Annotated in this window: 44 protein-coding genes and 1 riboswitch (2 of these 45 only partly in view); of the genes, 16 read left to right on the top strand and 28 right to left on the bottom strand. The window is 59.3% G+C overall.

Going from position 1 to position 57,671, the window contains the following annotated elements:
• From J4E00_RS16075 to J4E00_RS16090, 4 genes are all read left to right on the top strand, one after another.
• Positions 1-162, top strand: the end of a protein-coding gene (locus J4E00_RS16075; protein WP_236049846.1) for an ATP-binding protein. It extends 1,233 nt beyond the left edge of the window; only the last 162 of its 1,395 coding nucleotides appear in the window; the start codon falls outside the window, past its left edge; the stop codon is at positions 160-162.
• Between the two features lie 268 nt (positions 163-430).
• A complete protein-coding gene (locus tag J4E00_RS29550; protein ID WP_236049847.1) occupies positions 431-2,371 on the top strand; it encodes an ATP-binding protein in 1,941 nt (646 codons plus the stop codon).
• Between the two features lie 50 nt (positions 2,372-2,421).
• Positions 2,422-2,799, top strand: a complete 378-nt coding sequence (locus J4E00_RS16085) for a response regulator (RefSeq protein ID WP_208176203.1) — start codon at positions 2,422-2,424, stop codon at positions 2,797-2,799.
• Between the two features lie 93 nt (positions 2,800-2,892).
• Positions 2,893-3,939, top strand: coding sequence for an adenylate/guanylate cyclase domain-containing protein (locus J4E00_RS16090; RefSeq protein ID WP_208176204.1), 1,047 nt, complete (start codon positions 2,893-2,895; stop codon positions 3,937-3,939).
• A 6-nt stretch (positions 3,940-3,945) separates the two neighbouring features.
• On the opposite strand, the gene J4E00_RS16095 is transcribed toward J4E00_RS16090, so the two are convergent.
• The 3 genes from J4E00_RS16095 to J4E00_RS16105 form a co-directional block, all read right to left on the bottom strand.
• The gene (locus J4E00_RS16095; protein WP_208176205.1) at positions 3,946-7,269 is read right to left on the bottom strand and encodes a cyclic nucleotide-binding domain-containing protein; all 3,324 of its coding nucleotides are present in this window, start codon (positions 7,267-7,269) and stop codon (positions 3,946-3,948) included.
• Between the two features lie 147 nt (positions 7,270-7,416).
• Positions 7,417-7,953 (bottom strand): DUF4833 domain-containing protein, encoded by a 537-nt coding sequence (locus tag J4E00_RS16100; protein ID WP_208176206.1) that lies wholly within the window; start codon positions 7,951-7,953, stop codon positions 7,417-7,419.
• A 129-nt stretch (positions 7,954-8,082) separates the two neighbouring features.
• Entirely contained in the window at positions 8,083-9,627 is a 1,545-nt protein-coding gene (locus J4E00_RS16105) for a hypothetical protein (protein WP_208176207.1), read from the bottom strand.
• 166 nt (positions 9,628-9,793) lie between these two features.
• Between J4E00_RS16105 and J4E00_RS16110 the strand changes: the two genes are divergently transcribed.
• The 12 genes from J4E00_RS16110 to ilvA all read left to right on the top strand — a co-directional run bounded on the left by J4E00_RS16110 (position 9,794) and on the right by ilvA (position 23,540).
• A complete protein-coding gene (locus J4E00_RS16110; protein WP_208176208.1) occupies positions 9,794-10,960 on the top strand; it encodes a 2-isopropylmalate synthase in 1,167 nt (388 codons plus the stop codon).
• Between the two features lie 30 nt (positions 10,961-10,990).
• Positions 10,991-11,134 carry a hypothetical protein gene (locus J4E00_RS16115; RefSeq protein ID WP_208176209.1) on the top strand — a complete coding sequence of 48 codons (144 nt, stop codon included), beginning with the start codon at positions 10,991-10,993 and terminating at the stop codon, positions 11,132-11,134.
• Positions 11,135-11,257: 123 nt separating this feature from the next.
• Positions 11,258-12,652, top strand: coding sequence for a 3-isopropylmalate dehydratase large subunit (leuC, locus tag J4E00_RS16120; protein ID WP_208176210.1), 1,395 nt, complete (start codon positions 11,258-11,260; stop codon positions 12,650-12,652).
• Between the two features lie 80 nt (positions 12,653-12,732).
• Positions 12,733-13,329: a 3-isopropylmalate dehydratase small subunit gene (gene leuD / locus J4E00_RS16125; protein WP_208176211.1), complete on the top strand. Its 597-nt coding sequence runs from the start codon at positions 12,733-12,735 to the stop codon at positions 13,327-13,329.
• Between the two features lie 12 nt (positions 13,330-13,341).
• A complete protein-coding gene (gene leuB / locus J4E00_RS16130; protein ID WP_208176212.1) occupies positions 13,342-14,460 on the top strand; it encodes a 3-isopropylmalate dehydrogenase in 1,119 nt (372 codons plus the stop codon).
• 324 nt (positions 14,461-14,784) lie between these two features.
• Positions 14,785-15,672, top strand: coding sequence for a branched-chain amino acid transaminase (locus J4E00_RS16135; RefSeq protein ID WP_208176213.1), 888 nt, complete (start codon positions 14,785-14,787; stop codon positions 15,670-15,672).
• A 149-nt stretch (positions 15,673-15,821) separates the two neighbouring features.
• Positions 15,822-17,546, top strand: coding sequence for a dihydroxy-acid dehydratase (gene ilvD / locus J4E00_RS16140; RefSeq protein WP_208176214.1), 1,725 nt, complete (start codon positions 15,822-15,824; stop codon positions 17,544-17,546).
• A 196-nt stretch (positions 17,547-17,742) separates the two neighbouring features.
• Positions 17,743-19,449 carry a biosynthetic-type acetolactate synthase large subunit gene (gene ilvB / locus J4E00_RS16145; RefSeq protein WP_208176305.1) on the top strand — a complete coding sequence of 569 codons (1,707 nt, stop codon included), beginning with the start codon at positions 17,743-17,745 and terminating at the stop codon, positions 19,447-19,449.
• Between the two features lie 142 nt (positions 19,450-19,591).
• Positions 19,592-20,194, top strand: a complete 603-nt coding sequence (gene ilvN, locus J4E00_RS16150; protein WP_208176215.1) for an acetolactate synthase small subunit — start codon at positions 19,592-19,594, stop codon at positions 20,192-20,194.
• Between the two features lie 93 nt (positions 20,195-20,287).
• Entirely contained in the window at positions 20,288-21,352 is a 1,065-nt protein-coding gene (gene ilvC, locus J4E00_RS16155) for a ketol-acid reductoisomerase (protein WP_208176216.1), read from the top strand.
• 118 nt (positions 21,353-21,470) lie between these two features.
• On the top strand, positions 21,471-22,226 hold the full coding sequence (locus J4E00_RS16160) for a methyltransferase domain-containing protein (protein WP_208176217.1): 756 nt from the start codon (positions 21,471-21,473) through the stop codon (positions 22,224-22,226).
• A 42-nt stretch (positions 22,227-22,268) separates the two neighbouring features.
• A complete protein-coding gene (gene ilvA / locus J4E00_RS16165; RefSeq protein WP_208176218.1) occupies positions 22,269-23,540 on the top strand; it encodes a threonine ammonia-lyase IlvA in 1,272 nt (423 codons plus the stop codon).
• Between the two features lie 5 nt (positions 23,541-23,545).
• Here the strand turns inward: ilvA and J4E00_RS16170 are convergent, their stop codons facing one another.
• The 25 genes from J4E00_RS16170 to J4E00_RS16290 all read right to left on the bottom strand — a co-directional run.
• Positions 23,546-24,574, bottom strand: a complete 1,029-nt coding sequence (locus J4E00_RS16170; RefSeq protein WP_317196637.1) for a YeiH family protein — start codon at positions 24,572-24,574, stop codon at positions 23,546-23,548.
• A gap of 89 nt (positions 24,575-24,663) precedes the next feature.
• Entirely contained in the window at positions 24,664-25,569 is a 906-nt protein-coding gene (locus J4E00_RS16175; RefSeq protein ID WP_208176219.1) for a LysR family transcriptional regulator, read from the bottom strand.
• Positions 25,570-25,657: 88 nt separating this feature from the next.
• Positions 25,658-26,491: a family 16 glycosylhydrolase gene (locus tag J4E00_RS16180; RefSeq protein ID WP_208176220.1), complete on the bottom strand. Its 834-nt coding sequence runs from the start codon at positions 26,489-26,491 to the stop codon at positions 25,658-25,660.
• A gap of 223 nt (positions 26,492-26,714) precedes the next feature.
• Positions 26,715-27,578: a family 16 glycosylhydrolase gene (locus J4E00_RS16185; protein WP_208176221.1), complete on the bottom strand. Its 864-nt coding sequence runs from the start codon at positions 27,576-27,578 to the stop codon at positions 26,715-26,717.
• 64 nt (positions 27,579-27,642) lie between these two features.
• Positions 27,643-28,938, bottom strand: coding sequence for a PKD domain-containing protein (locus J4E00_RS16190; RefSeq protein WP_208176222.1), 1,296 nt, complete (start codon positions 28,936-28,938; stop codon positions 27,643-27,645).
• Positions 28,939-29,063: 125 nt separating this feature from the next.
• Positions 29,064-30,581, bottom strand: a complete 1,518-nt coding sequence (locus tag J4E00_RS16195; RefSeq protein ID WP_208176223.1) for a RagB/SusD family nutrient uptake outer membrane protein — start codon at positions 30,579-30,581, stop codon at positions 29,064-29,066.
• A 26-nt stretch (positions 30,582-30,607) separates the two neighbouring features.
• Complete coding sequence (locus J4E00_RS16200) at positions 30,608-33,742, bottom strand: SusC/RagA family TonB-linked outer membrane protein (RefSeq protein ID WP_208176224.1); 3,135 nt, start codon at positions 33,740-33,742, stop codon at positions 30,608-30,610.
• Positions 33,743-33,815: 73 nt separating this feature from the next.
• Entirely contained in the window at positions 33,816-36,341 is a 2,526-nt protein-coding gene (locus tag J4E00_RS16205; RefSeq protein WP_208176225.1) for a glycoside hydrolase family 3 N-terminal domain-containing protein, read from the bottom strand.
• Positions 36,342-36,680: 339 nt separating this feature from the next.
• The gene (locus J4E00_RS16210) at positions 36,681-38,714 is read right to left on the bottom strand and encodes a 7TM diverse intracellular signaling domain-containing protein (RefSeq protein WP_208176226.1); all 2,034 of its coding nucleotides are present in this window, start codon (positions 38,712-38,714) and stop codon (positions 36,681-36,683) included.
• A gap of 199 nt (positions 38,715-38,913) precedes the next feature.
• Complete coding sequence (locus tag J4E00_RS16215; RefSeq protein ID WP_208176227.1) at positions 38,914-41,451, bottom strand: DUF5686 and carboxypeptidase-like regulatory domain-containing protein; 2,538 nt, start codon at positions 41,449-41,451, stop codon at positions 38,914-38,916.
• Between the two features lie 270 nt (positions 41,452-41,721).
• The gene (locus J4E00_RS16220; RefSeq protein WP_208176228.1) at positions 41,722-42,009 is read right to left on the bottom strand and encodes a hypothetical protein; all 288 of its coding nucleotides are present in this window, start codon (positions 42,007-42,009) and stop codon (positions 41,722-41,724) included.
• A gap of 6 nt (positions 42,010-42,015) precedes the next feature.
• Entirely contained in the window at positions 42,016-42,594 is a 579-nt protein-coding gene (locus tag J4E00_RS16225) for a hypothetical protein (protein WP_208176229.1), read from the bottom strand.
• 96 nt (positions 42,595-42,690) lie between these two features.
• Positions 42,691-44,025, bottom strand: coding sequence for a family 1 glycosylhydrolase (locus tag J4E00_RS16230; protein WP_208176230.1), 1,335 nt, complete (start codon positions 44,023-44,025; stop codon positions 42,691-42,693).
• A gap of 106 nt (positions 44,026-44,131) precedes the next feature.
• Positions 44,132-45,826: a GMC family oxidoreductase gene (locus J4E00_RS16235; protein ID WP_208176231.1), complete on the bottom strand. Its 1,695-nt coding sequence runs from the start codon at positions 45,824-45,826 to the stop codon at positions 44,132-44,134.
• Positions 45,827-45,912: 86 nt separating this feature from the next.
• Complete coding sequence (locus J4E00_RS16240) at positions 45,913-46,512, bottom strand: gluconate 2-dehydrogenase subunit 3 family protein (RefSeq protein WP_208176232.1); 600 nt, start codon at positions 46,510-46,512, stop codon at positions 45,913-45,915.
• A 325-nt stretch (positions 46,513-46,837) separates the two neighbouring features.
• Positions 46,838-47,683: an SDR family oxidoreductase gene (locus J4E00_RS16245; RefSeq protein WP_410779758.1), complete on the bottom strand. Its 846-nt coding sequence runs from the start codon at positions 47,681-47,683 to the stop codon at positions 46,838-46,840.
• Between the two features lie 197 nt (positions 47,684-47,880).
• Positions 47,881-48,663 (bottom strand): MIP/aquaporin family protein, encoded by a 783-nt coding sequence (locus tag J4E00_RS16250; protein ID WP_208176234.1) that lies wholly within the window; start codon positions 48,661-48,663, stop codon positions 47,881-47,883.
• A gap of 63 nt (positions 48,664-48,726) precedes the next feature.
• Positions 48,727-49,935, bottom strand: a complete 1,209-nt coding sequence (locus J4E00_RS29555; protein ID WP_236049849.1) for a PA14 domain-containing protein — start codon at positions 49,933-49,935, stop codon at positions 48,727-48,729.
• 60 nt (positions 49,936-49,995) lie between these two features.
• Positions 49,996-50,436 carry a DUF2007 domain-containing protein gene (locus J4E00_RS16260; RefSeq protein ID WP_208176235.1) on the bottom strand — a complete coding sequence of 147 codons (441 nt, stop codon included), beginning with the start codon at positions 50,434-50,436 and terminating at the stop codon, positions 49,996-49,998.
• A gap of 112 nt (positions 50,437-50,548) precedes the next feature.
• Positions 50,549-51,115 (bottom strand): hypothetical protein, encoded by a 567-nt coding sequence (locus tag J4E00_RS16265; RefSeq protein ID WP_208176236.1) that lies wholly within the window; start codon positions 51,113-51,115, stop codon positions 50,549-50,551.
• Between the two features lie 50 nt (positions 51,116-51,165).
• Positions 51,166-51,750, bottom strand: a complete 585-nt coding sequence (locus J4E00_RS16270; protein WP_208176237.1) for an energy transducer TonB — start codon at positions 51,748-51,750, stop codon at positions 51,166-51,168.
• Between the two features lie 111 nt (positions 51,751-51,861).
• Positions 51,862-52,329 carry a tetratricopeptide repeat protein gene (locus J4E00_RS16275; protein WP_208176238.1) on the bottom strand — a complete coding sequence of 156 codons (468 nt, stop codon included), beginning with the start codon at positions 52,327-52,329 and terminating at the stop codon, positions 51,862-51,864.
• Between the two features lie 73 nt (positions 52,330-52,402).
• Positions 52,403-53,359, bottom strand: coding sequence for a methylenetetrahydrofolate reductase [NAD(P)H] (gene metF / locus J4E00_RS16280; protein WP_208176239.1), 957 nt, complete (start codon positions 53,357-53,359; stop codon positions 52,403-52,405).
• 115 nt (positions 53,360-53,474) lie between these two features.
• Complete coding sequence (gene metH / locus J4E00_RS16285) at positions 53,475-57,170, bottom strand: methionine synthase (RefSeq protein WP_208176240.1); 3,696 nt, start codon at positions 57,168-57,170, stop codon at positions 53,475-53,477.
• A gap of 70 nt (positions 57,171-57,240) precedes the next feature.
• Positions 57,241-57,349, bottom strand: a riboswitch (SAM riboswitch).
• Between the two features lie 63 nt (positions 57,350-57,412).
• A protein-coding gene (locus J4E00_RS16290; protein ID WP_208176241.1) for a DeoR/GlpR family DNA-binding transcription regulator crosses the window boundary here: on the bottom strand, positions 57,413-57,671 show its final stretch. Its footprint extends 494 nt past the window's final position; the window shows 259 of its 753 coding nt (coding positions 495-753); its start codon lies beyond the right edge, outside the window; its stop codon occupies positions 57,413-57,415.

Consider the following 57,671-nt stretch of genomic DNA (forward strand, 5'->3'; position numbering starts at 1 on the left):
CCCTTTTTCACTACCAAGCCCACGGGTGAGGGCACGGGCCTGGGCTTGTCGCTGAGCTACGACATCATCACGCAGGGGCACGGTGGCACATTGGTCGTGGAAAGCGAAGAAGGAAAAGGGACCGAGTTCGTGATTAGCTTCCCTATCAACCAGGTTGGTTAGCTAATCACACAAACGAGTTTGGTATTTGCCGAAGCCCGTCTGTAAGAGCGTTGCGCGGCATGCCAGCTATTTCACGTTTGCCCCAAAACTTCTGCGCGAAGATTCCGGTTAAGGCGCGCTGACACGCGTTGGTCCGGCAGCCGGAGCTCTTGGCCGTACCTAATAGTATTGGGTGAGGAAAAAAGCTTAATTTGCCGGTCTCAGTTTTTTCGTGGTGCGTATATCTTCTCCTTGTTATTTAGCTGCGCGCGTACCACTTAGGCTGGGCTTGCTGCTGGCCTTATGGTGCCTGGCCGTACCCGTGCGGGCCGATGTGGATGTTAAGCCGTCCAGCTCCGTGGTGGACAGCCTGCGCCACCTGCTTGCGCTCCCCCAAACCGACTACGACCGGGTGTCGCTACTATGCCAGGTCAGCGACCAGTTGTGGACCCAAAACACCGATTCGGCCGCAGTATATGCCAATAAGGCTCTTGCCATTGCCCGACGCATTCACTACCTCCAAGGCGAAGGCGAGGCCCTGAACCGCCTGGGCGCGGCCCTTCGCGAAAGCAACCTGGCTCGGTCGCTGGAAGTGTTTCAGCAGTCGCTCCGCTTGGCCGAAAGCACCAAGGACCAGGCCCTGATGGCGCAAAACCTGCGCAGCATCGGCATCATTTACGTCTATCTGCGCGATAAGCCGCAGGCGTTGGCTTATTATTTCCGGGCCCTGAAAATTGGCGAAGCTCTGCATGACGACCGCCGCGTAGTCATCGAGCTCAGCAACATTGGCCTGGCATACGACCTGTTTGGCCCGCTCGATTCGGCGCAGCTTTTTCAAGAGCGCGCGTTTAGGATGGCGCGCCGCCTGCACACGCCCACCAACTACATTCTCTACGGCCTGGGCAACGCGGCCCGCAAGCGCGGTGAAGTGGCCCAGGCGCGTATTTTCTACCGCGAAAGCATTGCGGAATCGAGGAAGGTGCACCACTTGCGCAGCCTCAATTTTGCCTATGTGGGCCTGGCCCAGCTCTACCAGCAAATCGGGCGTACGGATTCCAGCATTTACTACGCCCGGCTGGGTTGCCAGGCGGCCCGGGACAACGGTTTCTTGCGCGGCGTGCTCAATGCCAGCAGCCTGCTCACTCAGGACTTCAAATCCCGTGACAAACCCGATAGCGCCCTCAAGTACCAGAGCCTGCTGCTGGTGATGAAAGACACGCTTTTTGGGCAGGAAAAGGTGATGCGCCTGCAAAACCTCAACTACCGCGAGCAGCAGCGCACCCGCGAGGTGGCCGCCAGCCAAGCCGCGCTACGCGGCCGCTACCGCACCTACGGCCTCCTGGCTGGCGTGGTGGCGCTGCTAGTGCTGGCCCTGATTCTGGCCCGCCACGGCCGCCAGCAGGAGCGTGCCAAGGAGGCGCTGGAACGGTCGTTGGCCGAGCTCAAAACGGCGCAGGACCAGTTGGTGCAGCGCGAAAAAATGGCCTTTTTGGGGGAGCTTACGGCGGGCATCGCCCACGAGCTGCAAAACCCGCTCAACTTCGTGAAGAACTTCGCCGAAGTTAGCACCGACCTCGTGGACGAGATAACCGGCGAGCGGCGCGACCCCGCCCGCAGTAACGGGCTTGAACAGGAAATCCTGGCCGGCTTGAAGCAGAACCTGCTGCAAATCAGCCAGCACGGGCAGCGCGCCACCTCCATCATCAAGGGCATGCTGGAGCACTCGCGCACCGGTACCGGCCAGCGTCAGTCCATCGACCTCAACCAGCTGACCGAGGACAGCCTGCGCTTGGCTTACCAAGGGCTGCAAGCCAAGGAGAAGGGTTTCGTTGCCGACCTCCTAACCTCCTATGCCCCGGACCTGCCGCGCATTTCGGTGATGCCGCTAGACATTGGCCGGGTGATGATAAATCTGTTTACCAATGCTTTTCATGCGGTGCAGGCCCGGCAGCAGCAGCCCGAATCCGATTACCGGCCCGCGGTGGCAGTAAGTACGCAGGCAGTGGCAGGTGGCATCGAAATCCGCATCCGCGACAATGGCATTGGCATGTCGGAGGTAGTAAAGGCTCGCATTTTCCAGCCCTTTTTTACCACTAAGGCGGTGGGCGAAGGCACTGGCCTGGGCCTGTCGCTGAGCCACGACGTAGTAACCACCGGCCACGGCGGCACCCTTACCGTGGAAAGCCGCGAGGGCGAAGGCACCGAATTCGTCGTAACCCTGCCTGCCTGAGCCCAGTGGTACTACCTTTGGGGCCAGCCCAATTCCGACAAGCCTACTCCATGCAAATTCTGGTTGTTGACGACGAAACCGATGTGCGCGACTTGTTTCAGCAGCGCTTTCGCCGCGAAATCCGTAGCGGTGAAATGAATTTCAGCTTCGCCTTTTCCGGCGAGGAAGCCCTCACGTTTTTGCGTGCCCACCACTCCGAAGTGCTCATTATTCTCTCCGACATCAACATGCCTGGTATGAGCGGGCTCGACCTGCTGAGCCACGTCAAGGAGGAATTTGAAATGCCGCCCACTACCATGATGATGATTACGGCCTATGGCGACGACGCCAGCTACCAGGAGGCGCTGCGCCTAGGCGCTCAAGACTTCCTGACCAAACCCGTCGATTTTGCGGTATTGAAAGGCAAGCTCCAACACCTGCTGTCGTAAGAAGCAATAAGCGAATCCACCCGTCGTGCTGTGGCGGCGCTAGGCATGACGTGCAGTAGTTTTGGATACGTTTTCACCCTGTTACTGCTTTCTATGAAAACCAAAATCCTGGTAGTCGACGACGAAGCCGACCTGGAACTGCTCATCAAGCAGAAATTCCGGCGCAAAATCCGGGAAAGTGTATACGAGTTTGTGTTTGCTACCAACGGACAGGAGGCCCTCGAACGCCTCGCCGAACACCCCGATACAGCCGTTATTCTCAGCGATATCAACATGCCAGTGATGGACGGGCTCACGCTGCTCACGCGCACCCACACCGAGCAGCCGGGCATGAAAACCGTCATCGTATCGGCCTACGGCGACCTCGCCAACCTACGCACCGCAATGAACCGCGGCGCCTTCGACTTCGTGGTAAAGCCCGTCGATTTTGCCGACCTGGAGTTGACCATTGAGAAAACCGCCGGCCAGGTACGTCAGCTGCAGGATACCCTCCGCGCCATCCAGGAAAACAACATCCTGAAGATGTACGTCGACGAAACCGTGCTCAATTTCATGACGCGGCCCGATTTCGAAAACCGGCTCCTGGCTTCTGAAACCGTGCAGGCCACCGTGATTTTCCTCGACGTGTGCGGCTTCACCGCGCTATCGGAAAAGCTGCCAGCTACGGATGTTGTGAGCCTGCTTAATACTTATTTCGACTTGGTAGTGAAGGAGTTTATCGCCCAAGGCGGCCACGTCGATAAGTTTATGGGCGACGCCGTGATGGCTGTTTTTCGGGGCGAGCACCACCTCGACCGCGCCATCGACGCGGCCCTTTCGGCCCGTACCGCGCTGGAGCAGAGCGATACCCCACTGCCGGTCGGCTTCGACTACCGGCCCCGTGTCAGCATTGGCGTCAATACCGGCGAAGTCGTGTCTGGCAACATTGGCTCGGCCTCGCTCAAGCGCCTGGATTACACCGTGATTGGCGACGTGGTGAACATGTCTCAGCGCCTGCAATCAGCCGCCAAAGCCGGCCAGATTATCATCAGCGAAGCCGTGTATTTGCAGGTAAAAGAATCCTTTAAGTGCGAGTATGTGAGCGAGGTAACACTCAAGAACAAGGCTCAGCCAGTGAAAATTTACGAAGTGGTGGAGTAATCCCGCTCAGGATGCCAGAAGGTTGCCCTCCGCGAGCTCGTGCATCTTCTCATTCTGCTGCCGGATGCGTTGGCAGAGCATGCGCAGGATGTTGCGCAGCACCTCAGCCCGTTCTTCCATCACATCATAGAAATCTTCCTGGTCGATGCGGAAGGCCAGCACCTCGCTCAGCGCCACGGCGGTAGCTGAGCGGGGCTCAGCATCGAGGAGAGCCAGCTCACCGAAAAAGTCGCCGGCCTCGAAAGTGGCCAGCTGCTGGCTGCCTGTGAATACGCCCACTTGGCCGTCGTGCACGATGAAAAGCGAAGTCCCCAGGTCGCCTTTGGCAAAGATTTCTTCGCCTTCGTGAAACGTCACCTCCTTCATAATGGGCACCACGCTGCTGAGCACGTTCTCCGGTGTTTGAGCAAATAAAGCGGTGTTTTTCAGGATGTCTACCCGCTCCAGTGCGGAGATGCGGGCTTCGGGCGTGGCATGCGAATGGCTCATAGCATCAGGCAGTTGCAAAGCAGATAGGGATTGGCCCAACTGGGCCGCCAAAGCCCTAGCAGCTAGCTGGGCACTCTCGCGCAGCAGCAGGTAGGGCGAAGAGAAGTAAGGGCGAAGCAGAACCAGGGCGTCGGGTTCGGTAGGCTGCCAATGGCGCAGGGCCACGCTCAACGTCCAGGAGGTGAAAGCGGCATGGCCGCGGCGCAACAGCAGCGTGGGCAGCGGCTCTGGCATGAGCTGAGCAGTGTATGCGCGGAGAACAGGAGCCGCCGCAATGCGGGTCGCATCCACCAGGTGGCTCTGGGCCAGCCCAGTACCCGCCGACACGCGGGCAAACAGTGCGGCCTTTTCGACCACTGGCGTGTCGTCCAGCAATGCTTGCAGGCCTTGGTAAATGGGGCGGGGAATGAGATTGTCGAGGATTTCGAGGGCGTTGGCCTGGCGCTCGCGAGCGGCGTGGGCTACGTTGCGTTGTGCTGTGGCCACCAGCTCGGCATCATAGAGCTGAGCCAGCAGGCCAAATACGCGCTGGTGCAGCAGCGTCAACTCATAATCAATGGTGGCGGCGAAATCCGGGCGGCCATCGGCCACCACCCCTTGGAGCAGTTGGGTAGCCAGCATAAACTCCTCATGCAGCAAGTGCTCAAACGTCGGCCGGTCGGCTGACCGGGCCGGGAAGCGGCGCAGGGCCCGCAACGCCACCCCCCGCGAAAACAGGTGTGGGTGCCGGGCCAGTTCTACCAGCACTGCGCGGCTGGCACTGGTATCAAGGCGCTCCAGCACCAAGGCAAGGCGCTGTGGATGCGCCGGCTCGGCTTCGCGGAACAAGGCTTCACGCACCAATGGCAGCACGGCGGGGCCCAGCTTGACCAGGCTGTCGGCTGCTACAGACCAGTATTTTTTACTGTCAAGAGCCACCAGCAAATGATGGGCTAGTTGTAAATGGCCCACCGAGCCCAGAGCCTTCAAAGTTGCCTTCACTACCTCCGGCTCGGCGCTGGCCAGTTGGTTTTCGACCAAGTGCCGCTGAATGTCGAGTGGAAAAAGGCCAAGGAGCTTGAGCGCCGCCAAGCCACTGGCAGGGTTGGCCGCTTTGCCAGCCTTGGGCAGTAGCTGGTAGAGGCTAGTGCGGGCTGCTTCGTGGAGGGGAGCTACTTTGAGGCTGCCCCGAATGCCTCCCTGGCGGGCAGCCATATCCGGTCCGTTCAACAGGGCTGTTACGGTCGGGGCGTCGGGGATGGCTGTAGCCAACTGCTGAGCGGCAACTTCGCGCACAGCCGGAGCCGGGTCGCGCAGGGCCAGTGCCTGCAAGGCTTCCACGGGCAGCGGGCGGGCTTCGGGCGTGGCCAGTAGGGCCAGGCGTACCCGCTCATCAGCATCTTCGAGCAGGGTGGGGGCGTGCACGGCCAGGGTAGCGGGCTCGTGCTGCCGCAACCAGGCCATGGCATTCAGTACCTCGGTGGGGTGGCGGCTGAGCAAATGTGCCAGCACAACATGGCGGGCTGCGTCAGGTGGGGCTAACTCGGCAGTTTCGGCAAAGCGGCGGCCCAGCCCCTCCTTCAACTCTGCCAGGTAGTTGAGATAGGTGCGCCGCAGAAACAGCAGCGCCAGCAGCAGCAACGCCCCCATCCAAAGGAAGGGCAAGCCACCGTCGAGCAGGCCCGAGTAGCGGAAGGCGAAGAACAGAAGGCCCGTCAGGCCCATGCCCAGCGGCTCGTAAAAGCCCTTGGCCAGCGTGTGAGCGGCCAACCGTTGCGGCGGCGCCAGCGGCTGAAACAGCACCAGAAATACGGGGTCAAACACGGTGCGGCGCAGCACTTCCAGCAGCAGATATAGGCCGCAGTAAAAGACCAGTTGCTCGGTTTGGGTGTAGCCGTGCGCCACTTTCAGTCCCCCAAAAACGGCTAGGCTCGCCAGTGCCACCACCGGCAGCAGCCGCAGCGACCACTGCACGCCGTAGCGCTCCAGGGCCTGCCGGCTCACCAGCAGCTTAAAGAACGTGGCAGCAAAGTAGGTGATGGCCAGTATCCAGCCCACGGATTGCATTACGTCTTCCGATTCGTGAAACTTGTGCTTTACATGAATGAAAAACATGTATTCCACCCCCGAAATCACGGCCGAGATGGCGACCAGACTCAGGCACATGGCCAGCACTAACTCGCTGCCGCCAAACAGCTGCCGGGCCAGCTTGCCCGGAGCTTTGTGCACCCGGCGCACTGGCCGGGCCGTGGCCTCCACGGTGTGCGAGTTGAGTGTGGAGCGCAACGTAAGCAGCGCCGCCAGATAAGCTACGAACGACACGCCCAGCAAAATGGGCAGCTGCGCATCGCCGTGAATAAGAGCCGCCAGAATGGCCCCCAGCGCCTTCGCCGGCATGTCGCCCGCGCTGATGGTGCTGAACAGCCGCTTGCTCTGCCGTACGTCAAACACCACCGCCGACACGCCCCAAAACTCCAGGTTCGTGAGCAGGTAAATGACCCGGTAGCCCGCCATGATGGCCACGGCTGCCGCCACCGAATGCCCCAGCCACACCAGCAGTCCCAGTACCACCGTGAGGGCCACCACGACCAGCAGCACGCGCACCGCCAGCTTCCGCAGCAGCAAGTGGTGCTCGAAGTGCGTGTACACCTTGCCTACTGCCATCATAGACAGCGCGCCGAAGACGTAGCCCAGTGGCAGGCTCTGCTCGGGGTTGTGCTCCAGCAGCAGCACGTTGGCCGCCACATATACCAGCACCGAGCCGATGCCGAGGAGAAAGTTATGCAGCAAAAACAGCCCTACCGTGCGGGTTTCGCTGGCTTTGATGCCGAATAGGTTTTGCAGAGAGGTGGCCGAAATCATGCGAAAAGGAAGCCGGCACCACCGGGCACGGCCGTAGTCAAAGATACACGGCCGGCTTGTAGCGCGGACTTTTAGCCAGCGTGGATGTTTTCAGCGCCTGGGACGGAATAGCTTGCCTAAGCAATACGCAGACTCGCAGAGTCCGCGCTACAGCGTTATTCGCTCCACCACTGGCTCGCGGGTGGCCGAGCTCAACCCCTTGAACTCGATGTATTTCACATTGGGTACCCAAAACGTGCCACCCTCAATGCGCAAAAACACCCGCTCTAGCTGAATCTGCTTGCCACCGATGGTGGTGTAAACATGAAAAGCCTTGTCCACCGGCGAGCGCAGCAGGTAGAACCGGACTTTGTTGTAGGCCGCAAACTTCAACTCGTACTTATCCACCGCCAGCTTTTCAGCCGTGAGGCCGTAGGCAAACTTGCGCTGAATGAAGTTCAAATCCTTGCGTTCGCCGTGCTCGTCGTAGCGTATCCAGAAAATGTTCACGGGCTCGTCTTCATTCAGCTTGCCCGCGCGGTCCACGTTCAGCTGGTATATCACCGTGTTGGTGTTGGGGTCGCGCTGCAGGTAAAACAGCTGATTGGTTACCCCTGTCGGCGCTGGAAACGTGGTGGCCGGCTTTTGAGCTGGTAAAAGGCTAAAAAGCAGGTTGAAAAGCAGTAGTAAAGTCGTTGCCGACATTTTTTATCTGGGAAATGAAATAGGGCTGCAAATGTACCGTGGCGTAGGCTTTACAAGTCCGCGCATTGGCAACGTTTACGGCTGCGCATTGTTTGTTCAGGCACGGACTCACAGAGGCCACGCTACATTTTACTTCATCATCCGAAACTTCCGCTTCATCACGTCCTGCACGGGTACGTTCGAAATCTTGCTTTCCAGCCAGGAAATGATGTCCAGGTACAGAAAAGGCCGGCTCTCGAATGGGTTGGCCGCAATCACCATTAGCTTGTCTTTGAGTGCAATGAAGGCTTCGCGCATCTGGTGCGGCGCGATGCTGCCCACGTTGCGCAGGAACCGAAAAATCTCGACCTGCATGGGCTGCTGGTCGTCCATGGTGCCCAGGAAGCGGTACACCGAGCGCACTTGGTATTCCAGGCTGGCATCGTCGCCGGCCTCGTAGTGCGCAATCAGGTTGAGGATGCGGGCGAAGCATTGCAGGTCTTCGCGCAAACTCAGGTCCTTGTGCTGAATAATCAGGTTCAGGTACTCGATGGCCTTTGTGAATTCACCGCTGCCGAAATACAGGCTGGCGATTTTGTAGTAAAACACCAGCGTGCGGTGCATGTCAAGTTGGGCCTTGAAATGCTCCAGCTGCTCCAGCAAATTCGGGATGATTTCCAGCCCTTCCGTGAAGCGCCCTTCCAGGAAGTACGCGTTGATTTTATTGGTGTAGATGTACTGAAACAGCAGGATTTCGGTGTTGGGGCTACTGCGCCGGTCGGGGCTGGCAGCGAAGGCTTCCAGCGTATTCAGTACCTGCATAAACTTGCTGTAGTACAGCATATTGTACAGCGTGGCCAACAGGTTGTGCAGCCCTTTAATGTAGAGCATGGCCTGCAAGTCCTTCATGTGCGGGGCCCGTTCAAACAAATCAACCCACTTCTGTGCGTAGCGGTAGCTTGCCCGAAAATCCTGGTCGAGCGTGTGGTACCATACATGCGCCTGGTAGAAATACAGCTTCTCAAAAAAGCCGGCATTTCTCTCTTGTATTGCTGGCAAATTCTCTTTGAAAAACGCCGTGATGCGCTCATGGTCAGCCTGGTTGCGGGCGTGGCCGGCCTTCAGGTACAGGCCGTAGAGGCGCAGCGAGGCGTTGCTCAGCTCGTGCATGTTGGCCAGGTGCTCCACCGTTTCCACAGCCTCGCTGGTCAGGGTTTCGGCGCGGTCCTTCAGGCTGCGGGTGATGTACTGGCTTTCAATCAGCTTCTCAAAATCCAGCGCCAGTAGCACAATATGCGGCATTTCCACCTGCCGGGCCTGCTGCTTCACGCGTTCCAGCATGCGCAGGGCCTGCTGGTAGAATCCCTTGTTATAGAGCACGCGAGCGTAGTCGAGTTGCTCGTGGAGCTGAATGTCAGGGTTCTGACCGGCGTGGTACACGCGGAGGCTGGACAGCACCTGCTTATAGAGGTTGGCCTTTAGATTGGCTAGCTGCACGCGCTTGATGGCCGGTACCAGAGCCAGAATCTGGGCTTCGTCGTAGCTGTCCAACACGTCGAGGGCATCGAAGAGGCGCAGAAACTTGAGGTCCTCGGCTGCGCCCGGCCGGCTCGTAAACAGCCGGAAATGGCGCTTTTCTGACCGGTTGAGGGACTTTATTAACTGAAAAACCGGGTCCTGACTCTTATTTGGCATTGTACGAAATTATTCGATAAAATACTGACAGGTAATGTGTTGTTATTGTGAAGTTGCGGTTTGGAAATAGTAGGAATAACTAAAATTTAGTTTTTGCGCCGTCATGCGGGCCGGTACTTACGCTTCCAATCCAGCACTACTGCCGGCTATCCGGCCTCTTTCAAGCATGGCGCAACAGCAAATTCAAATCTTCGATACCACGCTCCGCGACGGCGAACAGGTGCCGGGCTGCAAGCTAAACAGAGACGAGAAGCTTCTCATTGCCCAGCAGCTAGAGCTACTCGGCGTCGATGTGATTGAGGCCGGTTTCCCGGTGTCGAGCCCCGGCGATTTTGCCGCCGTGCAGGCCATTGCTGCCCAAACACAAACTGCCACCGTCTGCGGCCTCTCGCGGGCTGTGGAAAACGACATCCGCGTGGCGGCCGAGGCCCTGCGCCCGGCCCGCTACCCGCGCATCCACACCGGCATTGGTACTTCCGATATCCACGTGCTGCACAAGCTCTGCACCACGCGGGAAGACGTGATGGCCCGCGCCATTGCGGCCGTGAAGCTGGCCAAAAGCTTCGTGGAGGACGTGGAGTTTTACGCCGAAGACGCCGGCCGCACCGACAACGAATTCCTGGCCCGCGTGTGCGAGGCGGCCATCAAAGCCGGTGCCACCGTCCTCAACATCCCCGATACCACCGGCTACTGCCTGCCCCAGGAATACGGCGCCAAAATCAAGTACCTCTACGAGAACGTGACGGGCATCCAGAACGTGCGCCTCTCCACCCATTGCCACAACGACCTCGGCCTGGCCACCGCCAACTCCATCGCCGGCGTGATGAACGGCGCGTTGCAAATCGAATGCACGATAAACGGCGTGGGCGAGCGCGCCGGCAACACCGCCCTGGAAGAAGTGGTAATGATTCTGCGCCAGCATCCTTATCTCAACCTGCACACCAACATCAATACCCGCCTGCTGGCCGAAACCTCGGCCATGGTGTCGCACCTGATGACCATGCCCGTGCAGCCCAATAAAGCCATTGTGGGTGCTAACGCCTTCTCGCACAGCAGCGGCATCCACCAGGACGGCATCATTAAGCACCGCGAAACCTACGAAATCATCGACCCCAAAGAAGTGGGCGTAGCCGATTCGTCCATTGTGCTCACGGCCCGCTCCGGCCGCGCCGCCTTGGCCTACCGCCTCCAGAAACTGGGCTACGATTTCGAAAAAACTGCTCTGAATAAAGCCTACGCCCGCTTCATGGAGCTAGCCGACCGCCAGCGCGAGGTAGTAGACCACGACCTGCACGCTTTAGTAGAACAGGAAAAACTCGTCACCGCTAACTAATCCTTTACCCATTAACTAATTATAACTGATATGAATATCCCGCAAGAACAAAAAACCGCCGAAACCAGCCGCCAGCCCGCACCAAGCGAAACCTCTAAGCCAACGCGCTACGCCGATTGGATTAGCTATGGCGTGGCCGTGACACAGCAAACCGTTTCGCAAGCCAGCCGCTGAACGATGTAGAGACGCGACACTTTGCGTCTCGTCATTGAACGACCCAAACCACGCCTAACCGAACCAACCAGACAACATCAGCAACGCCGAGACGCGAAGTATCGCTTCTTTACAACCCGCAAAATGGCTAAGTCCTTATTCGATAAAATCTGGGATGCGCACGTGGTTCAACCCGCGCCGGGCGGCCTGGATATCATGTATATCGACCGGCACCTCATTCATGAGGTGACCAGCCCGCAGGCATTCGACGAACTCGAAGCCCGCGACCTGCCGCTGTATCGCCCCAATCGCATTCTGGCCACGGCCGACCACAACGTGCCCACCCGCAACCAGCACCTGCCGATTGAGGAGCCGCTAAGCCGCTCGCAGGTGGACAAGCTGACCGCCAACTGCGAGAAGTACGGCGTGGAGCTGTACGGTCTGGGCCACGCCCGCCAGGGCATCGTGCACGTCATCGGGCCGGAGCTGGGCCTCACACTGCCTGGCACCACCATCGTGTGCGGCGATAGCCACACCTCGACGCACGGCGCGTTTGGCGCGGTGGCCTTTGGCATCGGCACCAGCCAGGTGGCGCAGGTGATGGCCACCCAATGCCTGCTCCTTAGCCGCCCCAAGCGCATGCGCATTTCGGTGGATGGTGAGTTGCGGCCCGGCGTTACGGCCAAGGACTTGATTCTCTACGTGATTTCGCAGCTTGGCACGGGCGGAGCCACCGGCTACTTCGTGGAGTACGCGGGCAGCGCGGTGCGCAGCCTGAGCATGGAAGGCCGCATGACGGTGTGCAACATGAGCATCGAAATGGGCGCGCGCGGTGGCCTCATTGCCCCCGACGAAACGACTTTTGCTTATGTGAAAGGCCGTCCGTACGCCCCCAAAGAAGCCGCCTGGGACCAAGCCGTGGCCTATTGGCAAACACTATATTCGGACGACGACACGGTTTTTGACGCCGAGCACCGCTTCGCTGCCGAAGCCATCACGCCGATGATTACCTACGGCACCAACCCCGGCATGGGCATCGCACTGAACGGCCACATTCCCAGCGAGGTGCCGGCCAGCGAAGCCGAAAGTTTCGATAAGTCGCTTCAGTATATGGGCTTTCAGCGGGGCGAGTCGCTGCTGGGCAAGGAAATCAACTACGTTTTCATTGGCAGTTGCACCAATTCCCGCATCGAGGACCTGCGGGCCGTGGCGGCCTATGTGCAAGGCAAGCAGAAGGCCGGCCACGTCGAGGCCATCATCGTGCCCGGCTCGAAGCAAGTGGAGCAGCAAGCCATTGCCGAGGGGCTGGACCGGATTCTGGCCGAGGCCGGCTTCGAACTGCGCGAACCCGGTTGCAGCGCCTGCCTCGCCATGAACGAAGACAAAATCCCCGCCGGCGCTTACTGCGTGGCTACGTCGAACCGCAACTTCGAGGGGCGCCAAGGACCGGGCTCCCGCACGCTGCTAGCCAGCCCGCTGGTGGCAGCCATCACGGCCGTGCAGGGCCGAATTGTAGATATCACGCAGTATTTGAACTGATTGTAGCCTGGACTCTGCGAGTCCGGGCATTACACGAACGACTAGGCCCGGACTCGCAGAGTCCAGGCTACATAACTTAAATGGAAAAATTCCAAACCCTGTACTCCAGCGCCGTTCCGCTGCCGCTCGAAAACATCGACACGGACCAGATTATTCCGGCCCGTTTCCTGAAGGCGACGACGCGGGAAGGGTTCGGCGAGAACCTGTTTTGCGACTGGCGCCGCAACCCGGACGGCACGCCAAAGCCGGAGTTCGTGCTGAACAACCCGACTTACAGCGGGCAGATTCTGCTGGCAGGTAAGAATTTTGGCTGCGGCTCCAGCCGGGAACACGCCGCCTGGGCGCTCTACGATGCCGGTTTTCGGGTGGTGATTTCGAGCTACTTCGCCGATATTTTCCGGGGCAATGCCCTGAACACCGGCCTGCTACCCTTGCAGGTAACCGATGCTGAGTTGAGCCAGCTCTTTGCCTGGGTGGAAGCCGATGCCAACACGCAGTTTGTGGTGAACCTGCCGGAGCAAACGCTCCACGTGCCGGCCCACGACGCGACCATTCGCTTCGATATCGACGCCTACAAGAAGGAATGCCTCATCAACGGCTACGACGACATTGACTTTCTGGTGAGCCAGAAGCCCGCCATCGAAGCCTACGAACAAAACCGAACCTGGAGCTGGTAAATAATTAAGACGATGGTAAGCAAGAAAATAGCCGTATTGCCCGGCGATGGCATCGGTCCGGAAGTGTGTCGGCAGGCCGTGAAAGTGCTGGAAGCGGTGGCTACCCGCTTCGGTCACCGCTTCGAGATGCAGAGCTACCCGATGGGCGCCTGCGCCATTGACGCCACCGGCAACCCCCTGCCCGACGAAACCCTGGACGCCTGCCGCGCCGCCGATGCGGTGCTGCTCGGCGCCATTGGCGACCCCAAGTACGACAACGACCCCAGTGCTAAGGTGCGCCCCGAACAGGGCCTGCTGCGCCTGCGCAAAGAGCTGGGGTTGTTCGCGAACATCCGTCCCATTACGGCATATGACATCTTGCTGCCGCATTCGCCCCTGAAACAGGACCGCATTCAAGGCACCGACATGGTGATTTTCCGGGAGCTGACGGGCGGCATCTACTTCGGAGCCAAAGGCCGCACCGACGATGGCGAAGGCGCTTACGACCATTGCGTATATAGCCGCCATGAAATCCGCCGCATTGCGCACATGGCGTTTCAGTCGGCTGCCGGCCGGCGCCAAAGACTCACGCTCGTAGACAAAGCCAACGTGCTGGAAACCTCCCGCCTGTGGCGCGAAGAGGTGCGCGAAATGGCCCACCAATACCCCGAGGTAACCGTCGATTACTTGCTCGTGGACAACGCTGCGATGCAGATGATTCTCAACCCCAAGCAGTTCGACGTAATTCTGACCGAGAACATGTTCGGTGATATTATTTCGGATGAGGCGTCGGTCATTGCCGGTTCCATGGGCCTGCTGCCCTCTGCTTCAGTGGGCGCGGAGGTGGCGCTGTTTGAGCCCATTCACGGCTCGTATCCGCAGGCCAAAGGCAAGGGCATTGCCAATCCCATTGCCACCATTCTCTCGGCTGCCATGCTGCTGGAGCACCTGGAGCTGAATGAGGAAGCAGCCCTTGTGCGCGAGGCCGTGGACGAGGCGCTGAACAACGGCGTTTTGACCAAGGAACTGAATACCACCGCTCCCTACACCACCGAAGAAGTAGGCAACTACATCGCCTTCTGGATTGCAGATTCCAGCGAAAAGCAGTGGAATAAGAACAACGTGGAAATCGGACTCAGCACGATTATTTGATAAGTTCATGGCGCGGGGCTGTGCCCCGTGCCGACTATTTAGCCGGCTTTCAGCCGGCACCGACAGTACGATTTCTCAATAGCTTACCCTGGCGGGTGCGGACCGGAGGCCCGCGAATAAGTCACGCGGGGCACAGCCCCGAGCCATCATATAAACCACCATGAAAAACCTCTTTAGCCTAGTCATTAAGGTCATTACTCCTTGCCCGGCGGGCGTTTAGGAATAGCTTTTTGTGGTCAAGCAAAAGCCTTTCTAAGCCCCGCGCTGAGAAAGGCTTTTTTTATCGATTTTTCTCTCCCTTCTCTCTTTCAAGTTTTAACACGCATGTATTTCAATTCCGACACCCTGGCTTTTGTGGATGGTGAGTTCGTGAAAGCCGATGAGGCCCAGGTGGGTGCTTATGCCCAGTCGCTGCATTATGGCTACGCTGTTTTCGAGGGCATCCGGTCGTACGCGACGCCCAGCGGCACCCAAATTTTCAAAGCGCAGGAGCACTACGAGCGCCTGCATTACTCGTGCCGCAGCATCGGCTTGCCCTTCAACTACTCGGTGGAGGAACTGACGGATATCACCTACCAGCTGCTGGAAAAGAACAACTTGTCCGACGCCTACATCCGCCCCCTGGTGTACGCCGCCACCCCCAACATGACCCTGAAGCACGCGACCAGCAGCAACCTGCTCATTGCCGTGTGGGACTGGGGCAAGTACCTCGGCGACCAGAGCCTGCGCCTCACCATCTCGCCTTACCAGCGCCCCAACCCCAACGCCGTACCCATCGAAGCCAAAGTGTCGGGTCACTACGTCAACTCCATCATTGCCAGCTCGGAAGCTAAAGGCCGAGGCTATGATGAAGCCCTGCTCTTGGATATGAACGGCTACGTGGCCGAAGGCCCGGGCGCCAACTTCTTCTTCGAGAAAAACGGCGAGCTGTTCACCGCTCCCAAAGGCAGCATCCTGCGCGGCATCACCCGCAACACCATAATTGACCTGGCCCGCGAGGCTGGCATCAGCGTGACGGAGAAGTTCTTCACCCCCGACGAGCTGCAAGGCGCTACCGGGGCCTTTTACACCGGCACGGCCGCCGAAGTCGTGGGCATCGCCGCTATTGACGAGCTGGAGTTCAGCACGCCATTCGCCGAAACGCTAGGCGCCCAGCTGGCCGAGCGTTACCGGGCGCTGGTGACCGGCGTGGCGGTAGCGCAGCCGGCCTAGGGGCGGGACCTCACCCCCTGACCCCCTCTCCCGCAGAGAGGGGGCACCGGCCCGGCGCTTGCGTCTGGCTCCCCTCTCCGCGGGAGAGGGGCCGGGGGTGAGGTCCCGGCGTCAGGCGGTATGACATACGATTTTAAAACAACCCCACCATGATTCTCAATAAATACAGCCGCATTTACACCCAGGACGACAGCTTGCCGGCCTCGCAGGCCATGCTCATCGGCTCGGGCTTGTCGGATGCGGACTTGCGCAAGCCGTTCGTGGGCATCTGCTCCACCGGCTTCGAGGGCAACACCTGCAACATGCACCTTGATGCGCTGGCCGACGGCGTGAAGATTGGCGTGCAGGCGCAGGGGCTGGTGGGGCTGCGCTTCAACACCATCGGGGTGAGCGACGGCATCACGAACGGCACACCGGGTATGCGGTTTTCGCTGGTGTCGCGCGAGATTATTGCCGACTCGATTGAGGCGATGGCGGGGGCGCACAACTACGACGCCGTGGCTACCGTGGTGGGCTGCGACAAGAACATGCCCGGCGCGCTCATCGCCATGGCCCGCCTCAACCGGCCGAGCCTGATGGTGTACGGCGGCACCATCAAGGGCGGCACCTTTAAGGGGCAGCAGCTCAACATCGTGTCGTGCTTCGAGGCATACGGGAAGAAGCTGCAAGGGCAGATTTCGGACGAGGACTACAGCGGCATCATCCACAACGCTTGCCCAGGGCCAGGAGCTTGCGGCGGCATGTACACGGCCAATACCATGGCCGCCGCCATTGAGGCGCTGGGCATGAGCGTACCGTTCTCGTCGTCGCTGCCAGCCGTGAGCACCGAGAAAAACCAGGAATGCCTCGACGCCGGGGCCTACCTGCGCCTACTGCTGGAGCGCGACATCAAGCCCCGCGACATTCTGGTGCGAGCAGCGTTCGAGAACGCGCTGGTGGTGGTGACGGTGCTGGGCGGCTCGACCAACGCAGTGCTGCACCTCATTGCTATTGCCCACGCGGCCGGCGTGAAGCTGACGATGGAGGACTTTCAGGCCGTGAGCAACCGCGTACCGGTGCTGGCCGACCTCAAGCCCAGCGGCAAATACCTCATGGAAGACCTCTCGGCCCTGGGCGGCGTGCCCGCCGTGATGCGCACTCTGCTCGATGCCGGCCTGCTCCACGGCGACCTGCTGACGGTGACCGGCCGCACCCTGGCCGAAAACCTGGCCGACGTGCTGCCGCTGGGGGCTGAGCAGGACTTGCTGCGCCCGCTCAGCAATCCCATCAAGGCCGATGGACACATTCAGATTCTGTATGGCAACCTGGCCCCCAAGGGCGCGGTGGCGAAAATCACAGGCAAGGAAGGGCTGCGGTTTGAAGGGCCAGCCATCGTATTCGACTCTGAGGAGGCGCTGAACGAAGGCATTACGCAGGGGGAAATCAAGGCCGGGCAGGTGGTCGTAATTCGCTACGTGGGGCCAAAAGGCGGGCCAGGAATGCCGGAAATGCTCAAGCCGACTTCGGCCATTATCGGGGCCGGGCTGGGCGACAAAGTGGCCCTGATTACAGACGGACGCTTTTCGGGCGGCACCCACGGCTTCGTGGTAGGCCACGTTTGCCCCGAGGCCTATGACGGTGGGGCCATCGCGCTGGTCGAAAACGGCGACTGGATTGTGCTGGACGCTGCCACTAACACCATCGATATTAAAATGGACCCCGCTCTGCTGGAACTGCGCCGCCGCGAGTGGCAGCGCCCACGCCCCAACGTGCGCCAGGGCGTGCTGCTGAAATACATCCGCACCGTGAGCGACGCCAGCCACGGCTGCATCACTGATTTAGAGGAAGAAGCGGTAACGGCTCCAACGGCCGCCCACGTCAACCTCACCCCCTGACCCCCTCTCCAAAAAAGAGGGGGCACCGGACCGGCGCCGACGTGAATTATCAGGCTCCCCTCTCCTTGGGAGAGGGGCGGGGGTGAGGTCCCGCCAGCCGCGTCATTCCAACTGATTTTAGCTCAACACCATGTTAAACAACGAGCCAACTACCATCGCCGAGCCGGAAGCGTTAGCTGCCGCCGCGCCATCAGATATGGAAGAAGCCCTTGCCCCAAACGCTACCGGGGCGGTGGCCGTGCTGAACATCTTGCTGGCCGAGGGGGTGGACACGATTTTCGGCTATCCGGGCGGAGCCATTATCCCGATTTATGATGCGCTCTACGACTTCAAAGACCAGCTGAACCATGTGCTGGTGCGGCACGAGCAGGGCGGCATCCACGCGGCGCAGGGCTATGCGCGGGCGTCGGGCCGGGTTGGGGTGGTGTTCGCCACCAGCGGACCCGGCGCTACCAATCTTGTAACCGGCTTGGCCGATGCGCAGATTGACAGCACGCCGCTGGTGTGCATCACGGGGCAGGTGTTCGCGCACTTGCTGGGCACCGATGCCTTCCAGGAAACCGACATCATCAATATTACGACACCGGTTACCAAGTGGAACTACCAGGTAACCAAAGCCGAGGAAATTCCGGAGGCGCTGGCGAAGGCGTTTTACATTGCTCGTAGCGGCCGGCCCGGTCCGGTGCTGATTGACATCACCAAGAATGCCCAGCTTCAGCCGTTCCACTTTGCGCCGTACAAGCCCTGCACTCATATCCGCAGCTACCGCCCAAAGCCCATCGTGCGGACTGAGTATTTGCAGCAGGCGGCGGCGCTCATCAATCAGGCCCAGCGGCCGTTTGTGCTCTGGGGGCAGGGCGTGATTCTGGGCGCGGCCGAGCAGGAGTTCAAGGCGTTTATTGAGAAGAGCGGCATTCCGGCCGCCTGGACCATTCTGGGAGCCGGCGCGCTGCCTACCAACCACCCGCTGAACGTGGGCATGCTGGGCATGCACGGCAACTATGGCCCCAACGTACTCACCAACGAGTGCGACGTGCTCATTGCCATTGGCATGCGTTTCGACGACCGGGTAACGGGCCGCCTCGACAAGTACGCCCGCCAGGCCCAGATTATTCATCTCGATATCGACCCGACTGAAATCGGCAAGAACGTGACCACTGCCGTGCCCGTGTGGGGCGACTGTAAGGAAACCCTGCCCTTGCTCACGGCGCTGGTAGAAGCGAAAAGCCACTCCGAATGGCACCAACGCTTCCAGGGCTACATGGCCGAGGAAGTGGACGCAGTGATAAAAGACGAGCTGTTTCCGACCGGCGAAGAACTGACTATGGGGGAGGTGCTGCAACAGCTCAACGAGCTGACGCAGGGGGAAGCGGTTATTGTGACTGACGTGGGCCAGCATCAGATGGTGGCTTGCCGCTACGCTCGGTTCAACCACTCGCGCAGCAACATTACCAGCGGCGGGCTGGGCACGATGGGCTTTGCGCTGCCGGCGGCCATCGGGGCCAAGTTTGGGGCAGCCGAGCGGCCAGTAGTGGCCATCATTGGCGACGGTGGCATTCAGATGACCATCCAAGAGTTGGGCACCATCATGCAGACTGGCGTCGATGTGAAAATCATCATTCTCAACAACCGTTTTCTAGGGATGGTCCGGCAGTGGCAGGAGCTGTTTCACACCCGCCGCTACTCCTTCGTCGACATTGCCAGCCCCGATTATGTGACCGTTGCCAGCGGCTACCACATTGCCGGCCAGCGCGTGGAGGCGCGGGAAGACCTGGCTTATGGGCTGCGGCAGATGCTGGAGCACCCCGGCTCTTTCCTGCTGGAAGTGATGGTAGCAAAGGAAAACAACATCTTCCCCATGGTGCCGCAAGGATGCAGCGTGGCAGAAATCCGGCTGCGGTAGAACGATAAATAAACGTCATGCTGAGCGCAGTCGAAGCATCTCGCGTGTGGTAGTAATCAAAATCTTGGAACGATTGAGTTAGTGGTGTCAAGCGAGATGCTTCGACTGCGCTCAGCATGACGTTCTAATAAAACCGTCAACCATGTCCCACCAACCAGACCGCCAGGAATATAACATCACGGCCTACACCGAAAACCAGGTGGGTTTGCTCAACCGCATTGCCATCATTTTCTCGCGCCGCAAAATCAACATCGAGAGCCTGAACGTGTCGCCTTCCGAGATTGAGGGCATCCACCGCTTCAACATCGTGATTACGGAAACGGAGGATGTGGTGAGCAAGCTGGCCGGGCAGATTGAAAAACAGGTGGAGGTGCTGAAAGTATACTACAACACCAACGCCGACGTCATCTGGCAGGAAATGGCCCTCTACAAAGTGCCCACCGATGTCATTGCCGAAAAGGCCTCCGTGGAGCGCTTGTTGCGCGAAAATGGGGCCCGCGCCGTGGTCATCCGCAAGGATTACACGGTGTTTGAAACGACCGGCCACCGCGAGGAAACCGACGCGCTGATTGCCGTTTTGCAGCCCTACGGCCTCATCGAATTCGTGCGCAGCGCCCGCATCGCCATTATCAAAGGCAGCAACGGATTCAACAGCAAGCTGCGTGAGTTTGAGCGCCGCGAGCCCGGCGAGGACGTGGCCGAAAACGAATTTCTGAACAGCCGCGACGCGGTGTTTACGATGTGATGTAGCGCGGACTTTGTAGTCCGCGACCTGAACGATTTTTCAACCATGCGCGGACTCGCAGAGCCCACGCTACAACCCAAACCCCCAATCCCTATGGCACAAATCAATTTCGGCGGCGTAGATGAAACCGTTGTAACCCGCGACGAATTCCCCCTTGACAAGTCACTGGAATACCTGAAAGATGACACCATTGCCGTTATTGGCTACGGCGTGCAGGGACCGGGCCAGGCCCTGAACATGCGCGACAACGGCTTCAACGTCATCGTGGGGCAGCGCCAGGGCACGCCCTCCTGGGACCGCGCTATCCGAGACGGTTGGGTGGAGGGCGAAACGCTATTTTCGCTGGAAGAGGCGGCCGAGCGTGGCACCATCGTGTGCAACCTGCTGAGCGATGCCGGCCAGATTGCCTTGTGGCCCATGCTCAAAAGCAAGCTCACGCCCGGCAAAACCCTGTACTTCTCGCATGGTTTCGGCATCACGTTCAACGACCAGACCAACATCATCCCGCCCGCCGACGTGGATGTGATTCTGGTGGCGCCCAAGGGCAGCGGCACCAGCCTGCGCCGCCTGTTTCTGGCCGGCGGCGGGCTGAACTCGTCATTTGCCGTGTACCAGGATGCCAGCGGCAAAGCCTGGGAGAAAGCCATTGCCATGGGCATCGGCGTGGGCTCGGGCTACCTGTTCGAAACCGACTTTAAGAAGGAAGTATATTCCGACCTCACCGGCGAGCGTGGTGTGCTGATGGGCGCCCTGGCCGGTATCATCGAAGCCCAGTACCAGGTGCTGCGCCAGCGCGGCCACTCGCCCTCCGAAGCCTTCAACGAAACCGTGGAAGAGCTCACCCAAAGCCTCGTGCCGTTGGTGGGCGAAAACGGCATGGACTGGATGTTTGCCAACTGTTCGGTAACCGCCCAGCGCGGCGCCCTCGACTGGAAAGGTAAGTTCCGCGAAGCCACCCTGCCGGTCCTCAACGAGTTGTACGACAGCGTGGCCAGCGGCGAAGAAGCCCGTCGCACCATCGAGCGCGGTACCACCCCCAACTACCGCCAGGAACTGGAAGCTGAGCTGCAGGAAGTACGTGATTCGGAACTGTGGGCCACTGGCGCGACCGTGCGCCAGCTGCGCTCCAAAGCAGCCGAAAAAGTGGAAGCGGTGTAGTAGAGCCGCAACACTTCGCGTCTCCTCGTTGAGCAATGTTTCTGAACGACCCGGGACGTCATGCCGAGCGTAGCCGAGGCATGACGTCCCTTTTTCGCAATCGACAAAGCCCAATTTTATGCAATGGAACGCGGATTCTTACACGCAAAAGCATGCTTTCGTTTTTGAATACGGAGCCGGCCTGGTTGACTTGCTCGCTCCCAAACCGGGCGAGCTAATTCTAGACCTAGGCTGTGGCTCGGGCGAATTAGCGCAGGAAATTGCGAATTACGGTGCGCAAGTGGTCGGCTTGGATGCCTCGGCGGATATGCTCGCCAAAGCCCGCCAGCAATTCCCAAACCTCGATTGCCGATTGGGCGATGCGGCTAGCTTTGAGTTGCCGGAGCGCTTCGATGCCATCTTCTCCAACGCCGCATTGCATTGGGTGCCTGACGCTGAAGGGGCCATCCGGCAGATGCACCGGCACCTGAAACCAGGCGGCCGACTGGTGGCCGAAATGGGCGGCCAAGGCAATGTAGGCCAGATTGTGGCGGCGGTATTGCGCCAGCTTCAGCAGCGAGGCTACGCCTTGACCGAGTTCGGGTGGTGGTATTTCCCTTCTGTAGGCGAGTATGCCATGCTACTTGAAAAGCAAGGCTTCCGGGTACGCTTGGCCCTGCACTTCGACCGACCTACCGCGCTGTCCGACCCCGAAACCGGCCTTATAGATTGGATTGAGCAGTTCGGTGACCAGTTTTTTGCCGGTGTGCATGCAGCTGATAAAGCCGAAATCCTGGCCGCTGTTGATGCCGAGCTACGGCCGGTGCTATGGCGGAATGGGCAGTGGTTGGCCGATTACAAGCGCCTGCGCATCGTGGCTGAAAAGCCCGCGTGAGACACCCCGCATCACTGTCTGCTACTTTATAACCTAACATCCATGACGCCAGACCTGACAACAGCTGCTCCTGTGGTTTCCCTGAAAAACGTGGAGCAGGCGGCGCATAACCTCAAAGACGTTATCTACAAGACGCCTCTGCTGCAAAACCACGGCCTGTCGCGGCACTACGATGCCACTGTGCTGCTGAAGCGCGAAGACTTGCAAGTGGTGCGCTCCTACAAGATTCGGGGCGCTTACCACAAGATGAGCACGTTGCCGCCCATTGCCGGGGAGCGCGAAATTGTGTGTGCCAGCGCTGGTAACCACGCCCAGGGTGTGGCCTACGCCTGCCAGCTGCTGGGGCTGAAAGGCTACATCTTCATGCCCGCCCAAACGCCGGCCCAGAAGGTGGACAAGGTGCGCCTCTTCGGGAAGCAGTTTGTGGAAGTGGTGCTAACCGGCGCCAGCTTCGACGACTCATTCCGCGCCGCCAAGGCGTTTGGCGACGAGCGGGGCAGCACCTTCATCCATCCCTTCGACGACCTGGCCATTGTGGAGGGGCAGGCCACCGTGGGGCTGGAGATTCTGAAAGCTTCCACCGCGCCCATCGACTACTGCTTTATGCCCATCGGCGGCGGCGGGCTGGCCTCGGGTGTAGCCAGCGTGTTCCGGCTGTTGAGCCCTGCCACCAAGCTCATTGGCGTGCAGCCGTTGGGTGCGCCGTCCATGCACAATGCCATCCAGAACCAGCAGCACGCGGCGCTGGCCAGCATCGACAGCTTTGTGGATGGGGCGGCAGTGAAGTGCCCCGGCCAGCTCACGTACGCGCTGTGCCGCGAGTTGCTCGACGAAGTAGTGCTGGTGCCCGAGGGGCAGGTGTGCCTCGACTTGCTGAAGATGTACAACGAGGAGGGCATTGTGCTGGAACCAGCCGGCACGCTCACCATCTCAGCCCTGCACCAGTTTGCCGACCGCATTGCAGGCAAAACCGTGGTGTGCGTGGTCAGCGGCTCCAACAACGACATCACCCGGATGGAGGACATCAAGGAGCGGGCCGCCAAGTACCAGGGCCTGAAGCACTACTTCATGGTGAATTTCAACCAAGCCCCCGGCGCCCTCCGCCGCTTCGTAAACCAGGTACTGGCCGAGGGTGACGACATCATTCACTTTCAGTACATCAAGAAGAACAATAAGGAAAAAGGCCCCGTTTTCATCGGCATTGAAGTGAAGCAGCCTCTGGACGTGGACGCTATCAAAAGCAGAATGGGGGAGGAGGGATTCAGTTTTGAGTACCTGAACGGCCAGCCCGATTTCCTGGCGCTACTGGTGTAGCACCTCTACACCGTGTGTAGAATGACGTAGAGCGAAGCGCTCGAAATCACCAGCCACAGCAACACGCCCAACAGGTAGGGCCGCGCGCCCACTGAGCGCACCGTTTTGGCTGACAAGCCCGCGCCGATAAAGAATAGGGTGACCGTAAGGCCAATTTTTGCCAGCTTCACTGCAATGGGGCCTAGTGGCTGCAAGGCAGGCACGTAGGTATTCAGCAGCATGGCGGCGATGAAGCCGAAGATGAAATAAGGGATTTTGACCTTCACGCCCTTCTGCTTGAACAGCAGCGCAGTGCCAATGCTGATGGGGATAATCCAGAGGGCGCGGGCCAACTTGATGGTGGTGGCCACCTGCAGGGCCTGGTCGCCATAGACCTTGGCCGCGCCTACCACCGAGGAGGTATCGTGGATGGCAATGGCGCACCACAAGCCGAACTGGTTTTGTGTCATGGCCAGGGCGTGGCCGATGGGTGGAAAAGCAAACAGGGCCAGCGCATTCAGCACGAATACCGTACCTAGCGCAACCGACATTTCCTCGTCCTTGGCCCGCATCACCGGCCCTACGGCCGCGATGGCGCTGCCCCCGCAAATGGCAGTGCCGCACGAAATCAAGTGCGTTACCTGCCGCCCCAGTCCCAGCCAGCGGCCGGCAAAATATCCCAGAATCAGGGTGCCGAAAATGGAAACGACCGTGAACAGAATGCCCTCCCGGCCGGCCTGCACGGCGGCGTGAGCATTCATTCCGAACCCCAGGCCCACCACCGAGTATTGCAGGAGCTTGGCCGTAGCTGCCTTGGTTTGGCTGGCGAAGGGATTGCCCAGCGTTTGAGCCAGTACCAATCCCAGCGCCAGCGCCACCGGCGGCGACGCCCACGGCGTGAGGCAGAACAACAGTAGTAGCCCGAACACCACTTGGCGCAGCGTAACGGCGCGGCCGAATACGAAGTGCTGCGTATGGAAATGGCGAAAACAGCCGGCTGCCTCGGGTGCGGCAGCCGGCTGTTGGGCAGGAGGATTGAGGGTGGGTAAGGGCACGGGGAAGAGCAAATAACTACCCCAAACCTACGATATTGCCTCCTGTTTGTGTAATCGAAAAAGGTTATCCAGAATTACTAAAAGTTATATCAGGGCTTGAGTTGGGCTTGAGCAAAGCTTAGAAACCGTTGCGCCGCCCGTGCCAGCGGCTGGCCCTGCACCCACACGGCTTCAAATTGCCGAGACAGATGCAGGCCCTCAATTGGCACCACTTCCAGCTGCCCACCGGCCAGTTCCCGCGCCAGCGCCCGGCGCGATACGAAGCCTAGCGCTCCGGGTGCAGCTTCCAGGTAGCCTTTGATGGCTTCGGTATTATCGAAATAGAAGGCTACGCGCAACGAGTTGAGGTTGACTTTAAGTTCGCGCAATGCAAATTCCAGCACTTCCAAGGTGCCGGAGCCTCGCTCGCGCAGCACCAGCGGATACATCAGGGCTTCGGCCAGGGGCACAGGGGTGAGGGGCGGGCCGGCAGGGGTGGCGCGGCGCACGGCTACCAGCTCGTCGGGCAAGAGCAGTTCGTAGTGTAGGTCGCGGCTTTTCGAGCGGCCTTCCACGAAGCCCAGGTCCAGCTTGCCGTGTAGCAGGGCTTCGGCAATGTGCTCCGAATTGGCGTTGGCGAGCGTGAGCTGCACGTTGGGATAGCGGGCCTGGAAGGTGGGCAGCAGGCCCGGCAGCACGTACTGGCAGATAGTAGTACTGGCTCCCAAGCGCAGACGACCGGCGGCCTCGTCGGGGTCGCGCAGGGCCAGGAGCTGGTCGGCGAGTTGCTGGGTGGATGCGGCCACAGCCTCGGCGTGGCTTTGCAGCAGGCGGCCGGCTTCGGTAAGGGTCACGCGGTTGCCGCGCCGTGCCAGCAGGCGCTGGCCATAGTGCTTTTCAAGCTCATGAATGTGCTTGGTGACGGCGGGCTGCGTTACAAACAGTTCTTGGGCCGCTTTTGTGAAGCTCAGGTGCCGGGCCACGGCTTCGAACACGCGCAAACGGAAATCAGACATGGCGTAAAGTACGGCGTGCCGCTACTAAACGCATCAGGCCCCACCGGCTTGAATCCGGTGGGGCCTGACATGGCTGGCGCAATCTGGCTTAGCCCTTTTTCATCTCGTAAAAGCGCACATAGTCCACCACCATTTGCTGAGGGAAGGCGGACTCATCCACGCCTTTCAGGCCACCCCACTCGCCGCCCACAGCCACGTTTAGCAGCAGGTGGAAGGCTTTATCCCAGGGCCAGGTTTCCCAGCCGGTGCCTTCGTTGCGGTGGGCGAAGTAAAGCTGGCCGTCAATCTGAGCCGTAATAGTTTCGGGGGTCCATTCCATCGAATACACGTGGAAGGCGTTGGCATCGGGTACCTTGGTAATACCAGTTTTCTGGGTGTTGGTGCGGAAGTAGTATGCCTTGCAGTGCGTAGTGGCATGAATCACGTTGGGGTCGTACCCTACGTGCTCCATGATGTCGATTTCGCCGTTGTCGGGCCAGCTTTTGTTGCCGTAGGTGTTTTGCTCAGGCAGCATCCAGATGGCGGGCCAGGTGCCCCGGGCCACCGGAATCTTAGCCCGAATCTCGAAGCGGCCATACAACTGACTACCGCCTTTGCCCCGCGAAACCAAACGGGCCGAGGTGTAGTCGTTGCCGGCCATCAGGGCTTCCTTGCGGGCCTCCACAATCAGGTTGCCGCCTTCTACGCGGGCATTTTCGCGTCGCTTCTTCGTATAGTATTGCAACTCCTTATTGCCCCAGCCGTGGCCGCCTACATCGTAAGTCCACTTCGTCGAGTCGGGCAAGCCGGTGTAATTGAACTCATCGCTCCAGGTTAGCTTTTTAAACGTGTAGCCTGCCTTGTCAGCTGCTGGGGCCGCTGGTGTGTCGGCACTAAATACGCTGCTCAGCAGCAGGAAGCCAGAGAGGAGAGTTGAAATCATAAGGTGAGGGAGGAGACTGTTGTGCAGCAGGCGGCGAAGAAGCGCGCGTGGGAGCAATAACTGGCAATCAGTAAATATCGTTGTGGTGGAGCGACGTACCCATCGGGGGTAGCCACACCCGGCACTCACAAGCCGGGCGTAGCCACCGCCCTATCCGGCCGGTATAAATTTGTTCCCACCAATTTCCCAGCCGGAATAACGAGGTACTGGGTGCTTTGCCGCCTTATTTGTATTGGAAGTGCTTCACGTAGTCCACCAGCATTTCCTGGGGGAAAGTGGTGCCGGCGTCGGGGTTGCCATCAAAATCGCCGCCCACCGCCACGTTCAGAATCATGAAAAACGGGTTGTTGAATGGATAAGGATTAGAGCCGGCATCGGCACTGGTGAAGGTGAAATACTGCACCCCGTCAATGAAAAAGCGGATTTGGTCTTTGCTGCGCACCGCCGAGTAAATGTGAAAATCAGTAGACAAGTCGGTCGGCCGCAATGATGTAGTGCCAACCAACACGCGGGTTGGGTTGCCGAAGTGCATCGTGGAGAGCAACTCATTGGGCCGGCTGCCGCGCAGCTCCATGATGTCGATTTCGCCACACTTGGGCCAGTTATTCTGGTCGATGTCGGCCCCAAGCATCCAGATGGCGGGCCAGATACCCTTGCCCTTCGGCAGCTTGGCGCGGATGTCGGTACGGCCGAACACGAACGTCTGCTTGCCCTTGGAGAGAAGACGGGCCGAGGTGTAGGCATTATTGCCCGACTGCTCGCGGCGGGCCACAATGGTCAGGTTGCCGCCACTCACGAAGGCGTTGTTGTTAGAGTTGGTGTAAGCCTGCAACTCGTTGTTGCCCCAGCCGCCGCCGCCCAGGTCGTAGCCCCATTTGGCTTGGTCGATGGCACCACCGTTGAACTCGTCGCTCCACACCAGCTCGGTGTATTGGCTGTAGTCGCGGGCATCGGCGTTTACTTCCGTCGAGGTGATTGGGGGGGCAACGGGCGGCGCCGATTTCTTCTCGGTGCAGCCGGCCAGGCTCAGGGCCAGCACGAAGCCAGCCCCGGTCCATTGGCGAAATGGGGAAAATGAGTTTTTCATGAATAAGTCAAGCAAATGGACTCCAGCATGGTTCACTAGAGGTATGGTAATTAGTAGGATATACCTACTTAACCACCAGTTTCATTGTGAAAATAGTGCCTGCCGTCGAGCTGCCTGCCCGAAGTACCATGTGCTGATTGTCGATGGAAATGATGCGGTACACGCGGTCCGGCGCATCGGTAATGCCGATGAACGGGGACGGCGTAGCGGGTGCCAGCTCAAACTGCGCAATGCCTGCGCCGGTGGCCGCCCCAAACGTGAAGGACGTAGTCACGTTGCGCGGAGCCTGGCAGCCGCCACTGCTACCAGCCACGAAAGTTTCGGCCAGCGCGTTGTACTGGTAAGTATTGGCCATGGTGAACGTGAATTCATCGTCGGCCTGGCAGGGGGGCAGGCTACCGGCCAGCCCACCGGCGTAGTAGCCCGTGGGGTCGGCGTCGCTGGGACCCACCACAATGGTGGCTGCCATCGTGTTGTCCAGCTTCCAGGTGCGGGTAGAGCCGCCGGTCAGGAACTGCTTGGCCTGGTCCACTGCCGAGAGTTGCGGCGTGTAGGTAACCACTGTTTTGGTGCCGTTGGGGTTGGTGCCACTCAGGCGCAGGCGGGTGGCGGTGGCCTCCAGAATGTCGTAGGTTTTGTTCACCACCGAGTCGGAAAGACCGATGAACGACTTGTTGGTAGTCAGAATAATCTGGCCCAGCGTGCCCGCCACGGGCTTGTAGATGAAGCTGGAGCTGGCCGCCCGGGCCGTTCCACAGGTGTTGGTGGCGGTGGAATACGTCTGCCCGGTTACCCCGCCGGCATCGTAGCCATAAGCATAGTTGCTGCCGAAGGAGAACTGGTCGTCGAGCAGGCAGGCGGGCAGCTGGGTGCCGGTAGCCGGCAGCGAGCTAACCACCGTAGTGCCGTTGGCGGCGTAGGTGATGATGGCACCGGGCTGGTTGGAAATGGTCCAGGAAGCAGCTCCGGTGCCGCTGCAGGCCGTCAGGAACGAGAAGCCGGCGTTGTCGCAGGCCGAGGGAATGACCACACTTTTCTGCTGTGTGGGGCTGGTGCCACCACGGCCGGCAGCCGTAAGCTTCACCTGGTAGGTGCCGGCGCGCTGGTAGGGGTGCACCACATCGGTGCCCTTGCCAAGGCCAGAGTTGTCACCGAAATCCCACTGGTAGATGAAACCGTCCTGGCTATTGTTTTTGAAGCTAACCCGCACTGGAAACTGCGAAGCATCAACCGTCGACGAGAAATCGGCGACCGGCACGGGGCCTTCCAGGGTATTATCGTCGCCTTCCTTTTTGCAGGAGGCTAGCAACAGCGGGGCCGTGAGGAGGCCCAGGGCTGCGGCGCGTACTATATTTTTCATGGGAATTCTGCGAGAGAGTTGAGGTTAAGGATTAACGGTTCGTGATTAACGGTTAATAGGCAGTGCTTGCTAAAGCAGCATCCCGACAGGCATTAATCACGAACCGTTACTCATTAATCATTCTATTAATAGCCAGGATTTTGGGTGAGATTGGGGTTCACGTCACGCTCCGACTGTGGAATGGGGAGCACCACGTTGAATGGCTTCACGCCTTTGGCAATGAGCTGAGGCGAGGTGAGCAACTCACCGGTGCGCTTCATGTCGAACCAGCGGTCCATCTCGAAGGCCAGCTCGTATTTGCGCTCACGCCACACCCGGGTTTTGAAGTCGGTAACGGAGATGCCGGCTTGGATATCGTGCGTGCCGGGTGTGTCCAGCGCTTCGCCAAAAGCACGGCGGCGCACCCGATTGATGGCGGCCAGGCCCTCGGTAGTCGGCCCCACGGCCTCGGCCAGAATGAGGTAGGCTTCGGCCAGGCGCATAACGGCAATGTTCAGCGGCGAATCCCAGATGTTGGACAGGGCTTTATCAGTGTAAAACTTGCGTACGTTGTAGCCGTTGGGCGAGCCGGGCAGGAAGGCCGGCTGCGTGCGGCCATCGGGGTACACGTCGCCGGGCTTCCAGATGGTGGCTTCGCGGCGTGTATCGCCCGCCTCATAGCCGGCCACGAAATCGGGCTCGGGCACGTTGAAACCGTAGCCGCCCTGGGGCGTGATGCCCATGCCGCGCGGGCCCATAAATTCGTTGCCGCTCCAGCCGGGCCCGTCCTGCGTGTACTGGTTGCGACCAGCAATAAAGCCCACCTCAAACAGCGACTCCTTGCCGTGCTCGTTGGTCACCTTGAAGTTGTCGGCGTAGTTGGCCCACAGGTCGCGGCCGCTCACCGGGGTGCCGGTTACGCCGCTGGCGGGTGCCACCAGCGCGCGCGCCTGCGCAGCGGCTTCGGTCATCTTGTTTTCGGTGAGGTATACCTTGGCCAGCAGGCCCGTAGCTGCCCACTTGGTAGCGCGGCCCAGGTTGTCGCCGGTGTAAGAGGGGGGCAGTTTGGTAATGGCGTCGCGCAGGTCGCTTTCAATCAGGGTATAGATTTGGGCGGCCGGGCTGCGTGGAATGTTCACTTCAGCCAGCGTGGTGGGCGGCACCGTTATCAGGGGCACGTCGCCATAGGCCCGCACTAGGTCGAAGTAGTATTTGGCGCGTAGAAATTCGGCCTCGCCAATGCACCGCGACTGGATAGCCGGGTCGATGGACATCTTCGGTACCTTCTGCAACACAATGTTGGCCGTGCCGATGCCTACGTAGCAGCTGCCCCACAGGCGGCTGGTGAGTGGGTTGGTGGCCGGAATGTTAAAGAAATCGAGCTGCTGCTGCTCAATGCCGTCGCCGCCGCCACCGCCGCCGGTGGTGCTTAGGTCCGAGCCAATATCGCCAATACCCCACAGGGATGAATTGTACTGGCCCAGCGTGCCCAGTTGGCTATAAACCGCGGTGGTTGCCTGAATGGCGTCGGTTTCGGTCTTGTAAAAGTTAGCGTCCGTAACCTGGTCGCTTGGGCTTTCATCCAGAAATTTCTTGCCGCAGCCCGAGAGCAGGGTGAGGGTGAGCGCTGCCGCGCCGAAAGTATATTTTGTGATGGTAAACATCTTCTTAGTCGTAAAGAATGAGGAGATTAGAAACCCAGATTGAGGCCGGCCAGGAACACGCGGGGCTGCGGATAGATGCCCAAATCCACGCCGCGCGAGCCCACTTCGGGGTCGAAGCCAGTGTATTTGGTCAGCGTCAGCAGATTTTGGGCGCTCACGTACACGCGCACCTGCTTGGTGTAGATGCGGTCCAGGATGGCTTTGGGCAGGTTGTAGCCCAGGGTCAGGGTTTTAATGCGCAGGTAAGAGCCGTCCTCCATGTAGTAGGTGCTCACGCGCAGGTTCTGGTTGGGGTCGCCGGCAATGGCGCGGGGCACGTCGTTGCTGGTGCCGGGGCCGGTCCAGCGGGCTAGCACGCGGGTGCTGCCGCTGCTGTTGCCGTAGAGGGCGCTTTCTAGCAGGTAGCGGTTCTGGTTGTAAATCTTATTGCCCTGCGAGCCCTGCACAAACACGTTCAGGTCGAAGCCCTTCCAGGTCACAGTGTTGTTGAAACCGTAGGTGAACGAAGGATTGGGGTTGCCGATAAACGTGCGGTCAGCCGCGTTGATGACGTTGTCGCCGTTCAGGTCCTTAAAGCGAATGTCGCCGGGGGCCGTGCCATTGGTCTGGAAAGCGTGGTTTTTCACATCTTCCGGCGTCTGAAACAAGCCATCGGCCACGAAACCATAGAATGAGCCGAAGGGCTGGCCCTGGTCGTAGCGCACAATCACACCGCTCAGAGCGCTCAAGCCGTTGTAGGGCTGCCCTACCCCGAGCGATTCGAGCTGGGTTTTGTAGGCTGACATGTTCAGCGTCGTGGTCCAGTTGAAATCGGCGCTCTGCACGTTGTGCGAGGTCAGCGAGAGGTCGATGCCGCGGTTGTAGGCCGAGGCCGCGTTGCGGTTCACGTTCTCATAAGTGCCCGAAACCAGCGACGGCGGCACCGGCGCAATCAGGTTCGGCGAGGTGCGGTTGTAGAGGTCAATGGTGGCTTCAAAGCGGTTGTCCAGGAAGCCCAGGTCGATGCCGAAGTTTGCTTGGTTGTTGGTTTCCCAGCGCAGTTCCGTGTTGGCCTGGCGCGTGGGGGCCGCGCCGGTTTGCAGCGTGCCGCCGCCGGTAGCCGATGTGCCGAAAGGCACCAGAATGCCCGAGTTCACGGCGTAGAGGTAGGCGAAGCGGCCGGCGTTGTTGGGGTTACCCACCTTGCCGTAGCCCGCCCGGATTTTCAGGTTGCTGATGACGCGGTTGCCCTTCAAAAATTCCTCTTCCGACACCCGCCAGCCGGCCGACACGCCGGGGAAGAAGCCAAACTGCTCGCCGGGCGGGAAGTTGCCCGAACCGTCGTAGCGGGCAATGGCCGAGAACAGGTACTTGCCGCCAAACTCGTAGTTGAGGCGTGCAAAGTAGCTGGCCAAGTGCGAGCGCGGGTCAACCTTACCAGCATTGGCCAGCGACGTGTTAATTGGCCCTGAGTTGATTACCGCCAGGTCGTTGCGCAGGTAACCCGTGCGGTAGGCCTCCACGTTGCTGTAGTTGAACTCCTGCGCCGACTGGCCGGCCAGCAAAGTCACTTGGTGCTTGTCGGCAAACAAGTGGTCGTAGGTGATGGTGTTCTCAATCAGGTAGCTAGGCGTGTAGCCTGAAGTGGCCGATGCGCCCGCGGTCAGTTGCGTGTAGCGCGTATTGTAAATCTCGGAACCCACGCGTAGCTCAGGTACGCCGGGCCGGAAAGAGTTGAAATTGTCAAAAATGAGGTCGGCGCCCACGTTGGTGCGGAAGCGCAGCCCTTTCACGGGCTCCAACTCAGCATACAGCGTGGTCAGCATCCGGTTGCGCACAAACTTCTGGTTGGTGATGGTGGCCGATGCCAGCGGGTTTTCCTCGATAAAGTTGTCCGAAGTGCGCGGCTCGTAGTAGTACCCATCGGGCCGATACACGGGCAGGAAAGCTGGAATGCGTAGCGTCTGCTGTACCGTGCCGTACTCGCCGCTGTTCGACGTAATCTGGCGGTCCTGCAGGTGCGTGAGCGAGATGCTATTGCCGATTTTGAATATCTTATTCAGCTGCACATCGCCGTTGGCCCGCAGCGTAAACCGCTCAAACTGTGAGCCGATAATGGTGCCGTCCTGCTGGAAATACGTGCCCGACAGTGCGTAGCGTGCTTTATCGCTGCCACCCGTGGCCGACAGCGAATAGTTCTGAATCGCGGCCTGACGGAAAACCTCGTCCTGCCAGTTGGTGCCCTCACCTAGTGACTTGGGGTCCCGCAGTTTGTTCACCACAATAGCATCGCCATTGGCAATTCGGTTTTCGTTGTTGATAACTGCGTACTCTTCCGCGTTCAGCAGGTCGAGCTTGCGCCACACCTGCTGAATGCCCCGGTAGCCGTCCACGTTCACCGTCGACACGCCAGCCTTGCCGCGTTTCGTGGTGATGATAACCACCCCGTTGGCTGCCCGCAGGCCGTAGATGGCCGTGGCCGAAGCATCCTTCAGAATGTCAATGCTTTCGATGTCATTGGGGCTGATGGCATTTAGTTGGTTTTCGCTGCCGTTGTCGGGCAATGGGAAGCCGTCCACTACGTACAGCGGGTTATTGTTGCCCGCCGAAGTGATTCCGCGTACCCGAATGGACGTGCCTGCCGCGCCGCCCGGCGCACCGCCGTTCGAGGTAACTGTGACACCCGCCGCGCGGCCCTGAATAGCCTGGGTAGCATCGGCCACCGGCTGCGAAGCGATTTCGCGCGACGACACCGACGACACGGCACCCGTCACGCTGCCGCGTTGCTGAGTGCCGTAGCCTACTACCACAATTTCGTTCAGCTTCTGCGTGTCCTCCTTCAGGCTAACGCTGATGGGGCTGCCGCTAACCACCGCGGCCGTCTGAGTGGTGTAGCCTACAAAGCTGAATACCAAGGTGCTGCCTTCTGGTGCATTCAGGCTGAACGCGCCATCAGAATTGGTGCTGGTGCCCAGCGTGGTGCCACGCACCAGTACTGTAACGCCAGGTAGGCCCGACCCGTCGGGGCCAGTCACACGGCCTGTTACGGGCACTTCGGCCAGGGGGCGAGCGAGTCGAATGGTAGCCGTTGCGGGAGCTGCTACGGCCACGGCAGGAATTCCGCAGGCCAGCAGCACAGCCGAGCGGCGTACCAGTGCAATGAGGTAAATGTTTCGCTTCATGGTGGGAGTTTTAAAAGTGAGTCAGCGAATTGGTGAGAAAAAAGTGAAACAGCTGTAAAGGCCCGAAAACGAGCTATTTAGTCGGAGAAGCTTCGGCTGTGGCCGCGCCGGGTCGCAGCAGGCCATTCGTGGGCCGCACGGTGCCCGTCGAGCCGTCGGGCGTGGTGGCGTTGCGGGCCACTGGTCCGCCCACGTAGCGGAACCGCGCGGTTTGGGAGCCCACGCGCAGGGTATACCAGCCAGTTTCCAGTTGGGGGCGGCCCTGACCATCGGGGTAGCTCAGGTCGTGCAGCGGGTCGATGTCAAATGTTAGTTCCCGGCTTTGGCCGGCGGCAAACTCCTGCTTGTCAAAGTGCTTCAGCATGCGCACCGGGCGGGCCACTCGGCCTACTTCATCGGTCAGAAACCACAGCGCCGTTTCCTGGCCGGCGCGGGCACCGGTGTTGGCTACGCGCACCGTAGCCCGCAGCCGGGAGCTCGGGCCGTTCAGCACCGAGTCAGTCAGGGCTAGGTTAGAATAGGTATAAGTCGTGTAGCTCATGCCCTCACCAAACTCGGTCAGCATCGAGCTTTTGTACTTGGGCGCCCGCTGCTCAAAACCGGCACCAAAGTCGCTCAGGTCGAGACTGTTCTCGTTGTTGTCGTGGTGGTAGTTGGTGATGTGGCCAGCGAACTGCGGATAGGTAAAAGGCAGCTTGCCGCTCGGGTTGGTTTTGCCGCTGATGATTTCGGCCAGCGCCGTGCCGCCGCCGTAGCCCGGCAGCCCCGCCCAGATAATGGCCGACGACCCCTCGCTAATGCTGCGAATAATGTTCGGCCGGCCGCCAATCATGACGACTACCGTGGGCTTGCCGCTGGCCTGCACCGTGCGCGTCAACTGCTGCTGGTCGTCGGGCAGGGTCAGGTCAGAAGTATTGCCGATGCCTTCGGTGTAGGGCCGCTCGCCAAGGGCCAGTACTACAGCGTCGGCCTGCTTGGCTGCGCTGGCGATGGTGGCTAGCAGCATTTTGCCCGTTTTGTCGTAGTAGGGCATCAGCTCCACTTTGGCCTGCGGATATTCCTGGCGGAGGGCTTCCAGCAGCGTAGGCACGTCCGTTGGGTACGCCTCTTCGGGACGGCCCTGCCAAGCCAGCGTCCATCCGCCGCACAGGTTGGCCCGCGAGTTGGCCGATGGGCCTACTACCAACAGCCGCTTTACGCGGCTTGGGGCCAGGGGCAGGGTATTTTTCTCATTCTTAAGCAGTACTACCGACTCGCGCGCTGCCGCCACCGCCTGGGCCCGAAAGGCCGGGTCGCCAATGCGGCTCAGCCGGTCGGCCCGGGGCATGGGGTTTTCAAACAAGCCGATTTCGTCCTTCAGCTGTAGTATCCGGCCCGCCGAAAGGTCGATGCGAGCCTGTGTGAGGCGGCCTTCCTGCACCAATTCCTTCACAATGCGGCAGAAGTTGGTGTTGTAGGGCGTCATGGCCATATCCACACCCGCATCAATGGCCATCCAGGTGGCTTCCTTCTCGTTAGCGGCCGTTTTCTGAATGCGAACCAGTCGGATAATGTCCTCCCAGTCAGTCACAGCCACGCCTTTGAAACCCATTTGCCGCCGCAGCAAGTCCGTTAGAATAGCTTTGGAAGCATGCACCGGCTCGCCATTGATTTCGCCGGAATTAATCATAATTGACTTCAAACCGGAATCGATTGCGGCTTGAAACGAAGGACGAAAGAACTCCTGCAGCCGCTGGTCGGGTATCAGGGCATTGGTGCGGTCCCAACCGTTGCGTGGGTCGGAGTAACCCAGAAAGTGCTTGCCGCAAGCGGCTACTTTATAAGGTGCTATCTCGGTGTTGGTCTGCATTTCACGCACGAAGGCCTCACCCAATGTAGCCGCCACCAAGGGGTCTTCGCCGTAGGTTTCGTAGAAGCGTGGCCAGTAGGTATTTACTCCCAAATCCAGCACCGGAGCAAACACCCAGTGGTGACCCAGGTCAGCCGATTCCATAATGGTAGCGCGGGCCGCCTGCTTGGCCAACTCAGGGTTGAAGCTGGCGCCAAGGTTGATGTTGTGCGGGAAAATGGCGGTGCCGCTCACATAGCTCGCCCCGTGCATATGGTCGATGCCATATATCATGGGGATGTGCAGCCGTGACTCGCGCACAGCAATGCGCTGAAGTGCGGCTGAGTAACGCAGCCACTGCATAGCTGGCACTGCCTCGCCGTTTAGGAAAGAGCCAATATGAAAATCCCGTACCAACCCGGCTGCTTTTGCCGAGTCTAGGGTTACATCTCCATTGGTGCCGTTATGATTTATCGCTGATAGGTTGAGTTGGGTCATCTGCCCGATTTTCTCTTCCAGAGTCATTTGGGCCAGCAGTTGCTGCACCCGCGGGCTAAAAGAAGTGATGGGCAGTTCCGGGGTGGCTGGTGTTACTGGAGATATTGGAACTGGTGTGCTGGCTGTAGTGGGTACCACTGCTCGCTGGCAGGCTGCGAGTAAAGGCAGGGCCAGCAGCATGTTTTTCCAGTGCGCACGCCGTACAATCGTGGTTGGTAGTACGCGCTGGACAGGTGCCCAAAGGCAGCCTATGGAGTTAAAAAAAGTAATCATTGAACAGGTGGGAATGGTCAAATGTATGGGCGTGTGTTTTGCAAATGCAAGCCCATAAATGGCCCAATCTGTCTATTTTAGGCATTTTTGCCACTTGTGTAGCAGGAACCTATACGCTTGCTGCACACGTAGCAATTCCCGTTTTGTTCCCTAATTCCCTACTTAACCCCTTTTCGGTAAACCAGCTGTTGGGCTAAAAAACAACGAAAAAAAACAGTGCTTCAACGAAAAAAAATAGCCTCAGAAGTCCAATGAGGATTTAGCCATCCGAAAATCTACTGGAATACCAAATAGTGGACAAATTGCGGTAGGGGCATTTCGCAAACGTTACCGGAACGCTCATGCTGCTTTTTCGTCTGGTTCGGCTAGCTCATCAGCCATGATTTCGGTGTCATAGCCGGCGTCCAACAGTACGTGCGTCCAGGGCTCGCCGTCTTCATAGTCGGGCGCCAGGCGGCGGCGCTGCAATGCCGCCATCACCTTCTGCGCAAATGCCCAGCTTGTCGCCTGACGTAGCTCCAGCACACGCGCCAGTTCGGCCGCCGAATAGCTGCCCCGATGGGCGTGCAGAAGGAAAACTGCGTACAGCGCCTTCACAATCGAAAACTTGCACTTTTGTAATAATGTGCCAGCGGTAGCTGACTCTACGTAGCGGCACCGGGTGCAGCGCCGGGCGTAGGGTTCGCGGGCTTCGCAGCTTTTCTCGTGGCCACACTTGCGGCAGCGGTAGCCGCCCTGGTCCCATTTCAAGCCAGCCAAGTAGCGCAGGCAGGCGTCCTTATCCGGGTAAATCTGGCTGAACTCACCGAAGTCCACCTCCCGGGCCTCGATGCGGGCGGCCTTCTCGGCGTGCAGGTCGCGGCTCAGCTCACCGTTGAGCTGCTCAATGGCCGCCGACTGCAAGGCTAGTAGGCCGTTGGCTTCAAGCAACTCACGGTTTTGGGCGGCTACTGTTTCGTTCTGGCGTCGTAGCTCGCCGGTGCGCTGGGCCACTAAGGCCTCTAACTCGGTGTTGAGGCGGTCTTTCAGTTCCTGGTTTTCGCGCATCTGCTCAACCAGCCGGTCCTGGGCCTGGTGCTTTTTGCGCAATTGCTTTAGGAGGCGGTGCTGGGTGAGTAGTGTAGTATCCATCAATCCCTTCAGCTTCTCGCCCAGTGCGTAGCTCAGAATGACGACTTCCAACACAAATGCCGCATTCAAGCTGTATACCGTGTAAGCATTGTTGTAGAAGTCGATGCCCAGCTTACGCATGATGAGGAAAGAGAGGCTGCCGGCCACCAAGGCCTGTGCCAGCAGCAGGTAGCGCGCCGGCTTCAATCCCTCTCTATACGCTTGAATGCCAATATAAAACAGTAGTCCATAGGGCAACAGATACAGCCAAAAGCTGAAACCTGAGTGCACTACTGCCGCATCGAGCAGTAGCAGCGCCGTACTCATGCCTACCACCCAGCGCCCAACGCGGTACAGCCGCGGCAGGCGCGAGGCCGCATCAAGAAAGCCATTGGCGTAAATAGCAAACGTAACCAGCAGCAGTACTGGTGCCACGGCCCCAATAAAGTGGTTGAATTTTGGCCCACCAGGCCATAAGTATTGGAAACCCAACCCGTCCTCGGTCAGGAACAGCAGAGCGCCACTAACCACGTAAAGCACGTACGACAAGTAGGTCTGCTCTTTCAGAAAGAAGAACAGAATCAGGTTGTAGAGCACCATAATGGCCAGTACGCCATAGAAGACGCCCAGCAGCCAGTATTGCAGCGACAGTTCTGGTATGAGCCCGGAGCCACTATGCAGCATGGCCCGAAAGCTGGTGCGTGTGTCCGAGCGCAGGCGCAGATAGTAGGTTACGGTTTGGCCCGGTCGGGGCGGTAGGTCAAAAAGAAAGTTTTTGTAGGGATGCGGGCGGGTGGCAAAGGGCAGGGTAGCGCCGGTAGCCACGCTGTCATAAGCCGACAGGCTGCCCTGCATGGGCCGGAAAAAGACGGCCCAGCCAATGTGCGAGTCATACAATTCCAAGTACCAAGCGGCGGTTTCGTTAGGGGCGTGGCGCATGGTAAGCCGCAGCCAGTAAGTGCTGTGCGGATGCTGGATGTTGGGTGGATGCCCGGAGCCCCGCATGACCACAAAACGACGGCTCCAGGCCGGAGACTGCACGTCGGCGATGGTAAGCCGGCCGGTGGGGTCCTCCAGCATGCTGTAGTAGTTGTCATCGAGGTAGTGTTCGGGCTGGGCCGGGTTGGTGGCCAGGGTGTCTTCGCGGGCTGCCTGGACTTGCGCAGGTATGAGCAGTACCAAGAGCAGCAATAAGTTGCGTACGCCGGACCACGCGTAGGGTAGTTTGTTGGCAGAGTTAGCTAATTGGGTAGGAACAAGCATAGCACGACTAACTTACGAACAATTATAATAGCTTGTTGGAATTGGGAAGTGAGCCTTTACTCACTTTGTTCAATTACATCCTCTGTTTAATTAATGGAGTAGTATGGTTGTTTGGATAATTAAGAATTTAAACGAGCAACGCCCGGCCGTGCGCTAGCACAACCGGGCGTTGCTCGTTTAAATAACTGATAATGAAAATCTACAAGCGGAACTGCGCACCTACTTTAATGCCGAAGTTGCTGGTTCCGGGCGCATCACGATAGGTAAGGCGGTGGATGAAGTCGACCCGCACGAATTTGAAAATGTTTTCGATGCCGTAGCCTACTTCTATATAAGGCGTAGAAATAGGGCCGGGCAGGTCGGGGCTATCGCCATTGATGCGTCGGCTGCGGTCCGAGAGTTTGCCGTAGAGTACGTTACCGGTAGCCACCAAACGCCAGTTGAGCGACCGCAGACCCGGAATAGAATTGACAAACAGGCCTTCAAAATGGTGGTCAAGGCGAAGGGTAGCCGAGCGGTCGGTGATGAACTCGAAGTAGTTCATCAGGTTGAATGCGTTGGCGTTATAGAAAGGCGTCTGATTGCCCAGCGGGGTTTTCAGAATGAAATAGGGCAGCGCGGTTGGGATGTAATTGCCTTCGGCGCGGTAGGTCAGGCGGCCCAGTTGGCCCACCGACAGGCTGTGCACAATCGAAAGGTTGAACTTGTGGTACATGAAATTACCTTGATTCCAGTCAATAGCACCCAGCGTGTAGCGGAGCCCAAACACCGGCCAGCGTTTCAGGCCCACGGCCCGCCGACGGTTCTCGCTTTGCACTAGGTTTTCATCGGGAGCATAGCGCGACTCCGATACTAGCTCGCTCAGGTGCAATCCGTTGGATTCTGGTGCGTCGCTTACTGGCGGCATGTTGGGACCCGGCCGGTGGCGAATGTCGAACAGTGGTTCGATGTTCTGGTAACGTAGGGTTAGGGTCTGGGTGAAGCCATGGAAGAGGTCGCGCTGCACGCTTAAAGCAGTGAGGTCGCGCAGCACGGGCTTGCCCTGGCGGAAGCGGCCCCAGCGCGAGGCAGCTACGAAAAGGTTGTTGTTGTCAAGGAAGTCATTGTCAAGCAAGGCTGCCTGTTCCACATCGTGCTTGAATTCGCCGGTGAAAACTGTCCAATGACGCCGCTCGGCAATGTAGCTGGTGCGGGCACCGTACTTGAAGCGGCCGTCTTTGGTGCCGTAGGCCACGTAGGCCTGCGTCACCCAGTTGCGACTGATGTCGGGTGTGGTGCGAAAGCCAAAACGGAAGCGGTTGCCTTCAAAGTCGTTGTTGGCGTATGCGTTGGCAATGGGGCCCAGGTCAAACTTGCCTACGCGCTTGTAGCCATTCACCAGCAAGTCAACCCAATCGAGCACATTGCGCACCGAGGGCAGTGACTTAGCGGAATCGAGTACGGCAAAAGTCTGGCGCTCACTCAAGCTCAGCGTGTCCGGCCGATGCTGGTCGAAATAGCCGCCGGCGCCGCTTTCCGGCATGCCCGGATTTAGCTTTCCTGCCAGGCTATTGTCGGTCGATTCCATCAACGACGACACAATTGGTTGGTCGTAGAAGCCGGTTTCTTCGTGCAGCTTGTTGCGCACGAAATTGCTGCTCACCGTGGTGAATCGCACCAGCATAGCAGCCTGCTTTTCGTAGGGTCGAACACTGATTACCAACTTGGTGCGTGCTGGCAGGCCAGGGCCATCGGTGGGGGGCGTGAGGTCCTGAAAAATGCGCAGGTCGCTCACAAAGTTGATGTTGGCTTCGGGGCTGGCTATCAGGTCGACCCGACGGAGGGCATACCCTTGGGCTGAAATCCAGATAGTACCCTTGAAAGCCAGGTCGTGGCTGCGCTTGGGCGTAACGCCAATCTTATAGCACCAGTCTTTGCCAATGAATACGGAATCCTGTAGCTCGTACTCGTAGGTGAGGCGGCCACCTTCGGCAATGGGCGAGATAAAATCCTTGCCCAGCACGTTTTGCCAGTTGGGATAAAAGTCGAAGTTCTGAAAGTTTGAGCCCAGCATTTGCGAAAGCACAGAGCCTTCGCGCGGACCAACTCCGCGCATCTGCTTGTGCAGCAGGTCTTCACGCCGGCGGAGAGGCGTGTACTTCTGGTAGACCCGTGAGCCGACTTCAGAGGCGAAGATGGGCAGCGGCGCATCAACATCGGCGGCCGCGGCGGCACCCTGACGCACGGCTAGCGCCCGAATATCCTTGATTACTTTCCGGTTAGAAAGGCTCTTAGGCAGGTCAATCAGGCTGGTTTCGATGCGGTTATACGAATCGAATTCTGCGGCCTTTAGAGCACTGCGCTCGTTTTCGGGCTTGTGCTTCTGCACTTCGCGCAGAATGCGAAAAGCTGGATTTTCTGGTTTGCGCGATGATACTACGACTTCGGCCAGGGCAACACCGCCGGATTTCAAACGGAAAAGCACTGTTTGCACCGCTGCATCGGAAAGCTTGCGCCGCTGAGTAGCAAAGCCCATCGCCGAAGCTGCGATAGAGTCGGGGGAGCCGGTTACAGCAAGCTTGAATTTGCCATCGGCATCAGCCGTGATGCCGGCGCTGGTTTTAGGGACGAAGATGGATGCAAACGGTACCGGCTCACCGTTCGTAGCTTCCACTACCTGGCCACTGATAACTATGCGCTGGGCTGCGGCTGGCAATGCGAAGAGGCATGCCAGGAGCAACGAAGCAAGAAATTTCATAAGTAGTAGTAAGAAGCCAAATACGAGGATTAGCAGTAGTCCCGCAATTTACGCAAAGCGTAAGTGGCTCCCAAGTAGTTCCGCGCCGAAAACAGGAAATTTTTGGACGAGTTGTTAAACCTGCTGGCTGAACTGTTGTCAGGGCCCGGTAAAGAGTATTTGCGATATAGTGAGTGGATACTAACCTGTAGTGCAGACCGGATTCACTTAAAGGTTTGAATAGTGGCTGATAGCGCGGGCTTTATCATGCCTCGAATAATCGTTCAATCATTACTCAGAATCGTGCAGCCATATCTTGGCACCTGGCAACACTACCACGCGTATACTCAGGTCGAGGAGCAGGCCGCGCAGCGGCGCGTGGGTTGCGTTGGGCTGCGTAATTTCCTCTACAGTAGCGCTACCGGGGTACTGTTCTCCATTGGGACCAGATACTATTACTGCCAGTGTGGTATGCAAAGCGTATGGTAGGAGGTGGGGTGTGGGGCCGGCCGGCAACACCAATAAACCCAGCCCTGGCAACGGCCAGGTAGCGGCAACCCGTAGCAGGAGAGTAGGCATGAGAAATTAGTGGTTAGGGGCCGTAGCAACTGTATCCGGGCTCGCGGATGCTTCAGGTTTTCGGTGGCGCGGTGCGGGACGCAGGAAGTTGGCCGCATTTGAAATCACGAAGACTGTTGACACGAAGCCAGCAATTTTCTCCAGTAGCAACAGTACTTGTGTACTGCCCGCTGCTGCCGTTGCATTGCCACCCGAATTGCTGATGAGCGTGCCCACGCTGTGGTAAAAAAGCTGCCCGAAAATGTCCAGCTCGGTTCCGGGCCGCAAGCCTGCAAAGGCGTGGTCGTTCACCCGATACAGGCAATAAAAATCGAGGGCAAACGACAGGGCAATCATGCCCAGATTGAGGGATACCAGCAGCACAAACTGTTGGAATGCCTGCCGTAGCGCCGCCAGCGCCCGGAAATTGTGCAGCAGAAAATAGCCGGTTTTGGCCGCCGCACCCAGTAGTAAAACTCCCGTAATGACATCCGGCGGCAAGCCCTCGTACTTGTCAATAAGGTACAGGCCCAGGCCCAGCAGGAGCAGCAGCCCATGCTGCCAGAGCAACTGATGAAATTGGTTCTGGGGTTTCAGGCGGTTCATATGGTCCAATAACAACGAGCTGGGTGTGCGCGAGGTGAATGGATGTACGGAAGGACGTCATGCCTCCGCTCGGCATGATGTCCGTTTAGCTTGTAGCTACACCTCTACTTTCAACGTGGCGGGTGCCTTCGTTACTTCAAATAGCTCACCATGGGGAACAATGGTTATTTGGCCGTACTCCCGGAGGAGCATTTTATAGGCATCGGCTACGGGGCGGGGCTTGCGGTCGAGGTCGAAGAGGCCGCAGGGGTTCACGGTGCCCACCTTGCGCTCCAAGCCCTTGTCCCAGTCAATCTGGTCGATAAGGGAGTACCAGGTGAAACCCAGCACGGGTACACCCTCCTTACGCATCCGCAGGATGTTAACCCACTGCTTCCATAGCCAGGTGGGGGCGTCTTTGGCTTCGAGCACGTTGGTCTCGGTGTGCATCACCGGCTTCTTGTAGCGCTGATAGTAGTCGTGGGTGATGTTGTACCAGCCCAGAACGTCCATGCTGGTACAGATTTCACCGTTCGGTAGCATAATTTTCTCGTTGCGGCCGTAGTAGTCGTTGCCCATTATCTGGTACCCGGGCGGCTCGCCAGCCATAAACCAATCGTATTCGCGGCGTGTTAGTCCGTTGTCATATAAGTAGTTGAGGACGTCGCCTTCGGGGTGATGCCCGTAGAGCAAATCGAGGGAGGCAAAGCGCAGCTTGTTCTGCATCTGTACTTCAAATGTATGCTCGGCCCGCAGCTCGTGGGTAAACTCAGCCGATTCGCTCTGCACAATCACGCAGTCGGGCCGGTGCTTGGCAATGCGTTGCGTGCCCATGATGCTGGCAGCCACCAAGTGCTTCAGCGCGGTCACAAAAGCCTTGTCTGACTTCAGCTGCTCATTCCAGATGCCGTCCTTAGCGCTCATCTTGGCCGTGACGTAAATCTCGTTCACTGGGGTGTAGAAGCGCACCCAAGGGTAGCGCTTAGCCACTTCCTCGCAATAAGCCGCGAAGTGCACGGGCAACTCCGAATTCTGAAAATTGCCCAGCCAGTCGGGCACCCCGAAGTGCATCAAATCCAAAATCGGGGTAATGCCCAGGCGCTGCATCTCGGCCATAGCCAAGTCGGCAAATTCCCAATCGTATTTGGTGGGACTCAGCTGAATCTTGTAATAGGGTAGGCCGTAGCGGAGCACCTTCAGGCCCATTTCCTTCACCAAGGCCAGGTCTTCCTTATAACGGTTATAATGGTCGCATTCGGCCAGCAGGTCGCGGCGGGTTTTGCCTTGGTCGATGGTCGGGTAGCTGCACTCGATGCCGGTAGCAAACATGAAGTTGTTCGGCAAGCCCGTGGGCAGGCCATTGCCGTTGTGGCCGGTAGCGCCGCCAAATTCGTCGCCCTCGAAGTTGCCGTCGCCGAAATGCTCTTTAATTTCTGTTAAGAAAGACTTCATAATATTTTAGTTGTCAGTTGCTCGTTGTCAGGTTCTTGCTATTGTGCATGGCTGCCAGCATTTGCTGGAAGAACCAACACTGACAACGAGCAACTGACAACTAAAATCAGGCGTCCCGGCGCTGTTGCTGTTCCAGAAACTTATCGGCCGTGCGCAGGCTCAGAGCCATGATGGTCAGGGCCGGGTTCACGCTCAGGGCGCTGGGGAAGGTGGAGTTGTCGGAGATGTAGAGGTTGGGCACGTCGAAGGCGCGCCCATTGGCGTCCACCACGGCATCGTCGCCGCTCCGGCCCATGCGGGCCGTGCCGATGACGTGAGCGTAGCGCTGAAACGACCAAATGTCGGTGGCCCCGGCGGCTTCCCAAATGGCGCGCATCGTCTTCTCAGCGTGGGCATTCATGCGCTGCTCGTTTTCCTGAGCGGTGAAGTGCAGGCGCGGTTTGGGCAGGCCGCGGACGTCTTTTTCCTCGGCTAGTTCCATGTAGTTGTCGGCGTGGGGCAGGCAGTCGCCGAGAATATTGATGCCGGCAATGTGGTTGTAATTCCGCATGTAGTCGCGTAGCTGCTGGCCCCAGTATTTGCGGCCCCGGGCCACCTGCCCGGCAAACGTGACGGGCATGATGCCAATGCTTTGCAGCAGGTAGCCGCCAATAAAATCAGCATCCTTCGGCCGGTGGGTATCCTGCGAAATCAGGCCGCCGGGAATGCCTTTGTTGGGCCGCACCTCATCGGCAAAGGTGCCGAAAACCTGCAGGCCGGGGTGGGCCATCAGGTTCTTGCCTACCTGTCCGCTGGTCAGGGCCAACTCATTCAGTAGCAGCAGGCGTGGCGTTTCCACCGAACCCGCGCAGATAAACAAGTGGCGGCAGCGCTGCCGCTGCTCAATGCCGTTTTGGGTGTATACCACGCCGGTGATGTAGCCCCGCGCATCGCGCTCAATCTCGGTTACGAAGCTGTTGGGCCGTATATCAGCCCCGTGCTTCACGGCCAGCGGAATAAAGGTGACATCCATGCTGGCCTTGGCGCCATTGGAGCAGCCGGCCTGGCAGAAACCCCGGTTGGTGCAGGCCTCCCGCCAGCCAATACCTTCTTGGTAATAACGGGCCGATAATGCTGCATTCGCCGCCGGTGAGGTACGGATACCGACCTTCTCCGCTCCGCGCACCATGAGCTGGGCGGCGCTATTGAGCGGCAGCGGTGCCAGCGGGTAGCCCTTACGACGCGTGGGGCCCCAGGGGTAAGGCGTTGGCCCCGAAATCCCCAGAAACTGTTCCAACTCCTCGTAATAGGGTTCCAGCTCCTCGTAGCTCACGGGCCAGTCCTCGCCCTGCCCAAAATCGCGCCGCACGTGCAGGTCGTCGGGCAGCGGGCGGGGCGTGTAGGCGGTGTAGTGCAGCGTGGAGCCGCCCACGCCGGTACCCGAGTTGTTCTTGCCCATGGCCAGTGGGTCGGCGCCGGCGGCCAGCCGCTCGTCGTTCCAGAACAGGAAGTTTTGCGCGGTTTCGTCGGTCGCAAAGTCTTTCTCCGGGTTGTGCCAGGGGCCGGCCTCCAGCACTACTACTTTTAGGCCGGCCATTGCCAGGCGGGCCAGCAGCGGCGCCCCGCCCGCGCCCAGGCCAATGACAATGCAGTCTACTTCATCGGCTTCGGGGGCAATGGCTTGTGGCTGCTCCAGGGGCGTGTCGACCGGGGTGGCGGCCGGGGCTGGCTCATCGGTCAGCAAGGCACGCAGGAGCGGGTCCTGGATTTCGGGTTTGACCGGATTGAGGACACCTTCTTCGAGAACTTCTTCGTCGGGCATTTTTAGCAGTAAGTGAATGAGTGACTGAGCGAATGGGTGACAGAGCAAGTGGGGAAAAGCATTCACCCATTCGCTCAGCTACTCATTCACCCATTAGAAGGCTCCCGGTCGTCTTTTTCGTTAAGGCCGATTTTCGTCCAGGCGGGTAGGTCGGCCATGCCCACGTAGCCGATTTCTTCCTGGGCCAGGGGGTGCGAGTAGTAGGCCTCGGTGAGCTCGGCCAGCAGTTCTTCAAAAAAGCGGCCAGCGTTCAAGGTTTCCCAGGTGGAGCCGGGCGGGGTAGTGCTGGCCAAGGCTTGCAGCACGGCGTCTTGCCCGGTGGCATCGAGCGCTTGGAAATCGGTTTGAAACATGGCCTGGGCTATTTCCTGAATGCCGCCCAGGCCCAGACGGTAGGCTTCGCGGTCGGGCGGCAGGGCGTCGTAGCGCCAGCCGTCGGCGCGGCCTTCGGCAAGGCGCTGGTCCACGGCAGGAGCCAGGGGAATAGGGGAGTCGGAGCGGTCGGGCTGCGGTAAAAGGCGGGCAGCTACGGCTTCCAGCAAAGCGAAGGATTCTGGGGCCAGGAACTGCGGCGCATATGCTGGCGCATCAAGGCGGGCTTGCAAGGCATCGCGCGTGGCTTCGGATACGTGTGGTGTGGCCAGCAGGGCGCGCACGGTGCCGCTTGGGTACGTGGGGAGGGACATAACAGGGGATTGGGCTGCTGGATACCGCATTCCAGACAGTTCAGCTAAATCCCATACGAGCAAAACCTCGTCAATGGTGGAAGTTTTAATGGTTATTTCTTCCACAAACCCCGTAAAAAAGCCGCCGCCGCGCAGGTGGCCCACTCTACCGGCTGCTGCCTTATTTAATCTAAAGCTGCAGAGTAGCCGCCTGGCAACAAAAGATTCGGAACATCTGGTACGCCGAAAGATAAAAGCCGCCTAGCGGTGACAGATTACCAACTGGGTCTGTCACCGCTAGGCGGCTTTTATCACCTTGAATGGTTACACTTCGGCAGAATAGCTTCTACTCGTCGCTGCTCAGCTTGCCACCCGTCACATGCACGAGGCTGCCGGTCATGAAGGAACCGTCTTGCGAGGCCAGTAGCACGTAGGCTGGGGCCAGTTCCTCGGGCTGGCCGGGGCGTTTTAAGGCGACTTCGTGGCCAAACTTGGCTACTTCCTCGCGGGGCATGGTGCCAGGGATGTTGGGCGTCCAGACCGGGCCGGGCACCACGCAGTTCACCCGAATGCCACGCTCACCCAGATACAGCGCCAACGACTTGGTGAGGGCATGAATGCCGGCCTTTGATGCGGCATAATCTACTAATATCGGGATGCCCACAATACCCACAATGCTGCCGGTATTGATGATGCAGTCGTCCTGTTTGAGGTGGGGAATCACGGCCTGCGCCATCCAGATGTAGCCCAGAATGTTGGTGTCGAAGGTGCGGCGAATCTGCTCCTCCGGAATGTCCTCGAACTTCTCCTGGCTCATCTGGAACGCGGCGTTGTTTACCAGAATGTTGAGGCCACCCAGTTCGGCCAGCGTGCGGCGCACCGCCTGCTTGCATTGCTCCGGGTCGCGCACGTCGAGCTGGAGCAGCAGGCACTTGCGCTTCTCTTTCTCTACCAGGCGGCGGGTTTCTTCGGCATCCTCCACGTTCTCGTTGAACACCACAGCCACGTGCGCACCCTCTTTGGCAAAGGCAATGGCCACGGCCCGGCCAATACCCGAATCGGCTCCGGTGATGATGGCGACTTTGTTGGTGAGCTTGCCGGCTGCTTTGTAGTTGGCCAGGTCCGAATCGGGTTGCAGCTTCATGTCTGCTTGCTTGGCCGGATAGGGCAGCTTTTGAGCGGCGGCCTTCATGTCTTTGGCCGTGGGACGGTGCTCTGGCTTGGCCGGCGCCGCTTTTTTGGGAGAATTGGCTGTGGCTGAAGTAGTCTGTTTGGTGGGCATAGCAGTTGGCAAGGGTGTAAGGCTGCTTACGCGAAAAAGGGCGACATGGCTAATGAGAAGGCAACTTCGGGCGTTGCGGGCAGCTCAGGTCAGGCCGTGAAATCTGCTCAGTTTGAGGTGTCGGGGTACTGCGGTGGCCTTTCGCTTGGGCGGTGCCGCTCTCGGTAGCGCCGGTACAGTTCAGCAGTAGTCCACATGGCCAGTAGCGGACCCAGAAAATACAGCCACAGCTCCGACCCGCTGCCAGCGGCCACCGCTGCGCCCAGTGAGCGGGCTGGGTTCAGACTCATACCCGAAAGCGGCGACTCTACCACCACAAAGAGCGCCAGCGTAAACCCAACAAGTGCCCCGGCCCACTGCTTGAAGCGCGCCGAGTGCAGCGACCAGAGCAACACGAGCATCAGGCCGGCCGAAATCAACAGCTCGGCCCCCAAGGCCAGCGCCCAGCCGTGCGCTCCCTCAGTGGGGCGCGTGGTATTGTAGTGAATTTCCGGATGGGCAAACCACGGCTTCAGTAGCCAAAACATGCCGAAGCCTGCCAGCAGCGCGCCCGAAAACTGTGCCAGCACATACCAGAGCGCATCGGCCGTGCCAATGTGCCCCAACTGCCAGAATCCCAGCGTCACGGCTGGGTTAAAGTGCGCCCCCGAGCGCTTGCCCCAGGGCGAGTAGGCCATGGCCACTATTAGCAGTCCCACGGCCAGGCCCACCCCGATGCGCTGCACCCAGGCGCTCGGTCCCAGGGCTCGGGCCAGCGCCGAATCGGGATGGTGAAACACCACAGAAGCTACGCTCGAAACCGTGAGGAAAGCCATGATACCAGCAGCTTCGACCATGTAGTGGCGCCAGTTGTGGCGCAGGGCCTGAAACAGTTGAGCGGCGAAAGCCATGCGGGAAGCGGGCTGGGGTACCTGTCTGCAACGCAAAAACGGCCAACGGGTTAAGCGAAGTCCTCACAACCGGCGCAGCACCACGCGGCGGTTGCGGGGGCGCTGGGTGGGGTCGGCATTATCGGCCACGGGCTGAGTGCCGCCGTAGCCTTTGGGCTGAAGCTGGGCCGTGCCCACGCCGTGGGCTGTGAGGTAGAGGCATACCACTTCGGCCCGCTGTTGCGAAAGCTGGCGGTTCAGCTCCGCATTGCCCACGTTATCGGTGTGGCCCTGCACCTCAAAGCGCAGCTCCGGCCGGGTGCGCAGGGTGGCGGCCAGCGCATTGAGCGCCGTGCGCACGGGTGGCAGCAGCCCGGCTTTACCCTGTTCAAAATATAGCTCGGGCAGCGTCACGGTGCCACCCACGGCCAGCTTCGACAGCGAGGCCGTACTGCCGGAATCAGCCAGCAGCACGGTAGGAGCGGCAGCGGGCAGCGGGATTACCACTGCCGGGGAACCGCCTGGCAGGGTCGCTGGCTCCGGCAGCGGAGCCGGCCGGCGGACTGGCTTGGGTGCCACCGTTGCCGGCCGGCTTGTGGCGACGGCAGGCGGTACGAAAATGACGCGGGCCGGCGCTGGTGCCGGTTTAGGTGGCTGCACTGCCGGTTTGGAGGCCGATGCGCTAGGTGCCGGTCGTGGGTTGCGACTATACAAAAAGCCCGTAGGAATCGGCTCGGGCTTGGGCGTTTCGGCCGTCATACCCCAAAGGTTGCGCCACGACGAAACCGGCGGCTTTAATGGCTTGTCGGGCCGCTCCCAGGTAATACGCATGCTGGTATCGATGATGTCCTGATAATAATCGACACGCAGCTTGTAGGGCTCACCCGCTTTCAGCTCCACGCTGGTAGTGAAGGTGCGCACCGGCTGCGGCCGCCACTCATTCATAATCAGATTGTCATTCAGCCAGATGCGGACCCCATCGTCCACAGTCACGTGCAGTAGGTAGCGCCCGCTGGCTGGCGGCACCAGCCAGCCGGTCCAGCGCACCGAGAAGTACTCGGCCGGCATCCCTGGCACCGGCGGCGCATGGCCCCAGTCAAAAGCCAGCGTGGCATCGCGCCGCCGCGTTACAAGGCGGTCAAATTCTGGTCCGTTGTAGTATTCACCGAGAATGCCGTCGCCGGTTGGCAGCGCCTGAACCTGAGCTTCGGCCGGGCCGGAGGTTGCTGCCAGCAAGCCTGGTATGATGAGCCAGCACTTCCGGGTTAGGAATGAATAGACAGGGCGAAGCATGCGAGTATAACGGTGAAGAAGGCTTCTCTAGTGCATGCCTTGAGACTACCGCCTCACCAGTTACTCAAACTCGTTGCCGCAGTGAAAGCAGTGAAAACGGTTGCCCCGCACCGGAAACCGCAGCAGCACCGATAGCAACGACGCCCAAAACCCATAGGTGTTGCGTGTAGCCGGCCCATACGCCACATTCGACGAGCCACAGCGGGGGCAGCGGGGCGTCACCGGGTCGGGCGCATCGGCAGCGAAAGAAGCCACGTCGGGCTCAGTAGCCAGGGGTACCGGCTCATGGTGTAGGATTTCCAGGGCGGCTTCGGCATCGCGTTGGAGCACGTACAGCCGCACGCCGCCCGTAATGGGGCTGTAGAGCGGTATCAGCGAGACCAAATTCTCGTTGCTCAGAAAACACGGAATACCCGCTGCTTCCAGCCGCGTGCGCGCCAGGTTAGCTGCCATCGGCTCATAAAACGATTCAAGAAAAACGACGGAATCGGGAGCAGACATGCAGGACTAGTAGGGTTGAATGTTGAGGGTTGCGTTTTAAAGGTTGAATGCGAGTGTTATCAAATCCAAACGACTCAACCCATCGAGCGCAACCCTTAACATTCAACAGTGCTTACTTTGGCTGCTGCCGGGTGGCGGCGTCGATTCCTTTGGCGGCGTGGCCAGCTTGCAGCGCCACAAACTCGGCTTGCCGGGCTCGCACGCGCACCTCATCGCGGGCCGGCATGTCCATCCGGATTTGCTTCAACTGGTCGTTCAGGCGCTGGTACACGGCGCGGGCGTAGTCCCAGTCGCGGTCGGTCCAAGAAGTGCGCTGGGTGCGGGTTTCGCGTACCAGCTGTCCGTAGGCCGCCGGCAGGTCCTGGGGCGTAAGGGCGTTGATTTGGCCGGAGTAGGGGCCCATCAGCTTGGCTTCCATGGCCAGCTCCTGGCGCGGGTCGAGGGGCCGGGCGCGACGGGCGCGGTTGTTAGCGTTGTAGGTAGCCGCGCCTTTGCCAATGCGGGCCAGCTTGTGGGTCGCGGTGCGGGCCACGGTATCCAGCTTGTGGCCGGCTTCGCGGGCGGCTTCCTGCCGCTCACGGGGCGTAGAGTCGCAGCTGCTGAGCAGCAAAGAAACAGCCAGCAGCGCACCGCTGAAGGGCTTTAAGCCCGAAAATTGGTTGTGCAAAACACCTTTCATAGCACGAAGCAGTAAGTTGGCCGCAAGTTACGTCCGGCCACTGCGCCGCTCTACTGCTTGGCCAGTCGAAAGGTTAGCGTTAGCTCGTATTCCACGGCCACATCGTTACCGCCAATCTGGGCCGGAATCCATTCGTCGGGAATGGTTTTGGCCACGCGCAAGGCTTCCTGGTCGCAGCCACCACCAATGCTGCGCAGTACCCGGTGGGCGCTGGCTTTGCCCTGCTTATCAATGATAAAGCCAATGGTTACCTGGCCCTGAATGTTGCGCTCCTGCGCCAGCTGCGGGTACTGTAGCTGTGTGGTGTAGGCCGCCAGCGCCGCATCGCCGCCGATGAACAGGGGCGGGCGGTCCACGCTGTGGCGCTGCCACTGGCCGGGGCTGGTTTCGGTGCTGTAGGGAACGTCGCTGCCGGGGCGGTAGAATATCAGCTTATTGGCCGTGTGGTCGTACCGCTGCACCACCACCATTTCTTTGGAGGGTGTGATGCCATAATATTCCCACACGCCTACTTTGGTACGACGGTCGAGCATGCCGCTTTCCCATTTGGTAGTGTGCATCTTCTGTGCCTGAGCGCCGAACGCTAAGCCAAGAAAAAGAATAAGCTGCGTAAGTTTGTAAATGTTATTATTCATAGTTGGATAGATGACGTAAAACAGAATATTATACTTCTCTGAAATACACAAACCTTTGATAACCCGAAGGTAGTAAAAGTTCTATTTCCGTTCAAGGGGTTCCCTTGTTATTTAGCCCTCTTCAAGCTGTTCACGTAGGTCGTGCTCCCGTTCGCGTAGTCCGGGTGTATGAGGGCAAATAGCTGACAGCTTGGTGATTGATTTTAAGGCTTGTCGAATAAAGCCGAGCTGTTGTAGAATAGAATATTGTCCCCATAATGCTCCGAAATGCCGGGGTTCTCTAAGCAGGGTTTCATTTATATCGGCTAAAGAAGCCCGGTAATCACCCCGTAGGTAATAGGCCGTAGCACGCTTGTTCCAGGCTTCAGTAAAATTGGGGTTTAATTGAATTATATAGGTGAAATGCTTTATTGCCACCGTGAATTCCTCTGCCTGCAAAGCGCGCATCCCGGCTTCTAATTCCTTATCCAGGGCTACATCGCCGGTCGTCAGCCAGAGCTGCCAGATGCCGTTTTGCAGGGTTTCAATCTCGGCCGGCGTAGTGGCTAGCCGCAGGCGGGCAAACAGGTCGTCGAGCATAGTCCGTGAACAGTTAGCAGCTTCACATTAGCATTAACAATGCTAATGTGAAGCTGCTGGGTACTAACTGAATTTAAAACAGTTCCTTGGCCACCCGCCGGATGCTTTCCGACTTGCCCATGCTATAGTAGTGCAGGCAGGGCACGCCATGAGCCATCAGCTCGCGGCTTTGGTTGAGGCACCACTCGATGCCCACGGCGCGGGCCGCTTCGTTGTCGCGGCATTGGCTAATGGCTTCCACCAGCGGCTCGGGCAGGTTGAGGAAGAAAGCCCGGGGGAGCATGGTGAGCTGGCTTTTGGTGGTTAGGGGCTTGAGGCCGGGGATGATGGGCACGTTGATGCCCGCGTCGCGGCACTTCTTCTCAAACTTGAAAAACTCCTCGTTGTCGAAGAACATTTGGGTCACAATATAGTCGGCGCCGCGGTCCACTTTGTGCTTCAGGTAGCGGATATCGGAGGCGTAGTTGGGCGCCTCGAAGTGCTTCTCGGGGTAGCCAGCCGTGCCGATGCAGAAGTTGGTGGCCCAGGTATCGTCCTGCTCCTCATCCAGATATTCGCCCTTGTTCAGGTTGGCTACCTGCCCGATAAGGTCGCAGGCGTAGGCGTGGCCGTCGGGCTCGGCCTTGAACACGCCTTCGGACTTGATGGGGTCGCCGCGCAGGGCCAGGATAGAATCGATGCCCAGGAAATGCAGGTCAATCAGCGCATTCTCGGTCTCTTCCTTCGTGAAGCCGCCGCAGATGAGGTGGGGCACCGTATCGACATCAAAGCGGTTCTTGATGGCCGCGCAAATGCCTACGGTACCAGGCCGGCGGCGCACGGTTTTCTTCTCCAGCAGCCCGTTGGGGTGGTGGCGGTACACGTACTCCTCGCGGTGGTAGGTCACGTCGATAAACGGCGGCTTGAACTCCATCAACGGCTCGATGTTCGAGAACAGCGTGAGGATGTTTTCGCCCTTTTTGGGTGGCAGTACCTCGAAGGAGAAGAGGGTTTTGCCGTTGGCGCGGGCGAGGTGGTCGGTAACTTTCATATGAGTAACCCCACCCCTAGCTCTCCCCTCCAGGGGAGGGGTGCCAGACATATCAGGGTTTAAATTGAAATAGTTGCGAAAGCCCTTCCTCGGAGGGGGAGGGGTTGGGATGGGGTTACTTCGGCTCGTAGTTCAGGTTGGGCATCAGCCAGCGCTCCAGGTCGGCCAAGGGCATGTTTTTGCGCTGGGCGATGTCGGCCACTTGGTCGACCCCAATTTTACCCAGGCCGAAGTAGCGCGCGTCCGGGTGGGCATAGTACATGCCGCTCACCGAAGAGGCCGGGTACATGGCCAGGTTTTCGGTGAGGGTGATGCCGGTTTTGCCCTCGGCGTCGAGCAGTTGAAACAAGGTGATTTTCTCGGTGTGGTCGGGGCAGCCGGGGTAGCCGGGGGCGGGGCGCACGCCGCGGTATTTCTCCTGAATGAGGTCGTCGCCGGTGAGGTGCTCGTCGGGCGCGTAGCCCCAGAACTCGCGGCGCACCCGCTCGTGCAGGCGCTCGGCAAAGGCCTCCGCCAGACGGTCGGCCAGCGCCTTCACCATGATGCTGGAGTAGTCGTCGTGGTCGGCTTCGTACTGCTCAATCAGCTTCTCGATGCCAATGCCGGCCGTGACGGCAAACCCACCCATGTAATCCGGGCGACCAGTTTCTTTCGGAGCCAGGAAGTCGGAGAAGGCAATGTTGGGGATTTTCGGGCCTTTTTCGCCCTGCTGGCGCAACGTGAAAAATTCGGTGGCTACTGCATCACGCGCGTCATCGGCGTAGATTTCGATGGTGTCGTAGTCCTTGGTATTCGCCGGCCAAAAGCCCAGCACGGCGCGGGCCGTGAGCAGCTTCTCGTCGATGATTTTGCGGAGCATGGCCTGGGCGTCTTCGAAAAGCTTAGTGGCCGCTTCACCCAGCGTCTCGTCGGTGAGGATGCGCGGGTAGCGGCCCTTCAGCTCCCAAGTGTGGAAGAAGGGCGTCCAGTCGATGTATTCAGCCAGTTCGGCAAGGTCGTAGTCTTCCAGTACTTTGGTGCCGAGGAAGCTGGGCTTGGTAATCGAAACCGTGTTCCAGTCCGATTTGAAGCCATTTTCGCGGGCTGCTTCGATGGTCAGGTAGTTCTTCTCGCGCTGTCGGCTGGCGTAGTCGGCGCGCAGCGTGGCGTAGTCGTCGGCCACAGTCTGGGCATAAGCTTTTTCGCCCGAGCCGAGCAGGCCGGCCGCCACGCCCACCGAGCGCGAGGCGTCGTTGACGTGCACCACCGCCCCGCTGTAGGACGGCGCAATTTTCACGGCCGTATGCAGGCGCGACGTGGTAGCGCCGCCAATGAGCAGGGGCACTTTCATGCCGCGCTTTTCCATGGCCTGGGCCACGTATACCATCTCATCAAGGCTCGGCGTGATGAGGCCGGACAGGCCAATAACGTCGACCTGCTGCTTCTGTGCTTCGTCCAGAATACGTTCCAGCGGCACCATCACGCCCAGGTCCACGATGTCGAAATTGTTGCAAGCCAGTACCACGCCCACAATGTTTTTGCCGATGTCGTGCACGTCGCCTTTCACGGTGGCCATCAGTATTTTGCCGGCCGTCTGGCGGTCGGAGCCCTGCTTGTCGGCCAATAGGTACGGCTCCAGGTAGGCCACGGCCTTCTTCATCACCCGCGCCGATTTTACCACCTGGGGCAGGAACATTTTGCCGGCCCCGAACAGGTCGCCCACCACGTTCATGCCAGCCATCAGCGGGCCTTCAATCACTTCGAGCGGGCGGCCCACCAGCTGGCGCACTTCCTCGGTGTCCTGGTCGATAAACTCCGTAATGCCCTTCACCAGTGCGTGTTGCAGGCGCTCCTGCACTGGCAGGCTCCGCCACTCGTCGGCCACTACTTCGGCCTTGTCCTTTTGCTTAACGGTATCGGCAAATTCCACCAGGCGCTCGGTGGCGTCGGCGCGGCGGTTGAGTAGCACGTCCTCGGCCAGCTCCAGCAGGCCGGGCTCGATTTCATCGTACACGCCGAGCTGGCCGGGGTTCACGATGCCCATATCAAGGCCGGCTTTGATGGCGTGGTAGAGGAAGGCCGTGTGCATGGCCTCGCGCACCACGTCGTTGCCGCGGAACGAGAAGCTGATGTTCGAAATACCGCCGCTGGTGAGGGCGCCGGGCAGGTTCTGCTTAATCCAACGCACTGCTTCGATAAAGTCGATGGCGTAGTTGCGGTGCTCGTCCATGCCCGTGCCCACGGTCAGGATGTTGGGGTCGAAGATGATATCGGACGGGTCGAAGCCCACTTCCTTCACCAGGATGTCGTAGCTGCGCTGGCAAATTTCGATGCGGCGTTCCAGCGAGTCGGCTTGCCCGTTTTCGTCAAAGGCCATTACCACTACCGCAGCGCCGTACTGGCGCACCGTGTGGGCCCGCTCCCGGAATGCCGCTTCGCCCTCTTTCAGCGAAATCGAGTTCACAATGCTCTTGCCCTGCACGCATTTCAGGCCCGCTTCCAGCACGCTCCACTTCGAGGAGTCAATCATTAGCGGCACCCGCGCAATGTCGGGCTCCGAGGCAATGAGGTGCAGAAACGTTGTCATCACCTGCTCGGAATCGAGCATGCCCTCGTCCATGTTGATGTCGAGGACCTGGGCGCCTTCTTCTACTTGCAGGCGGGCCACCGCCAGGGCTTCCTCGTAGGCACCGGTGCGAATGAGGCGGGCGAAAGCGCGCGAGCCCGTCACGTTGCAGCGCTCGCCCACGTTCACGAAGAGGCTCTCGTTGGTGATGCCAAACGGTTCCAAGCCGCTGAGGCGCGTAGCGGGCTGAATTTCGGCGGGCAGCTGGCGGGGCTGGTATCTCTCGGCCAGCTTGCTGAGTTCGGCAATGTGCTGGGGCGTGGTGCCGCAACAGCCGCCCACCACCGTCACGATGCCTTCCTTCAGATAATCCTCCACCAGCGCGGCAAATTCTTCGGCTGATTCATCGTAGCCCCCGAAGGCATTGGGCAAGCCAGCGTTGGGGTAAGCCGAAATGTGCACGTCGGAAATGCGGCTTAGCTCCTGCACGTACTGACGTAGCTGGTCGGCGCCGAGAGCACAGTTCAGGCCCACGCTCAGCAGGGGCAGGTGGCGAATGCTGTTCCAGAATGCCTCTACCGTCTGGCCCGAAAGGGTGCGGCCGGAGGCATCCGTAATTGTGCCCGAAATCATAACGGGTACCACGCGGCCGCCTTCGTCGAAGAACTTCTGCACGGCGTAAAGCGCGGCTTTGGCGTTCAGCGTGTCGAAAATGGTTTCGATGAGTAGCGTGTCGACGCCGCCATCCACGAGGCCACGCACCTGCTCCAGGTAGGCGGTGGCCAGCTCATCAAACGTCACAGCGCGGAAGCCGGGCCGGTTCACATCGGGCGAGAGCGAGGCCGTGCGGTTGGTGGGGCCCACGGCCCCGGCCACGAAGCGCGGGCGCTCAGGCGTGGCGTACTCGTCGGCGGCCTCGCGGGCCAGGCGGGCCGACTCGTAGTTCAACTCATACACCACGTGCTCCAGGCCGTAGTCGGCCTGCGCGATGGTGGTGCCACTGAAGGTGTTGGTTTCCACCATATCGGCCCCGGCGGCGAAGTATTCGGCGTGGATGCCCTTGATGATGTCGGGCCGGGTCAGGCTCAGCAGGTCGTTGTTGCCGCGCAGGGGCTTGGGATGTTCGGCAAAGCGGGTACCGCGGAAGTCCTCCTCGGTCAGCGGATGGCGCTGAATCATGGTGCCCATGGCGCCATCGAGAATCAGCAGGCGCTGGCGGAGGAGCTCGGGAAGTGAGGAGGGGGCATTCAGGGTGGCAGTGGGCATTTCTTTCGGGACGAATAGCTACGTAAGCGCGTATCCAGAAAGAAACCCGAACAATAAAGTTCGGTTCCGGCTGTCATCTTCTTTCACCCAAACGCAAGGTAAAACGGGAGTTGGCACCTACTCGTGGTAGGTTGCCAAGACGTCATCGGGCCCGGTCCCTCGGTCTTTCTGGATAGCAGCGTAGGGCGAAGATACAACGGAACCGCTGTTTGGGGTACAAATGCTGTCAGCTTAAGAATTATCTATGAAAGCACAGCCAAGCCGGCGTCGCGGTGTTGCGCCAGCAGCTCGGCCGGCGCTTGCTTATCCGTAACAAGCGTGCCGACAGCAGAGAGGGGCGCAAATTGAAAGTACTGGTCGCGCTCCAGCTTGCTAGAATCGCAGAGCAGGTAGACGTGGCCGGCCGAGGCTGCCACTGCCAGGAAAATAGACGCTTCCTTTTCGCTGTTGGCACTGAGACCACGCCGCAGCGAAACCCCATCGACCCCCACAAAGGCCTTG

Source organism: Hymenobacter negativus (assembly GCF_017571495.1).
Classification (GTDB): domain Bacteria; phylum Bacteroidota; class Bacteroidia; order Cytophagales; family Hymenobacteraceae; genus Hymenobacter; species Hymenobacter negativus.

Coding starts and splice junctions, on each gene's coding strand:
- J4E00_RS16085 (WP_208176203.1), top strand. CDS start 2,422: ATGCAAATTCTGGTTGTTGACGACGAAACCGATGTGCGCGACTTGTTT.
- J4E00_RS16090 (WP_208176204.1), top strand. CDS start 2,893: ATGAAAACCAAAATCCTGGTAGTCGACGACGAAGCCGACCTGGAACTG.
- J4E00_RS16095 (WP_208176205.1), bottom strand. CDS start 7,269: ATGATTTCGGCCACCTCTCTGCAAAACCTATTCGGCATCAAAGCCAGC.
- J4E00_RS16100 (WP_208176206.1), bottom strand. CDS start 7,953: ATGTCGGCAACGACTTTACTACTGCTTTTCAACCTGCTTTTTAGCCTT.
- J4E00_RS16105 (WP_208176207.1), bottom strand. CDS start 9,627: ATGCCAAATAAGAGTCAGGACCCGGTTTTTCAGTTAATAAAGTCCCTC.
- J4E00_RS16110 (WP_208176208.1), top strand. CDS start 9,794: ATGGCGCAACAGCAAATTCAAATCTTCGATACCACGCTCCGCGACGGC.
- J4E00_RS16115 (WP_208176209.1), top strand. CDS start 10,991: ATGAATATCCCGCAAGAACAAAAAACCGCCGAAACCAGCCGCCAGCCC.
- leuC (WP_208176210.1), top strand. CDS start 11,258: ATGGCTAAGTCCTTATTCGATAAAATCTGGGATGCGCACGTGGTTCAA.
- leuD (WP_208176211.1), top strand. CDS start 12,733: ATGGAAAAATTCCAAACCCTGTACTCCAGCGCCGTTCCGCTGCCGCTC.
- leuB (WP_208176212.1), top strand. CDS start 13,342: ATGGTAAGCAAGAAAATAGCCGTATTGCCCGGCGATGGCATCGGTCCG.
- J4E00_RS16135 (WP_208176213.1), top strand. CDS start 14,785: ATGTATTTCAATTCCGACACCCTGGCTTTTGTGGATGGTGAGTTCGTG.
- ilvD (WP_208176214.1), top strand. CDS start 15,822: ATGATTCTCAATAAATACAGCCGCATTTACACCCAGGACGACAGCTTG.
- ilvB (WP_208176305.1), top strand. CDS start 17,743: ATGGAAGAAGCCCTTGCCCCAAACGCTACCGGGGCGGTGGCCGTGCTG.
- ilvN (WP_208176215.1), top strand. CDS start 19,592: ATGTCCCACCAACCAGACCGCCAGGAATATAACATCACGGCCTACACC.
- ilvC (WP_208176216.1), top strand. CDS start 20,288: ATGGCACAAATCAATTTCGGCGGCGTAGATGAAACCGTTGTAACCCGC.
- J4E00_RS16160 (WP_208176217.1), top strand. CDS start 21,471: ATGCAATGGAACGCGGATTCTTACACGCAAAAGCATGCTTTCGTTTTT.
- ilvA (WP_208176218.1), top strand. CDS start 22,269: ATGACGCCAGACCTGACAACAGCTGCTCCTGTGGTTTCCCTGAAAAAC.
- J4E00_RS16175 (WP_208176219.1), bottom strand. CDS start 25,569: ATGTCTGATTTCCGTTTGCGCGTGTTCGAAGCCGTGGCCCGGCACCTG.
- J4E00_RS16180 (WP_208176220.1), bottom strand. CDS start 26,491: ATGATTTCAACTCTCCTCTCTGGCTTCCTGCTGCTGAGCAGCGTATTT.
- J4E00_RS16185 (WP_208176221.1), bottom strand. CDS start 27,578: ATGAAAAACTCATTTTCCCCATTTCGCCAATGGACCGGGGCTGGCTTC.
- J4E00_RS16190 (WP_208176222.1), bottom strand. CDS start 28,938: ATGAAAAATATAGTACGCGCCGCAGCCCTGGGCCTCCTCACGGCCCCG.
- J4E00_RS16195 (WP_208176223.1), bottom strand. CDS start 30,581: ATGTTTACCATCACAAAATATACTTTCGGCGCGGCAGCGCTCACCCTC.
- J4E00_RS16200 (WP_208176224.1), bottom strand. CDS start 33,742: ATGAAGCGAAACATTTACCTCATTGCACTGGTACGCCGCTCGGCTGTG.
- J4E00_RS16205 (WP_208176225.1), bottom strand. CDS start 36,341: ATGATTACTTTTTTTAACTCCATAGGCTGCCTTTGGGCACCTGTCCAG.
- J4E00_RS16210 (WP_208176226.1), bottom strand. CDS start 38,714: ATGCTTGTTCCTACCCAATTAGCTAACTCTGCCAACAAACTACCCTAC.
- J4E00_RS16215 (WP_208176227.1), bottom strand. CDS start 41,451: ATGAAATTTCTTGCTTCGTTGCTCCTGGCATGCCTCTTCGCATTGCCA.
- J4E00_RS16220 (WP_208176228.1), bottom strand. CDS start 42,009: ATGCCTACTCTCCTGCTACGGGTTGCCGCTACCTGGCCGTTGCCAGGG.
- J4E00_RS16225 (WP_208176229.1), bottom strand. CDS start 42,594: ATGAACCGCCTGAAACCCCAGAACCAATTTCATCAGTTGCTCTGGCAG.
- J4E00_RS16230 (WP_208176230.1), bottom strand. CDS start 44,025: ATGAAGTCTTTCTTAACAGAAATTAAAGAGCATTTCGGCGACGGCAAC.
- J4E00_RS16235 (WP_208176231.1), bottom strand. CDS start 45,826: ATGCCCGACGAAGAAGTTCTCGAAGAAGGTGTCCTCAATCCGGTCAAA.
- J4E00_RS16240 (WP_208176232.1), bottom strand. CDS start 46,512: ATGTCCCTCCCCACGTACCCAAGCGGCACCGTGCGCGCCCTGCTGGCC.
- J4E00_RS16245 (WP_410779758.1), bottom strand. CDS start 47,683: ATGAAGGCCGCCGCTCAAAAGCTGCCCTATCCGGCCAAGCAAGCAGAC.
- J4E00_RS16250 (WP_208176234.1), bottom strand. CDS start 48,663: ATGGCTTTCGCCGCTCAACTGTTTCAGGCCCTGCGCCACAACTGGCGC.
- J4E00_RS29555 (WP_236049849.1), bottom strand. CDS start 49,935: ATGCTTCGCCCTGTCTATTCATTCCTAACCCGGAAGTGCTGGCTCATC.
- J4E00_RS16260 (WP_208176235.1), bottom strand. CDS start 50,436: ATGTCTGCTCCCGATTCCGTCGTTTTTCTTGAATCGTTTTATGAGCCG.
- J4E00_RS16265 (WP_208176236.1), bottom strand. CDS start 51,115: ATGAAAGGTGTTTTGCACAACCAATTTTCGGGCTTAAAGCCCTTCAGC.
- J4E00_RS16270 (WP_208176237.1), bottom strand. CDS start 51,750: ATGAATAATAACATTTACAAACTTACGCAGCTTATTCTTTTTCTTGGC.
- J4E00_RS16275 (WP_208176238.1), bottom strand. CDS start 52,329: ATGCTCGACGACCTGTTTGCCCGCCTGCGGCTAGCCACTACGCCGGCC.
- metF (WP_208176239.1), bottom strand. CDS start 53,359: ATGAAAGTTACCGACCACCTCGCCCGCGCCAACGGCAAAACCCTCTTC.
- metH (WP_208176240.1), bottom strand. CDS start 57,170: ATGCCCACTGCCACCCTGAATGCCCCCTCCTCACTTCCCGAGCTCCTC.